Below are 55,772 nucleotides of genomic sequence, written 5' to 3' on the forward strand. Positions count from 1 at the left end.
CAGCGCGTCGGCCTGCCGGCCCGCACGGTAGAGCCCGAGCACCAGCAGCCGCCACGCCCGCTCCCGGTACGGGTACGCCTCGGCCAGCGCCTCCAGGTCGGGCACGGTGGCCTCGCCCAGCTCCAGCCGCGCCTCCAGCCGGTCCTCCTCGGCCGCCAGCCGCAGCTGCGCCAGCCGGGCCGGCACCTCGGGCGCGAGCCCGGGGAACTCGGCCAGCGGCTCGCCGCGCCAGAGGCCGAGCGCGCGGTCGAGCACCCGCGCCGCCTCGCCGTGCCGTCCCTGCCGCACCAGCCGGGCGCCGTCGGCCGTCCAGGAGGCGAAGCGGGCGACGTCCGTCTGGCCGGGCGCGATGTCCAGCAGGTAGCCGGGCTCGCGGGTGAGCAGCACCCGGGGCGGCGTGCGCGGCCTGCGTCCGGGTTCGAGCACCCGCCGCAGGTGCGACACGTACGCCTGGAGCGTGGCGGTGGCCCTGGCCGGGGCCTCCCCCGCCCACAGCTCGTCGATCAGCCGGTCGAGCGGCACGATGCGGCCCGGTTCCAGCGCCAGCATGGCCAGCACCGCGCGCTGCTTGCGGGTGCCGAGGTCGAGCGGGACGCCGTCGGCGTCGTCCACCTCGAGCGGCCCGAAAAGTCTGAACTCCACAGACCTCAAGTCAACCCCAATTCCCACGCAAGTGGGACGACGCATCATTGATCACATGAACGAACTGAGGAACATGACGGCCGGCCCGGTGCTGCTCCCCGGCGACGACGGCTTCGACCAGGCGCGACGGCCCTGGAACCTGGCGGTGGACCAGCAGGTGCGCGCGGTGGTCGAGGCGGCCGACGCCGACGACGTGGCCGCCGTGATCGGCTACGCCCGCCTGCACGGCCTGGCGGTCACCGCGCAGCCGAGCGGCCACGGCGCGTCGGGCGACACCGAGGGGACGATCCTGCTGCGTACCGGCCGGCTGGGCGGGGTGGAGATCCGCGACGGCGTGGCGCGCGTCGGCGCGGGCGTGAAGTGGGGCGAGGTGCTGGCGGCCGCGAGCCCGCTCGGGCTGACCGGCCTGGCGGGCAGCTCGCCGGTGGTGAGCGTGACCGGTTACACCCTGGGCGGCGGCCTGAGCTGGTTCAGCCGTAGGTACGGCTTCGCCGCCGACAGCGTGCGCGCCGTCGAGGCCGTGGACGCCGACGGCGGCCGGGTCAGGGTGACCGCCGAACGCGACCCCGAGCTGTTCTGGGCCCTGCGCGGCGGCGGCGGCGACTTCGCGATCGTGACGGCGCTGGAGTTCGACCTGCACCCCGCGCCCGTGCTGTACGGCGGCCGGATGATCTGGCCGGCCGACCGCGCCGAGCAGGTCATGGCGGCCTTCCGCGAGGTCACCGCCGACGCGCCGGAGGAGCTGTCGGTGTGGTTCCAGCTCCTGACGCCGCCCGGCGCCCCCGGCTTCGTCATGGCCGACTGCACCTACCTGGGGGCCGACCCCGGGACGCTGCTACGGCCGTTCGAGGCGGTGGGCGGGGCGATCGCCGACACCAGGCGGCGGCTGCCGGTGGCCGAGCTGGCCTCGATCTGCGACGAGCCCGTGGACCCGAGCCCGGGCGTGGGCCACACCGAGCTGCTGACCAGGCTGGACGACGAGGTCGCCGGCGTGCTGACCGGCGAGCCGATCGAGCCGCTGCTGGCGGTGCAGGTCCGGCACCTGGGCGGGGCCGTGGCCAGGCCGGTCGAGGGCGGGGGCGCGGTGGAGCGGCTGGCGGAGCCGTACCTCGTGCACGCGCTGGGCCTGCCGTCGCCGGAGGTGGCGGAGCGGATGGAGCGGCTCGGCAAGTCGCTGGTGCCGTTCAGCACCGGGCGGCGTCCGTTCACGATGCTGCACGGCGGGGAGCAGGCGGCGGCGGCGTTCTCGCCCGAGACGCTGGCCCGGCTGCGCGACCTCAAGCGCGCCCGCGACCCGCTGAGCGTCATCAGGTCCAACTTCCCGGTGCTCGGCTGACCGGCCTACGGCTCTTCGAGGACCAGGTCGCACGTCGCCCGGGGATCGAGGAAGGCGCACAACCCGGCGGCCTCGGTCAGCAGGGCGTCGCGATCCGTGCGGCGCAACGGGGTGAACGGCCGGATGCGCAGCGTCCGGTCCCGGATCCGCCAGGTGCCCTGCCACATGCCGTCGACCAGGAAGGTGCCGGTGGTCGCGCCGTTGCCCGGGGGGAGCGGGACGGGGCGGTTGCCGGGGATCACCCGGGTCCGGTCCTTGTGTGACAGCAGCAGATTGTCGTATTCGGGGAGGAATCTGGGCGGGGCGGGCACGTCCTCGGCCGGGCGGGGCGCGTCGGGCAGGTCGTACAGCACCTGCCGCTCCTCCCCGCGGAACACCCTCAGAGGCAGCCGCTCCACCACCTCGCGCAGGTGGGTCAGCCCGGACCACAGCTGCACGTCCGCGACGCTCGCCGGGCCGAACGCGCCGAGATAGCGCAGCACCAGCGCGTCCACCGGCGCCGGGCGCAGCGGCGCGCCCAGCCAGCTCTCCACCGGCGCCCACGCGGCGGGGCCGGTGCCGCCCCAGACGCCCCGCGGCGGCACCTGGCACAGCGCGAGGTGATGCGTGACCGCGTAGGCCAGCGCGCTCGGATCGGCGCCCGGCCGGCTCTGCGCGAGCAGCCTGCCGAGCTCGCCGCGGGTGCGCGGCCGCTCCGCCAGCAGCCGCCCGGCCTGTTCGAGCAGCGCCTCCCGGTCCGCGTCGCCGAGGCCGTGGCGGAAATGCGCGCGGAAGTGCGCGCGGAAGCCGGCGGCGTGCAGCGGACGGAACAGCGCGCGCCAGTCCAGGCAGTCGCGCGCGCTGACGAGGTGCACGGTGTTGCGCATCAGGTGCAGCCGCACCACCTGGCGCTGCTCGGTCAGCGCCGACAGCTCATCCGGCGCGAAGCCCCGCAGCCGGGTCCACAACCCCACGTACGGGGCCAGCGGCGCCTGGGACTGCATGCCGCCCAGGTGCTCGATCGCGTCGATCGCCCGGCCCGGCGCGCGTTCCAGCAGGTACTGGCGGGCCAGCGTGGCCCGGTTGAGGCGACGCCGGCTCAGCACGTCGCTCACCGCAGCGGCCCGAAGAAGGCCCGCAGGTCGGCCGCCAGCAGGGCGGGGGCCTCCATCGCGGGGAAGTGCCTGCCGCGCTCGAACTCGCTCCAGTGCGCGCCGGCCGGCGCGGGCACCAGCCGGCGCACGGTCTCGTCGGCCCCGAAGACCGCGAACCCCTGCGGCACGGCGGGCGGCGCGCCCCAGTCGGCGGAGTGGGCCTGCTCGTACAGGGTGTGCGCGGCGGACGCGCCGGAGCCGGTGAACCAGTACAGGCTGACCGTGGTGAGCAGCTGGTCGCGGTCGACCGGCAGGTCGGTCCACTCGTGGACCTTCTCGGCGATCCAGGCGAGCTGCAGCAGCGGCGAGTCGGCCAGGCCGTAGCCGATGGTCTGCGGCCGGCTGTTCTGGATCGCCAGGTAGCCGGAGCCCTCCTGCTGGAAGGCGTCCATCCGGCTCAGGATCAGCTTGTCGACCGGGTCGTCGGCGTCGAGCCGGTCGGCGATCCCCGGCATGAAGGTGGCGACGTTCGCGGCGGTGAACGGATCGGTCACCACGTGCACGCCGACGACGTGCTCGCCGTCGAGGCCGGCGAGCAGGCCGGACACGCCCGCGCCGACGTCGCCGCCGTGCACGCCGTACCGCTCGTAGCCGAGGCGGCCCATCAGCTCGGCCCAGGCGCGTGCGGTGCGCCCCATCGACCAGCCGGTCCCGCCCAGCGGCGTGGAGAAGGCGTAGCCGGGCAGCGACGGCGCGACGACGTGGAAGGCCGGGCCCTCGTCCGGGGCGACCAGTGGCTCGATCAGGTGCAGGAACTCGGCGACGGAGCTCGGGTAGCCGTGGGTGATCAGCAGCGGCCTGGCGTCGGGCCGGTCGGACCTGACGTGCAGGAAGTGGATGCGCTGGCCGTCGATCTCGGTGGTGAACTGCGGGTACCGGTTGAGCCGGGCCTCCTGGGCGCGCCAGTCGTACTGCGTGCGCCAGTACTCGGCGAGCTCCTTCAGGTGGCCGAGCGGCACGCCGCGGGTCCATCCGACGCCGGGCAGCTCGCCGGGCCAGCGGGCGTGGGCGAGCCGGTCGTGCAGGTGGTCGACGTCGGCCTGGGGGATCTCGATTCGGAAGGGCTGGATGTCGTCGCGCACGGCGCTTCTCCTTGTGAACGGCTCGGCCATGAGTGCTCTTGCGCTCATGCGGAGAACACTAGGAACATTCGCGGAAAGGATCGTTCCTAGATCGTCGTCAGGATCGAAGAATGCTGGAAACCTCGGCGCGGCTGCTGCGCCTGCTGTCCCTGTTCCAGGCCAGGCGCGACTGGACGAGCACCGAGCTGGCCGCCCGGCTCGGCGTCACCACCCGCACGATCCGCAACGACGTCGGCCGGTTGCGCGCGCTCGGCTACCCGGTCGACGCGCGGCCGGGCGTGGCCGGCGGCTACCGGCTCGGCTCGGACGGCGCCCTGCCGCCGCTGCTGCTGGACGACGACGAGGCGGTGGCGGTCGCGATCGGCCTGCGCACCGCCGCGAGCGGCTCGATCGCCGGGATCGAGGAGACCTCGATGCGGGCGCTGGCGAAACTGCAGCAGGTGCTGCCCGCGCGGCTGCGTCACCGGGTGAGCGCCTTCCAGTCGTACGCGCTGCCGATGCCGTCGCGCGGCTCGCAGGTGGATCCCGACGTGCTGACCGTGATCGCGAGCGCGTGCCGCGACCATGAGCGGCTGCGGTTCGACTACCGGGCGCATTCCGGGGCGGCCAGCCGGCGCTCGGTGGAGCCGTACCGCCTGGTGCACGACCGGCGGCGCTGGTACCTGGTGGCCTGGGACGTCGACCGGGACGCCTGGCGCACCTTCCGGGTCGACCGGATCGAACCGCGGACGCCGGCGGGGCCGCGCTTCACGCCCCGCGAGCTGCCGCCCGACCACGAGATCACGGCGCGGGTGGCCCGCGGGGCCGGCGAGGCGACCTGGCGCTACCGCGCGCGGGTCATCGTGCACGCGCCCGCCTCGCACGTGCGCGACCGGCTGCCGATCCCGGTGGACGTGCAGCCGCTGGGCGAGGACCGGTGCGTGTTCGAGCCCGGCTCGGACCATCCGGAGATGCTCGCCCTCCACCTGGGCCTGCTCGGCGCGGACTTCACGGTCGAGGACTCGCCGGAGCTGGTGGCCGCGCTGCGCACGCTGACGAGCCGCTACCAGCGCGCGATCGCCGCCGCCGACCAGCCACCCGGCACGCCTTGAAAGGCCGTGCCCGGCCAGCCGGCACGCCTTAGAAGGCCGTGCCCGGCCAGCCGGCACGTTCAAAGGCCGCGCCCGGCCAGCCGGCACGTTCAAAGGCCGCGCCCGGCCAGGCGACGCCCGTCGGCGCCGTGTCAGGCGGGGTCGCCGTGGCGGCCCGCGCCGGCGGCGAACCTGGCGGCGCCCTCCGCGGCGTCCGGCAGCGAGACCAGGCCGTGGCGCAGCTCGTTGCGCATGGCCTCCTCCTCGGGCAGGCCGTGCTGCTCCAGCAGCGACATGCGGTCGCCGCGCAGGCACGCCTGCGGGAACGCGGCGATCCGCGCGGCCAGCTCCTCGGCGTGCCGCCGGGCCGTGCCGGTGGGCACCAGGCGGTTGACCAGGCCCATGTCACGTGCCTCCGGGGCGCTCACCGCGCGGCCGGTGAGGATCATGTCCATGGCACGGGAGGCGCCGACGAGCCGGGGCAGCCGCACCGTGCCGCCGTCGATCAGCGGCACGCCCCAGCGGCGGCAGAAGACGCCGAACACCGCGTCCTCCTCGGCCACCCGCAGGTCGCACCAGAGGGCGAGCTCCAGCCCGCCGGCCACCGCGTGCCCGGCGACGGCCGCGATCACCGGCTTGGACAGGCGCATCCTGGTGGGCCCCATGGGGCCGTCGCCGTCCTCGCCGACGTGGTTGTCCAGCGCCTTGAGGTCGGCCCCGGCGCAGAACGTGCCGCCCTCGCCCCACAACACCGCCACGGCCGCGTCGGAGCGCTCGAAGCCGGCGAACGCGTCCGTGAGCGCGTCGGCGGTCTTCCTGTCCACCGCGTTGCGCGCCTCCGGCCTGCTGATGACGACGGTGGTGACGGGCCCCTCGCGCTCGACGCGTACGGTCATGCGACCCTCCTCCGGGAAACCTGCCGAGCGTACCCTCAGGCGAGGGCCCCGGCCAGCAACGCGTCGAAGTGGTCGGCCGCCGGGGCGTCGATGCCGCGCAGCGGGCCGCGCTCGGCCAGGTGCGCCTCGGCGTACAGGCGGGCGACCAGGGCCTTGCGCCCGTCGTCGAGGCCCCAGCCGGCCTGGTCCTCCAGCAGGGCGGCGGCGTAGACGTCGGCCATGAACTGGGCCAGCGGGTAGAGGCGTTCCTCGGCGAGCGCCGGGTCGAGGCCGTGCCAGGCCGCGACGGCCTTGGACAGGTCGTCGATCCGCGCGTGCACCAGGTCGGAGGTGGCCAGGGCGCGCAGACGGGCCAGGAACGGCACGTGGGCCTCCTCGCGGAGCATGGCGCGGCGCACGTCCAGGCACAGGATGTTGTCGCCGCCCTCCCAGATGGGGTTGACCTGGGCGTCGCGCAGCAGCCTGGCCACCGGCCACTGCTCGATGTAGCCGTTGCCGCCGTGCACCTCGATCGCGTCGCTGGCCGCCGTCAGGCCGAGCCGGGCGGCGCGCAGCTTGATCAGCGCGGGCCCGAGCCGCAGCCGGGGGCCGACCAGGCCGTCGAACACCATCGCCTGGGCGGCCTCGACCTCGACGATCAGCTCGGCCAGCTTGCGGCGCATCAGGGGCTGGTCGATGAGCGGACGGCCGAACGCCTCGCGGGAACGCGCGTAGCAGATCGACTCGACCAGGGCCCGCCTGGCCACGCCGACGCCCATCATGGCCACGCCCAGCCGGGAGGCGTTGGTGAGCTTCATCATCGTGCCGAGCCCGGAGCCGGAGCCCCGCCCGGCCAGCAGGAACGCCTCGGCGTCGGTGAACTCGACCTCGGCCGAGGCGACCGAGCGGGTGCCCAGCTTGTCCTTCAGCCGCCGGATGCGCACCCCGTTGCGCGAGCCGTCGCGCCGCTCCCACAACGCCAGGAACGGCGCCACCGACCCGTCGGGCGTGCGGGCGAGCACCACGAACGCCGAGCCGTTGGCGTTGGAGGCGAACCACTTGAACCCGGTCAGCCGCCACGCCTCCCCGTCGGGCTCGGCCCACGCCTCCAGGGCGGCCAGGTCGGAGCCGCCGGTGCGTTCGGTGAACATCTGAGCGGCCTCGCCGGAGTAGTAGCCGTCGGCGAAGATCTCCCGGACCCGGTCACGCACGTCCGGCGGCGCGTGCTTCTCGGCCAGTGAGACCACCATGTCGCCGCCGGTGCCGAGTGCGCAGCCCATCCCGATGTCGGCCTGGTCGAGCAGGTACGTCCAGGCCGCCGCCAGCGCGGCCGGATCCGCCCCGTTCGCCCGTGCCTCCTCGGCGAACGACGGCGAGGTGAAGTTGTCCTCCATGAGCGCCGCGCGCGCGGCCTGGAAGGACGGCGGCATGACGACCCGGCTGACGTCCCTGCCCCACTTGTCGTACTTCTCCAGGCGGGGCGGGTTGCGGTCGGTCTCCTCGGCGCACTCGGCGACCAGGCCGCCCATCAGCGCGCCGAGCCGTTCGAGGTGGGGCTCGGCCCAGGCGAAGCCGTCGCCGAGGTGGCGCCGCATGAGCAGGCGCAGCGTGGGGTCGCAGGTCCACCAGTTGCGCCCGGCCGCCCCCTGGTAGCGCTCGGTGGCGTAGCGGTCGCTGTGGTCGAAAGGTTCGATGAGATACCGGCCCATACTCGCGAGTGTTACATATAATCAACACGCGATGGAAGACCGTAACACCTCACTCAGCGCCCGGTCGGCGGTGCTGAGCGCGCTGCTCGGCAGCCACCCGCCCCGGCTGCCCGCCCGTCACCTGGTGCGCATCGGCGCGCTGTTCGGCATCGCCGAGGGCACGGTCCGGGTGGCGCTGTCGCGCATGGTGGCGGCCGGCGACCTGACGCAGCAGGGCGGCCGCTACACGCTGTCCGAGCGGCTCGTCGAGCGCCAGGCCCGGCAGGACGAGAGCCGCGACCCGCACACCAGGCCGTGGGACGGCACCTGGGAGGTGGCGGTGGTCACCGCCGAGCGGCGCGCCCCGGCCGACCGGGCCGCGTTCCGGCACACGATGTCCGCGCTGCGCATGGGCGAGCTGCGCGAGGGCACCTGGCTGCGTCCGGCCAACCTGGTGCGCGAGTGGCCGGAGACCGTCACCGCGCAGTGCACCCTGATCGACGGCCGCCCGCACGGCGACCCCACCCCGCTGCTGTGGGACCTCGACGGCTGGGCGGCCGAGGCGGCCCGGCTGGAGCGGGCGCTCGACCGGGCCGACGGGCTGGCCGAGGGCTTCCTGGTCTCGGCCGCCGTGCTGCGCCACCTGCTGGCCGACCCGCTGCTGCCCGCCGAGCTGCTGCCCGCGGGCTGGCCGGGAGCCGCCCTGCGGGCCCGCTACAACGCCTTCGACCGCCGCTACCGCGAGGTCCTGCGCGCCCACATGGAAGGCTGAGCCCTGCTGAATCAGAGCTCGACGCCGAAGACGATGCGCTTGTTCCTGAACTCGGTGACGCTCCACACCTTGCCGCCGCGCACCGTCAGGTCCTCGGGCCCGATCGGGTAGGGCCTGGTCAGCAGCTTGTCGCCGCTGTGGACGAGCAGTCTGCCGTTGGTGGCGGCGTCGGCCGCCTGGCTCAGGTACCACTTGCCGCCCCACGAGACCGCGCCCTGGATCTTGGGGTGGCCCATGACGAAGGCGTCCTTGGGCGTGCCGTCGGTCAGCGGCAGGTTCCAGCGGGCGACCCACCCGCCGGGGTCGTTCTCCCGGTACTCGCCCGCGACCAGCGCGGGCGAGCCGCCGCTGCGGTCGACCGACAGGAACGAGAAGTGCGGCCCGCCGCGCACGAGCTTCCAGCAGTCGGTCTGCGGGAGCAGGTAGCGGTAGCCGAAGGCGTGGAACCGGCCGCCGGAGCGCCCGATGCGCGCGGGGTCGCCCAGGTCGGGCTGGGCGGTGCGCAGGTCGAGCAGGTTGCCCAGGTCGAAGACGCGCAGGCCGTTGAAGGTGTCGGCGACGTAGAGCAGGTCGCCGTGGCAGGCCAGGCCGCCCGCGTGCACGTCGATCGGCCCGTACGAGCCGTCGGGCCTGGCCTCGACCAGCAGCGCGTGCTGGTACTTCAGCGTCCGGGGGCTCAGGAACGACACCCTGATCCCCCGCTCGCCCGCCGCCGGCTTGAAGTACCAGCTCACCAGCAGCACCGGCACGCCGATGGCGCCGGACTCCTCGCCGCAGGTCACGCCCTGCGGGTACCAGTCGACCGTGTCCTGGTCCTTGGCGTCGAAGGCGTACCAGTCCGCCGGCCTGGGCCGCATCGAGCCCAGCGCCGCCGTCGCGCCCTTGTGGACGGCGGTCCTGTTGGCGTGGGCCAGCAGGGCCTCTACCCCGGTCGCGCCGATCTCCCCGGCCAGCTTCGCCGCCCCCGTGGCCAGCGTCCCCGTGGCCCGCGTTAACGCGTAGGGCGCCTTGTCGGCCGGTACCATCCCCGTCGCCGCCATATCTGCCTCACTTCGTCCGTCTCTCGGAGTAGTTTGACGGACGCGCGGCGGCATTTGTTGGCGTTCAGTCCCCGTTCAATCCCCGTTCAGTCCCACAGGTGCACCGGCAGGCCCGACAAGGCCAGCTCGCGGTAGCGGCGCACGAGCCGTTCCCGGTCGCCGCCGAAGCGCGCCAGCGCCTCGCGCTGCCAGACGGCGCCGGTGCGCCGCAGCCGGGTGCGCTGGGCGATGACGTCCAGCGCGGTGTCGGCGTCGTGGGGGGTCACCCCGGCCGCCAGCAGCGCGGCCCGCGCCTCGGGCAGCAGCCTGAGCACCAGGTCGGCGGCCTCGAACTCGCCGTCCAGCCCCGGCCAGGTCAGCTTGGCCTCCAGGCCGTCCTGGGCGGCGCGGTAGAAGTTCTGGTACGCCTCGGCGAACCGGTAGCCGGTCAGGTCCCGCTCTGCCTGCGACAACGTCAGCCCCAGCAGGAACGCCGTGTTCGCGGTCATGTCCGCGCACGAGGGCCCGGCGGGCAGCGCGCGCATCTCGACCCGCAGGTGGCCACCGTCGGCCGGGTCGTAGACGGGCCGGTTCCACTGCCAGATCGTGCCCTGGTGCAGCCGCAGCTCGGGCACCTCGTGCGGCTCGGCGTCGTCGGACAGGTCGGGCACGATCGGCTCGTAGTCCTGGACGTACCGCTCGAACAGCTCGTGCGCGCCCTCCCGCACCCAGTCCGAGCCGAACGTGACCCGCCCGTCCCTGCGTCCGCGCCGCTCCACGTCGCGGTCGTCGGCCGCCTCCTCCATCAGCGCGATCCGCGTCTCCGCCCACAACTGCCTGCCCAGGAAGAACGGCGAGTTGCCGCACGCGGCCAGCACCGGCCCGATGGCGAGCTGGGCGGCGTTGAACAGCCGGGCGAAGCGGTCGGGCGGGGTACGGATGTGCACCTGCCAGGAGGTGTTGGCGCTCTCCAGGATCACGTCCTCCACCGACAGCTCCAGATCCTCGATCTTGACGAGGAACGGCTCCAGCCGCAGCCGCCTGATGCCCCTGCTCATGGCCCGGTAGCGGTTCTGGTCGCTCATCGCGCCGATGGTGAAGTCCTCGGCGGCCAGCGTGGGGAGAATGCCGATCGGCAGCGCGCCGCCGTCCTCGACGGCGGCGTCCACCTTGGTCACCGTCTCCTGGATCTCGGCCCCCATGCGCTCGAAGGGCGCGCCGGCCAGCGGCATCGGGGTGAGGTTCACCTCGATGTTGAAGCGGCCCAGTTCGAGCACCACGCGCGGGTCGTCGAGCCTGTCCCGCACCTCGTCGTTGCGCGGCAACGGCCGTCCTTGCTCGTCAATGAGGAACAGCTCCAGCTCGGCCCCGATGGTGGCCGGCCCCTGGCCGAAGCCAGGGGTTTCGAGCAGCTCGCGAAGAGTGCCGAGCTGCTCCCGGATGCGTTCTCCGAAGCGCGCGTACTCCGCCTCGGAGAACCGCTCTTTGTCCAGATCTCGTCCCATCGCCCCCTTCTGTCCAGTACGCAAGTGTCCACACCTCACCAGCCGATCGGTCCGTCGTCCTCCAGGTAGGCGCCGGTCGGTCCGCCGGCGTCCAGGGTCGCCAGCCGTACGGCGATGGCCGCGCCCTGCTCGGCGGTGCGGAGGCCGGTGTGGGCGTTGAGGTCGGTGGCGCAGTAGCCAGGGTTGGCGGCGTTCACCTTGACGGAGGTGCCCATCAGCTCCTTGGCGTAGCAGACGGTGATCATGTTGAGCGCGGTCTTGGAGGAGTTGTAGGCGGCGAAGTTGAGGTCCCAGAACGGGCTGTCCGGGGTGAGCGCCAGGCTGATCGAGCCCAGCTCGCTGGACATGTTCACGATCCGGCCCGCCGGTGACCTGCGCAGCAGCGGCAGCATGGCGTTGGTCACGGTCACCACGCCGAACACGTTCGTCTCGTAGACCTCCCGCAGTTCCCGCGCGGTGACGGCGCTCGGGACGCCCCCGTCCAGCCCGCCGGCGACGCCCGCGTTGTTGACCAGGATGTCCAGCGAGCCGTACTCGGCCTCGATCCACTTGGCGGCGGCGGCCACGCTCTCCTCGTCGGTCACGTCGATCCGCACGTACGGCAGGCCCAGCCGCCCGGCGGCGGCCCGTCCGCGCTCCTCGTCGCGGGCGCCCACGATCGCGGTGATCCCCCGCTCCGCAAGCAGCCGCGCGATCTCGTGGCCGATCCCCTTGTTCGCGCCCGTGATCAGGGCAGTCGTCGTCATGGCCCAACGTTCTCCCAGGCCGCGGCGGGGACGGGAGAGACCCGCGGAGGCTGGGATCGGCGGTACCACCTTCGCGCGCCCGCTCACCTGGCCTCAGGACGGAGGATGGAGGCATGAACCGCGACGAACTGGCCGGCTTCCTGCGCAGCAGGCGCGCCCGCGTCACCCCGTCCGACGTGGGCCTGCCCGGCGGCGGACGCCGGCGCACGCCCGGCCTGCGCCGCCAGGAGGTGGCCCAGCTCGCCGGGATGTCGATCGACTACTACATCCGGCTGGAGCAGGGCCGGGGCCCGCACCCGTCGCGGCAGGTGCTCGGCGCGCTCGGCCGGGCGCTCATGCTGGACCAGGACGAGCGCGCCCACCTGTTCCGGCTGGCCGGCCAGGTGCTGGAGACGCCCCGGATCAGGGAGGACGTGCCCGCGGGCACCCTGCACCTGCTCGCCTTCCTGGAGGACGTCCCCGCCTACGTCCTGGACGCCCGCTACGACCTGCGCGCCTGGAACCCGCTCGCCGGCATGCTCATGGGCGACCTGGACTCCCTGCCGCCCGACGGGCGCAACGTGATCCGCTGGGTGTTCAGGTCACCCGGCATCGCCGAGCACCTGTCGGACGAGGAGAAGAGCCGCTTCGCCCGCGCCTCGGTCGCCGACCTGCGCGTGGCCGCCGGCCGCTACCCCGACGACCGGGCGCTGCAGGCGCTGGTGGCCGAGATGCTGGCGCTCAGCCCCGAGTTCGCCGAGCTGTGGGCCCGGCACGAGGTGGAGGTGCGCAGGGAGCAGCGCAAACAGGTCACCCATCCGGTCGTCGGCACGATCGACGCCATCTGCCAGGTGCTCCCGGTGCCCGACCGCGACGACCTGCGGCTGGTGCTCTACACCACCGAACCCGGCTCGCCCTCCCACCGGGCCTTGCGCGACCTGCGGCGACTCACTCTAAGCTCATGAGATGCGAGCGGTTGCCTTTGACATCTTCGGCGGGGAGCTCGACGTGCGCGAGCTGCCCGATCCCACCCCCGCGCCCGGCGGGGCGGTGATCCGGGTCGAGGCGACCGGGCTGTGCCGCTCCGACTGGCACGGCTGGCAGGGGCACGACCCCGACATCAAGGTCCTTCCCCACGTGCCCGGCCACGAGCTGGCGGGCGTGATCGAGGCCGTGGGCCCCGACGTGCGCGGCTGGCTGCCGGGGGCGCGGGTCACCGTGCCGTTCGTCTGCGCCTGCGGCACCTGCGCGGCCTGCGCCACGGGCCAGCAGCAGGTGTGCGAGCGGCAGACCCAGCCGGGCTTCACCCATTGGGGCTCCTTCGCCGAGTACGTCGCCGTCGACCACGCCGACGTCAACCTCGTCCCGATCCCCGAGGAGATGGCCTACGCCACCGCCGCCGGGCTCGGCTGCCGCTTCGCCACCGCCTTCCGGGCGGTCGTCCAGGTGGGCGAGGTGCGTCCGGGAGAGTGGGTGGCGGTGCACGGCTGCGGCGGGGTCGGGCTGTCGGCCGTGATGATCGCGGCGGCGTCCGGGGCGCGGGTGGTGGCCGTGGACATCAGCACCGACGCGCTGGAGCTGGCCGAGCTGGCCGGGGCCACGCACTTCGTCAACGGCTCGGCCGGCGACGCGGCGGCCCAGGTCAGGGAGCTGACCAGGGGCGGCGCGCACGTCTCGCTCGACGCGCTGGGCAGCCCCCGCACGTGCGCGGCCTCGGTCGAGAGCCTGCGCAGGCGGGGGCGGCACGTCCAGGTCGGGCTGCTGCCGGGCGGCGCGACGCCGGTGCCGATGGACCGCGTGATCGGCCACGAGCTGCGGCTGCTGGGCAGCCACGGCATGGCCGCGCACGCCTACCCGCCCATGCTGGAGCTGATCAGGGCCGGGATCCTGCACCCCGACCAGCTCGTCACCCGGACGATCGGCCTGGCCGACGCCGGCAAGGCGCTGGCCTCGATCGGCTCGGTCCCGGGCGTGACGATGATCCTGCCGCGGGCGGGCGCGTGAGGGCCGCGTACAGATGATCGAGGGGGGCTCACTCCTCCAGCTGCACGCCGAACGTCCTGAGCACCAGCGCCAGCATGGCGTAGTGCGCGACGAGGACGACCAGCTCGATCCTGCACACCTCGTCGTAGCGGTCGCACAGGGCCGCCCAGGTGGCGTCGGTGAGGTCGCCCGCGTAGTGGAGGTCGTCGGCCACCTGTAACACCAGGCGGTCCTCGACCGGCCAGAGGGCGTCGAGCTGGCGGACCGACTCGATCTCGACGTCGGTCAGGCCGACCTCGCGGGCGATGCGGGCGTGATGGGCCCATTCGTAGGCGCTGCCGCTGTGGAAGGCGGTGCGCAGGATGGCCAGCTCGCGGTCGCGGGCCGGCAGCGCGCCGTTGAGCAGCGCGCTGCCGAAGCGCAGCCAGCCCTGGTAGAGCGCGGGGTGCCGGCCCAGCGTCGTGAACACGTTCTGGGGGTTCGCCTGCTGAAAGTCGTCCCATTCCGCAGGAGGCAGGGGCTTCACTCGAGGCTTCATGGCCATGAGCATTCCCCAAATGAGCGTCCACTTGTCCGGCGGCGGCTTTACCGTCACTTAGGAGGACTTTCCACAGTGCGGGCTTTACGTCAGGATTGAGTGGCCCGCAGGACGTTGCAAGCCTGGTCGACCGCAAGGACCCCATGGTGATTCGAACGTTGCTCGCTGAGGACATGAACCTGGTACGAGGGGCGCTCGTGGCGCTGCTGGCCTACGAGGAGGACATCGAGGTCGTCGCCGAAGTCGAGCGGGGCGACCGCATCCTGGCCGCCGCCCAGTCGTGCCGTCCGGACGTGGCGGTGCTGGACATCGCCCTGCCCGGCATGGACGGGCTCGCCGCGGCCGGCGAACTGCACGAGAAGCTGCCCGGCTGCGGCGTGCTGATCCTGACCGGCGTCGGCACCCCCGGGCTGCTGAAGCAGGCGCTGGAGGTGCACGTCCGGGGGTTCATGGCCAAGGACGCGCCGCCGGAGCGGCTGGCCGATGCCATCCGCCGGGTCGCCGACGGCGAGCGGGTCATCGACTCGGAGCTGGCCATCGCGGCCATGCGCCCCGAGGAGCCGCCGCTCACCCCTCGCGAGCTGGACGTGATCGGCGCGGCGGCCGACGGCGCCTCCATCGGGGAGATCGCCGCGTCGCTGTTCCTGGCCGAGGGAACGGTCCGCAACTACCTGTGCCGGACGACGTCCAAGCTGGGCGCGCGCAGCCGCATCGACGCCATCCGCATCGCCCGCGAGTCCGGCTGGATCTGACCTCCCTCCGCCGTCCCGGCCCGCCCCCCGCCCGCCCCCGCCCGCTCAGGGACGGGTGTGGGCGGCCAGGAAGGCCAGGACGTCGGCGGCGAGCGCGATGGACCGGCTGACGGCGCGGGCGCCGTGGCCGACGTCGCGCTCGTGGCGCAGCAGGACGGGACGGGAACCGGCCCCCCTGGTCCCCTGGGCCCACTGCATGGCCGCGCACATCTTGCGGGCGTGCATCGGGTCCACCCGGGTGTCGGCGGCCGAGACCGTGAACAGCGTCGCCGGGTAGTCGGCGTCCGGCCGGACGTGGTGGTAGGGCGAGTACGCCATCAGCCAGGCCAGGTGGTCGGGGTCGGCGGGGTCGCCGTACTCGCCGGTCCAGGACGGGCCGAGGCCGCTGAGGTGGTAGCGGGCCATGTCCAGCAGCCCGGCCGAGCAGACGGCGGCGGCGAACAGGTCGGGGCGCTGGGTGAGGGCCGCGCCGACGAGCAGGCCGCCGTTCGACTCGCCCCAGATGCCGAGCTGCTCCGGGGTCGTCCAGCCGTCGGCGACCAGTTTCTCGGCCGCGGCGACGAAGTCGTCGAAGACGTTCTGCTTGCGTTCCAGCATGCCGTCGCGGTGCCAGGACTCGCCCTCCTCGCCGCCGCCGCGCAGGTTGGCGATGGCCAGCACGCCGCCCGACTCCACCCAGGCCAGCGAGTCGGCCGCGTAGCCGGGCATGAGGGGGATGCCGAAGCCGCCGTACCCGTTGAGTATCGCCGGGCGGGGGCCCGCGCCGGAGGACAGCGCGACCACGACCATGCGCACGGGGGTGCCGTCGGCCGAGGTGTACTCCACGTGGTGGCTCCGCACGTCGGGCAGCGCGACCCGGCCGGGCGGGGCGGCCCACAGGGTGGCGGCGCCGGTGCGGGCGTCGTAGCGCCAGATCTCGGCGGGCGTGACGGCGTCGGTGTAGGTGAACCAGGCCTCGTGGCCGCCCTCGGGCCGGGAGCTGAGCGAGGCGATCGAGCCGCTGCCGGGCAGGGGCACCTCGCCCAGCCGCTCCCCCGTCCTGGCATCGTGCACGGCGATCTCGCCGATCGCGTGGCGGGTCCTGGAGACCAGCAGGCGGTCGCCGTCCAGCAGGGTGAACGCGCCGAGCACCGCCCGTGGGTCCTCGGGGACCAGCTCGCGCCACACCTCGGGCTCGGCCGGGTCGGCCACGCACAGCCGGCGCCGGGGGGCGTTGCGGTCGGTGAGCAGGTACAGGCGGCCGTCGGAGGCCACCGCGCCCGCCGTGCGCACGTGCGTCCCCTCCTGGACGACCCGCAGCTCCGGCCGGGCCGGGTCGCCGCCGGACAGGTCCGCCAGCCAGAGCGAGTTGCCGGCCGTGCCGCCCGCGGAGATCGTCAGCCAGCGGCCGTCCGCGCTGAGCTGCACGCCGTACGAGACCGGCCCGCCGGTCAGGACGGGCACGTCGTCGGGGACGCCGAGCCGGTGCAGGTGCACGCCCTCGTGGAAGCGCACGTAGTAGAAGCCCTCGCCGCCGGGCAGCCAGGCGACCGGCGAGTAGCGGCAGCCGCCGATGGGGCCGTCCACGAGCTTGCCGGTGTCGACCTCCTCGACGTACAGGTCGGCCTTCTCGTCGCCGCTGCGCGAGATCTGGTAGGCGACCAGGCGGCCCTGCGGGTCGGGCTGCCAGTCGTCCAGGGTGGTCAGGCCGGTGGGGTCGCGGTCGGCCGGGTTCAGGAAGGGCCGGTCGTCGCAGTACAGGACGGGGTGCTCCTGGCAGCCGGTCTGCCGCAGGTGGAAGCGCCGGCCGCCGCGCCACACGGGCGGGGTGACCAGGCCGGTGACGCTCAGCTCGGTGAGCCTGGCCAGGAAGCGCTCGCGGTCCGGCAGGCGCGCGGCGGCCTCCCGCCACAGCCGGTCCTGCGCGGCCAGCCATTCCCCGGTCCGCGGGTCGAGGGGGTCCTCCAGCCAGCGGTACGGGTCGGGGACGTCGCGCCCGTGGAGGCGGTCGGTGACCGGTTGACGTTCGGCGGGCGGGTACTCGTCTGCAAATGTCATGACACGGGCTCCGGTTGCCAGTGGCCGGCCAGGTCGGCGTACAGGGGCGAGACCCGGATCAGCTCGTCGTGCGTGCCGATCGTGATCCGGGGTCCGTCCATGAGCAGGACGCGGCGGGCGCGCAGCGCGGAGGTGAGGCGGTGCGCGACCACGATGAGCGTGCCGCCCCTGGCCGCGAAGGCGTTCTCGGCCAGGGCTTCGGCGGCGGGGTCCAGGTGACAGGTGGCCTCGTCCAGGATGACCAGCGGGGCATCGGTCAGGTGGGCGCGGACGAGGGCGAGGAGCTGGCGCTGCCCGGCCGACAGCGCCGCCGGGTCCAGCGTGGCGTCGTACCCGCCCAGGCTCTCGACCAGGTCCGTGGCGCCCAGGGCGGCCACGGCCTCGTCCAGGCGGCCGGACCCGGGCGCGAGGTAGGCGAGGTTGTCGCGCAGCGTGCCGCGGAAGACGTACGCCTCCTGGGGGATGAGCACGCGGGCGGCTGGGTCGGCGCGGTCGGCGGGCACGCCGCCGACCAGCACCTCCCCCTCGCCGGGCCGCAGGATGCCGCTGAGCAGGGCGGCGAGCGTCGACTTGCCCGCGCCGCTCGGGCCGACGACGGCCAGGTGGTCGCCCTCGGGGACGGTGAGGCCCAGGCGGTCCAGGACCGGCGCCGAGTGCGGGCCGTAGGCGAAGGTGACCGACCGCAGCGTGACGTCGCCCCCGGACGGACGGACCTTGGGCGGGGACGGCGGCTGGGGCGGCGCGGCGGCGGCGATGCGGCGCAGCGTGGCCACCAGCCGCACGCCGCTCACCCCGAGCCCCTGGACGAGCCCGCCGAGCGCGGGGGCCAGCGACTGGGTGACGTAGGCCAGCGCGCCGACGATCACGCCGGGCCGGGCGCCGCCGTCGAGCAGCCAGGGCGTGCCGGCCAGCAGCAGGACGACGGGCAGCCAGCCGCCGACGGCCAGCGCGGCGGTGCGCACCGCGGTCACCCTGGCCAGGGCGCGGGCGGCGTCGCGCTGCGCGCCGACCTGGCGGGCCAGCCGCTCGTCCTCGCGGTCCTGCAGGCCGCACGCCTCGATGTCGCGCAGCCCGGCGGCCGTCGCGGTCATCGACCGGGCCAGCTCCTCGTCGGCCAGCAGGAACGCGCGCTGCCGCCGGGCCAGCGCGGGCAGCGAGGCCAGGAAGAACGCCAGCCCGGCCGCGAACGGCGGCAGCACCAGCACGAGCGTGCCCGGCGCCAGCGTCAGCAGCCCCAGCACCACGCTGACCAGCGTGAACGCGAACCCCCTGACCGTGGTGACGACGGCGGCGAAGGCGTCCCTGGCCAGCTCGACCTGGAGCCCGGCCCGCGCGGTGGCCGCGCTGTCGGGCCGCTCGTCGAGCGGGCGGCGCAGCGCTCCCTGCACCACCCGCGTCAGGAGGTCGTCGCGGAACGGCTCGGCCACGGCGGCCACGGCCAGCACCACCTGGCGGGCGCCGGCGGCCGAGACCAGCCACGCCAGCCCGAGCGCCGCCAGCCAGGCCAGCCCGGTCAGCGGCCGGGCGCGGGCGAAGCCGTCCTCGATGGCGCGGGCGACGGCGTGCCCGACCAGGAAGGCGGGCGCGGCCTCCAGCACCGACCAGAGCAGGATGGCGACCAGCCGCCGCGGGTCGCGCACGAGCGCCCGCCGGAACCCGGCCGCCGCGCCGGGGACCACGGGGACGCCAGAGGCCGTGGGGACGCCAGGGTCGGGGGTCATGGGCGGGCCTCCTGGAAGACGGCCCGGTAGGCGGGGTCGCGCCACAGCACGTCGTGCGGCCCGGCGGCGCGCACCCGGCCCTCCTCCAGCCAGACGACCTGGTCGGCGCGGGCGGCGGTGGCCAGGCGGTGGGCGGTGATCAGGCGGGTGCGGCCCCTGGGGTCGCCGGTGAGCGCCCGGCTGACCTCGCGTTCGGTGACGGTGTCCAGGCTGGAGGTGGCGTCGTCCAGCACCAGCAGCCGGTCCCCCCGCGCGAACGCCCTGGCCAGTCCGAGCCGCTGCCGCTCGCCGCCGGACATGGGCGTCTCGGCCAGCGGCGTGTCGTAACCGGCGGGCAGCCGGCGGACGAACCCGTCGGCGCGCGCCGCCAGGGCGGCCTCCCGTCCCGCCTGGGAGCCGGGGACGGCGCCGATCGCCTCGCCGACGGTGTCGCCGACCAGCACCGGCCGCTCGAAGGCGTAGCCGATGGCCGAGCGCAGGCCGTCGCGGGTCAGCTCGCGCAGCGGGACGCCGTCGAGCAGCACGTCCCCGCGTTCGGGGTCGGCCAGGCGGCCGGCGAGGGCGGCCAGCAGGGACTTGCCGGAGCCCGACCGTCCCACCACGGCGGTGACCGTGCCGCCGGGGATCGTCAGGTCGCCCACGGTGAGCCCGTCGGCGGCGACGTCGCGGAACTCGACCGTGCCGGGGCCGGGCGGCAGCGCGCGCGAGCCGTGGCGGACCGGGGGCAGGGTGAGGACGTCGGCGACGCGGGCGGCGGCGGCCCGCGCCCTGGCCAGGCCGCCGACGTAACCGAGCGAGGTGCTGAGCGCGGCGCCGAGGGCGGCGTAGCGGGCGGCGGCGTACAGGTCGCCGACGGTGAGCCGCCCGGCGGCCAGCATGAGCCCCCCGGCGGCCAGCACGGCGACCTCCAGCAGCGGGATCATCAGCCCCGACCGGACCCCGGCGGAGGCGTTCGCGCGCCACAGGGCCATGCCGTGCGCGCGCAGCCGGGGCAGGGGCGCGAGCACCCGGCGGGCCTCCTGGTCGGCGGTCCCGGCGGCGGCGATGGTGCGGGCGCCGTCGAGGGCGTCCACGAGGCGGGCCGCGATCTCGCCCTGGACCTCCTGGTAGCCGCCGGAGATGACGGTCGTGGCGCGCAGGAAGGCCCGCAGGACGAACACGATGAGGACGATGCCCGCCGCGAGGGTGAGGGTCAGCAGCGGATGGATGAGGGTGAGTGCGACCAGGGCGCCGACGGTCGGCACCAGCAGCGCCAGGGCGCCGGTGACCGTCTCGGGGGCCCGTCCGGCCTCCTCGGCGTTCAGCCCGGCCCGGGTGACGAGGTCGCCCTCGGGGAAGCGGCGGGTGGCGGCCCGGCCGACGCCGAGCACGTGCCGCAGCACGCCGAGCCTGAGCCGGGTGGCCGCGTACGCGCTGCTCGCCCCTCTGGCCCAGCCGCCGAGGCTCTCGCAGAGCACCACCACGGCGACCACGCCCGCGCACAGCGCCAGGGCGGTGGCGGCCGCCGGCGAGCGGGCGAGGAGCAGGTCGAGCGTGCGGCCGACGAGGAACGGGACGGCCAGCTCACCGGCCGCGCCGGCGACGGCGGTGACCGCCAGCACGGCGGGCCACGGGCCGCAGCGCCGTACGGCGTCCGTCACCAGGCGGTCTCCCGGTCCCACCTGCCGGCCTCCTTCGGACTCGGGAGGTCCCCGCGCCACCACGAAACGGCGCGGGGACCCTGTCAGCTATCAGTGGCAGAGAGCGACACTGAGGTTGCTCGGGTGACCCGAGTGACACGTGAGAGCAGTGAGCGAGCTGCCGCCGCTGGCCACGTCGCTGGCCGCGGGAGCCTCCAGACCCTGCAGGTCGAGAAGAACCATGTTCTACACCTCCTTCCGCGGTTGATCATGCGCAGGCCGCTCTGGTGCGGCCTCCAGGAACGGCAGGCGTGCCGGCTGGTCTCCCAGCACCGCCCCGAGGGCGAACAGCACGCCGGCCGTACCGGTCGCGAAATCCATGGACAGGCGCAACAGCCCGTCGCCGGGGAAGGCCAGGCCGCCGCCGTACGGCATGGCGTGCCAGCTCAACCCCTTGATCAGCTCGCGGGCCACCGGATCTCCGGCGAGTGCCGCGATGATGCCCGCGCGGCCGGTGAACAGCCCCGGCTGGACGAAGAACCCGGCGCGGGCGACCAGCTTGAGCCGGTCCAGCTCGGCGGCGAGCTCGTCGTCGTCGCGGTGCGCCAGAAAGCGTCCGAGCACCATGGCGATGCCCACGGAGCCCTCGTCCAGGTAGGGCAGCATCCGCCAGCCCTGGTTCACCTGGAGCGAGCCGTCCTCCGAGGCCCGGCAGCGCCGCAGGTCCTGCCTGAGCGCGATCTCGGCCAGGTCGAGCAGCGCCCGGTCGCCGGTGTGCTCGTAGGCGTGCAGGAAGAGCAGGGCGGAGCCGGACGAGCCGTACATGAGGCCGGCTCTGGGGTGGTCGCCGCCGCTGATCTCGGGCACGTCCTCGGGGCCGCCGAGGCGGTCGGCGCAGATGTCCACCGCGCGCATGGCGTGCTCGGTCAGGGCGGGCTCGGTCCGGCCGAGGCGCAGGAGGTTCAGCCCGATGCCGGGCAGGCCGGAGAACAGGGCCGTCTCCAGGCGGTCCCACTGCTCGCGCAGGGCGATGTCGACGACGTCGAGCGCGTCCTGGCGGTGTCCGAGCCGGTCGAGGACGTGGGCGATGCCGTGCAGGCCGTCGTACAGGCCGATGCCGGAGCCGGCGGCCGGGCGCAGGGCGCGCTGGCGCAGCCAGGTCTCGTACTCGGGGAAGGGCCCGAGGCCGGTGGCCGACAGGGCGAGCAGCACGCCGGCCGCGCCGGTCGCCACGTTGAGGCCGCCGCCGGGCTTGAACTGGGCGACGTCGCCGGGGAAGAGGCGGTCGTCGCGCTCGGGGGTCGCGCCGGCCCGGATGGCCCGGCACATCGCCTCCCGCAGCTCGGCCCAGGTGGCCGTCCCCGGCGTCGGCACGGGGGTCTCCACGGCCTGGTCACCCGCGATGGTCGCGGCGGCGGCGTCCATGAAGGCACCGGGGACGGGGAAGGTCTCCTTGACGATCCGCGCGAGCTGGACGATCTTCGGCCGGTGGATCGGCAGCATGATCGTGCACTGCGGGGCGAACAGGGCGAAGCGCAGGCAGGCCAGCGCGTACCGGTCGACCTCGACGCCGTGGCGGTCGCGCGGGGCGGCGAAGGCGGGATGGGCCAGCGCGGCCCTGGCCCGGTCCGCGGCGAGGGTGGCGACCTCGTAGTCGATGAGCACGACCCGGCCGTCCTGGGTGAGCAGGATGTTGTCGGGGTGCAGGTCGCCGAAGACGACGCCGCGTCCGTGCAGCGACTCGACGGCCTCCTCGACGCTCTCCAGGGTCGTGGTGGCCCAGGCGGTGTAGTCGGCGAGGTCCTGCTCGTCGCAGGTGGCGCTGGTCAGCGGGAAGCGGCGCACCAGCCGCCGCTGGAGCGGGGTGCCGTCCACGAACTCCTGGACGAGGAAGTGGTGGCCGCCGATGGTGAAGTAGTCGCGCAGCTCGGGGGCGGCGGGCAGGCCGGCCAGGCGGCGCAGCATGTCGCGCTCGTGTTCGAGCCTGGCGACCGCGTCCCGGCCGGCCACGTCGAGGCCGGCGTGCGGCCTGCCCTCCTTGAGCACCACCCGTTCGTCGGTACGGGTGTCGCGGGCCAGGTAGACGCCGCCGCCGTTGGAGAAGTGCAGCACGCTCTCGATCCGGTACGGCAGCCCCTCCATGGTCACCGCGTTGCGCGCGGCCAGGTGGGGTTCGAGGAACTCGGGCAGCGTCGTCCAGGGCGGCACCGAGAACGTCGCGCCGCGCACGTCGGGGATCAGCTTGCCGTCGCCGTCCTCGACGGCCAGCACCCGCTCCCCGGAGGGGGACAGGCAGTGCCGCTCGGCGAACCCGCCGTACCGGACGAACATCGGCCCGTCGCCGTAGCGCAGGTCGCTCAGGATGTACGGCCCCTCGACGCCGCGCAGCAGCTCGTCGAGCTCCTTGAGCACGAGTTCCAGCTGCCCCTCGTCCCGGGGGTAGATGGTGACCAGCTTGCCGCTGGAGGCCCGGGAGGCGGCCTTGGAGTTGACCATGACCAGCACCGCCGGGCCGCGCAGGAACTTGAAGGCGACCCCGCGGGGCACGCAGTAGTCCCACACGGTGTCGACGACCTTCTCGGCGTCCTCGACCCGGGCCGACACGTGGATCTTCCAGCCCTGGGTCGGCAAGGGCGCCTCACCGGTGGGCATGTAGTACGCCCAGGTGTCGCTGAGGTCGTGGGCCCAGCCGTCGGGGACGGGCCGGCGCAGCTGGGCGAAGTCGACGTCCGCCGCCGTGCTGTGGTCGGGAGTGTCGTAGAAACACTGGTCCACAAGGCAGTAGAGCTCGTACTTGTCCATTTGGCGCGGCCCTCCGAGGCGGTGTGCTTAGAGCCTGCCGCACCCGCGCCGGGTCGGACTAGTAACACGCAACATAAGCCATATATGGCTACGAAATGTGCTTTGATGCGTTTTTCACAAATGGTAATTATATGCGCGGGGCATAAACACTGAACGAGAACTCCCCGCTGCGCGACGTGGACGCCTCCAGCCAGCCGCCCACCGCCGAGACGCGTTCGGCCAGGTTGAGCAGGCCCTGACCGGCGTCTCCCGGCCGGCGCGGCGGGCGCACGCCGTCGTTCCTGATGGACAGGCGGACCACATTGTCGCGTTCCATGAGCTGGATCCAGCACTGCCCGGCCTCGGCGTGCCGCAGCACGTTCGTCACCCCCTCGCGCAGCGCGTGCGTGAGGGCCTCCTCCACCTCGGGGTGCAGGTCACGGCAGGCCACCCTGATCTGGCAGCGCACCCGCGCCGACTCCAGCAGCGCCCGCGCCGAGCCCAGCTCGGCCGCCAGCGAGGAGCTGCGCAGACGGCCGTGCGCGACGGCCCGGACGTCGGCCGACAGGTCCCGCAGCAGTTCGAGCGTCTCGCCCACCTCCTGCCGGGCCTTCTCGTCGCCCTCGGCCACCAGCCGCTGGATGAGCTGCGCCTTCAGCGTCAGGACGGTCAGCCGGTGCCCGACCAGGTCGTGCAGGTCGCGGGTGAAGCGGTGGCGCTCCAGCGTCACGGCCTGGCGCATGACGTCGGTACGGGCCCCGGACAGCCGGCGCACCCGGGCCAGCAGGCTCAGCAGCGCGAACTCCACGACGCCGATCAAGGGGGTGACCAGCGCCCACACCGGCTCGACCTGCCACGAGCCCGGCGCGGCCAGCAGCACCGGCCCGCACGACAGCGCCAGCGCCACCAGCACGAGCGACCTGACCCGGGACGCGACCACGAGCAGCGCGCCGGCCAGCAGCCCGCACACCGGCGTCCAGGCCGGCCCGAGCACCCCGAGCGGCACGTACGTCAGCCACGCCTGGACGGCCACCAGCCACCACGAGCCGACCCGCCGCACGGGCTCCTCCAGGACGAACCTGCCGTGCAGCGTGAGCAGGACGGCCAGCGCCACCGACCCCTCGACCACCAGCCCCGACCCGGCCAGCCCGGCCTGCACCGGGATCACCAGCCCGACGCCACCGGCCACCAGGCCGAGCCCGCCGGCCCAGCCCGGCGACGTCAGGACGTGCGCCTTGGAACGTAATCGAGGCGCCGGGCCACGGTGTGTGGCGTCCACCTCACCCCCGGTGTGCGGTTGACGTGACGGGACAGTACGCGTGGCGAGTGCGCTCACCGCTCCCTCGTTCCTCTAATCGACCTGACACGGCCACCTTGTGTAAAGACCGAGGCCGCTTCCGGACACGCTGACTTCCCACCCCACAAGGGGTTAGGCAGTTCATATCAGTCATAGGGTGTCGGTATGGATTACATGCGACTTGGCACCACGGGTATGAAAGTTTCTCGCATCTGTTTGGGGATGATGAGCTACGGCGATCCGGCGCGCCAGGAATGGGCATTGCCGGAGGAACAGGCCGAGCCGATCATCCGGCGGGCCGCCGACGCGGGCGTGACCTTCTTCGACACCGCCGACATCTACAGCCGCGGCCAGAGCGAGGTCGTCACCGGCGCCGTGCTGCGCCGGATCTTCCCCCGCCGCGAGGACTACGTGCTGGCCACCAAGGTCTACTTCCCGATGGGCAGGGGCGCCAACGACGGCGGACTGTCGCGCAAGCACATCCTCGCGGCCGTCGACGCCTCGCTCGCCCGGCTCGGCACCGACTACGTGGACCTGTACCAGATCCACCGGTGGGACGACGAGACGCCCATCGAGGAGACCATGGAGGCGCTGCACGAGGTGGTCAGGTCGGGGCGGGCCCGCTACATCGGCGCGTCCACGATGTGGGCCTGGCAGTTCGCCAAGGCCCAGCACGTCGCCGAGGCCAACGGCTGGACGCGGTTCGTCTCGATGCAGAACCACTACAACCTGCTCTACCGCGAGGAGGAGCGGGAGATGCTGCCCCTCTGCGCCGACCAGGGCGTGGGCGTGATCCCGTGGAGCCCGCTCGCGCGCGGCGTGCTGGCCAGGGCGGGCGCGGCCGGCCCGGCGGCCTCCGCGACCGCCAGGACCGGCTCCGACGCGCGCATCGACTTCCTGTACGACCCCGACAACGACCGGCGCATCCTCGACCGGGTCGCCCAGCTCGCCGCCGAGCGGGAGCTGCCGGCGGCCCAGATCGCCCTGGCCTGGCTGCTGCACCAGCCGGGCGTCACCGCGCCGATCGTCGGGGCCACCAAGGACGGGCACGTGGACGACGCCGTGGCGGCCGTCGGGGTGGAGCTGTCGGACAAGGAGCTGGCGTTCCTGGCCGAGCCGTACCGGCCGCGGGAGGTCAAGTTCTGAGCACCGGGATTGTCGGTCGGAGATCCTAAGGTAGGGGCATGCGGGCTAATGAGGAGGCGGCGGCGGCGCTGCAGGAATACGCGGAGCTGTTCGCGCTGAGCGGCGGCGACGCCTTCCGGGTGCGGAGCTACCAGAAGGCGGCCAAGGCGATCGCCGGGTTCCCCGAGGACATCTCGGAGGTCGACGTGCGCGGCGTCCCCGGCGTCGGGGAGGCCATCGCCAAGAAGATGGAGGAGTTCCTCCAGCGCGGCAGCTTCCGGCAGCTCGACGACCTGCGGGGCCGCGTGCCCGAGGGCGTGCGGCGGCTCACCCGGGTGCCCACGCTCGGCCCCAAGACGGCCATCATGCTGTTCGAGGACTACGGCATCGACTCCACGGTGGCGCTGGGCGAGGCCATCACCTCCGGCCGGCTCGACGGCGTCAAGGGCCTCGGCCCCAAGACGCTGGCCAACCTGCTCAAGGGCATCGAGCAGCTTGAGCAGGCGGGCCGCCGGGTGCACATCGGCGTCGCCATGGCGCTGGCCGAGCAGGTCATCGGCTCGCTCAAGACCGAGCGGGTCGCGTACGCGGGGTCGCTGCGGCGGATGAAGGACACGATCGGCGACATCGACATCCTGGCGGTGGCGCCCGAGTCGATCATGGCCGACTTCCGCGCGCAGCCCTACGTCGCCGACGTCATCGCCGCGGGCGAGAAGAAGACCTCGATCCGCACGACCTCCGGCGTCCAGGTCGACCTGCGCCTGATCCCGGCCGGGTCGTGGGGCGCGGCGATGCAGTACTTCACCGGCTCCAAGGAGCACAACGTGGCCATCCGGGAGATGGCGGTGAAGAAGGGCTGGAAGCTGTCCGAGTACGGGCTGTTCGAGGGCGAGCGGGTGATCGCCGCGGAGTCCGAGGAGGACATCTACGAGGCGCTCGGCATGCAGTTCGTGCCGCCGCCCATGCGGGAGGACGGCGGCGAGGTCAAGGCGGCACTGCGCGGCGAGCTGCCGGTGCCGGTGGAGCTGGCCGACCTCAAGGGCGACCTGCACACCCACACCGACCTCACCGACGGCATCGCCTCCCTGGAGGACATGGTGGCCGCCGGCGCCGCGCGCGGCTACTCCTACTACGCGGTCACCGACCACGCGCCCGACCTGGCCATGCAGCGCATGACCCTGGACAAGGCGCTGGAGCAGCGTGGGCGGGTGGCGGAGCTGCAGAAGAAGTATCCGCGCATGCGCATCCTGCACGGGTCGGAGCTCAACATCGCGCCCGACGGGTCGGTCGACTGGCCGGGCGAGGTGCTGCGCGAGTTCGACGTGTGCGTGGCCTCCGTCCACTCGCACTTCGGCATGTCGCGGGAGGAGATGACCCGCCGGTTCATCACCGCCTGCGAGAACCCGTATGTGGACATCATCGGCCATCCGACCACCCGGAAGATCGGCAAGCGGCCGCCGGTCGACGCCGACTGGGACGCCGTCTTCCGGGCGGCCGCCCGTACGGGCACCGCGATGGAGATCGACTCCTACCCCGACCGCTCCGACCTGCCGGCCGACCTGGTGCGGCTGGCCAAGCACCACGGGGTGAAGTTCTCCATCGACAGCGACTCGCACGCGATCCCCCACCTGGCCCACCAGCGGTTCGGGGTCGGAATCGCCCAGCGGGCCTGGCTGACGGGCGACGACGTCATCAACACCTGGCCCCTCGACCGCCTCCTGGCCTTCCTGGGCCGCTGACCCACCGCCCATCCCACATCGGGGTGGGGGTCGGGCGCGGCCCCGTATCGGGGTTCGAGGGTCGGGCACGGTCCGCGTTGGCGTGCGGCACGCGTCGAGGTGCAGGGTGTCGCCCATGTCGGCATGCGGGTCGGCGTGTCCCGCCTCGGGATGCCGGTCGGGTGCGGCCCGCACCCAGCGGGGGCCGCACCCGAGCCTCGACGGGGGCATCCGCCGCAGATGGTCGCGGCCCCGCTCCAGGAGCGGGCGTCCACCAGAATCCTGCTCTCAAATTCGGACTTAACACCACAAATCAGCACATTTGCCGCAACATTGGAGCGGCGCCCCTCCAGGGAGTGCGGGCCGGCGCACACCCGGCGCGCGGCCGAGCGGCACGCGCCAAGCCCTCCGACGGACGGCACGCGTACGGCTCCGCCGCGCGGGCGGCGCACCCAGGCCCTTTTGGCGCCCGCGCGGACCGCGTGCACATGGGCCCCTCGGGCAGCGCGCGCACGGCCCCCTCTCGGACGGCGTACGCGGGCCCCCTCCCGAGTCGTACACAGGCCCCTCCCATGGACGGCCTGCACACGGGCGCCACCCACGGACGGCATGCACACGGGCCGCGCCCGCACGCGGTGCGCGCACGGCTCCGCCCGCGGACGGCGTGTGCAGCCCCTCCCCTGGCCAGCCGCCGTACCTGGATGGCTTCATTCGGCCAGGCGCGCCCGGACGGCGCCATCACTCGCCGACTCGGCCGCCGTCCGGGGCTCCGGGCCGCAGGACCGGCAGCCCGGCCCGCAGCCGGTCCAGGAACGCGCCGACGTTCAGGCAGCGGTCCTCCGCGTCGACGACCTCGGGCACGAACGCCTCGACGATGCCGTCCCCGACGGCGAAGTCGGCGTCGTCGTCATCGTCGTCGTAATTGTTCACCCAGCGCCCGCCGGGGGCGTACACGTCCATGGCGTGGTCGTAGTCGATCACCCAAGGGGTGTCGACGACCCCGGTCCGCAAAGAGCCGTGGTTGTACCAGCCGTAGACCAGGTGGGTGAAGGCGCCGTCGTGGATGTAGATCTCCGCTTCGCCGCCCTCCAGGGTCTCGGCCTCGGTGTGACCGCCGACGTACAGGCCGGGCCGGTCCTCATAGAGCGCGATCGGGCCGTTGACCTTCAGGTCGCCGGTGACCACGATCAACTCGGCGTTGCCCTCGACGTCGCCGCCGCGCAGTTCGTTGATGGCGTCCAGGAAATCCCCGTCGAGGGTGAGGTCGCCGTCGAAGAACAGCACCTCGTCGTAGCCGGGCGACGCTCCCGCACCCTCGAACACGGCGGACAACGCGCCGCCCAGACGGGCATCGGCATCGGCATAGGACAGGGACGCGGCGGTGGCGGATATCGGCATGGGGAAGATCGTAAGTCCGTGTGCTGACAATCCGGCGTGCGGCGTATGCAGGGTTCCTCAGGAAGCGTGCACGTGGCCCCGCCGACAGATGGCGCGCGCACGGTCGTCTCGGCAGATGACGCGCGCAGGAGTCCTCCTGCGGCCGATGCACCAGGAAGCCAGGCCGGCAGCCCGCGCGGCACCCGTCCGGTGGAAGGGGACGGGGTCCGGCTGGCGGCGGGACAGCGCCCGGCCGTTGGCGGGTGTGCGCGTAGATCCTTCTGCTTCGCTAGCTTGGACGGCGATGGAGGACAACCAGCCCCCGCGCCCCGCAGCCCCGGACCCGGCCTCTGCGCCCGAGCCCGCCGACCCCGCCGCCGGGCCACCCCGCGATCCAGCCGACCCTCCCGCCGCCGCGCCTGATTCCAGCAAGGGTCTCGCCGCCGCCGCTGATTCCAGCAAAGGTCCCGCCGCCGCCGCTGATTCCAGCAGCGATCCCACCGCCGCTGGTTCCAGCAACGGTCCCGCCGCCGGGGTGCCGGGCGGTTCTGCCGGGGCGTCCGCGCCTCGCCTCAGGACGGGACGCCGGGGGCGGCGGGTGTGGAAGGTCGTCGTCGCCGCGCTGGCCGGGCTGGTGGTCGCCGCCGTCGGCGGGGTCGCCCTGGCGTACCCGTCGCTCGCCGCCACCACCTGCCCCGGCTGCTACGGCCTGACCGAGCTGAGCCCGGGTGTGCACGTCGAGGACGGCCTCACCCCCGCCCAGCGTGAGCGCGTCGGCGAGGTGGCCGACCAGGCCGCCCGCCGGGTCACCGCCTTCTACGGCGGCCGACTGAGCTCCCCCGGCCTCCTGGTCTGCCTGACCGAGGCGTGCTACCGGCGCATCGGCGGCGGCCAGGAGCGCGGCGTCGCGGTGCTCAACCGGTCGGTCATGCTCTCGCCGCGCGGCCTCGACCCGGTGATCGCCTCCCACGAGATGTCCCATGTCGAGCTGCACGCCAGGCTCGCCTCCTCCGCCGAGGTGCCGCAGTGGTTCGACGAGGGGCTGGCGGTGGTGGTCTCCGGCGACCCGCGCTACCTGGCCCCGGAGTCCGCGCCGGACCGCTGCCTGGTGGCGCCGTCCGGGCCGCTGCCGGTGACGCTGGAGGAGTGGCTGCGCACGGCGAGCGCCGACCCCGCCACGTACGCCAGGTCGGCCTGCCAGGTGAGCCGCTGGCTGGGCGAGAACGGCGGCCGCGCCGGGCTGCTCGGCCTGGTGACCAGGCTCAACGCCGGCGAGCCCTTCTCCGCCCTCGTCCGGACGCGCTGACGAACCACCTCGAAAGGCACGGTTGCCGCACCCGTGCCGCTGGGTAGGTCTTCGTACGGCTGGAACGGTCCCAGGATCGGGACAGCATTCGGCAAGCACGCGCACGCGGAGACAGCGCGAGGAGATTAAATGGTTTCCAGGTAGGAAATACGTCTTGCGAGAGGTGGCTCCCATGAAGCAAGTCGCGGCGACGATCGTCAAACCGCTGCCCGACCACCTGTTCCGGGTCCACGACGGGAACGCGGAGATGCGGTGGGAGGCGATGTCCGGGGTCGGCTACCACACGCCGAACGACCGCTTCTTCGTCCGGAACCACACCTCCACCCCGCTGATCGACGCCGCCGGGTGGCAGCTCCACCTGCACGGCGCCGGCCTGCGCGGGCCGCGCGCCTTCACCTACGACGAGCTGCTGTCGATGCCCTCGCGCACCCACGACGTGGCCATCGAGTGCGCCGGCAACGGCCGCGCGTTCTACGGCACCCAGCAGGGCGACCCAGCGCCCGGCACGCAGTGGGGTCTCGGGGCCGTCGGCGTGGCGAGGTGGCGCGGCGTGCCGCTGCGCGACCTGCTCGCCGAGGCCGGCCTGCGTCCCGAGGCCGTGGACGTGCTGCCCACCGGCCTCGACGCGCCCTTCGAGGACCACGGCCACGTCCGCCGCCCGCTGCCCGTCGCCAAGGCGGTGCGCGACGTGCTCGTGGCGTACGAGATGAACGGCCGGCCGCTGCCGCCCGACCACGGGTTCCCGGTGCGGCTGGTGGTGCCGGGGTGGGTGGGGATCGCCTCCATCAAGTGGCTGGGGGACATCGAGGTCTCGACCAGCAAGCTGTTCACGCCGTGGAACACCGTCTTCTACCGGGACGTCGCGGCGCAGCCCGTGAAGAGCGCCTTCGAGCTGCCCTGGGACGCCCGGCTGCCGATCCGCGGCCCGCACGCCTGGCGCGGCCGTCCGGGGCCGCACGTGCTGCGCGGCCGGTCATGGTCGGGGCGCGGGCGGATCGTCGCGGTCGAGGTCAGCTTCGACGGCGGGCAGTCCTGGCACCCGGCCGAGCACCACGGCCCGCACCTGGTCGGGGCGTGGTTGCCGTGGCACGTCCAGTGGGCGCCGAAGCACACCGGGCCCGCCGTGCTGATGGCCAGGGCCACCGACGAGACCGGCGCCACCCAGCCGCTGCGCACGCCCAAGCACCCCTTCGGCTACTCCTTCGACGCGGTCGTGCGGCATCCGGTGCAGGTGGTCAACGGATAGATAAGTGTCACGAACGCGGCTGAGCTGGCCGTTCATCAGAAAGTGGTTCGGAGGTGTGCATTTCATCTGAAAGACTCTCGCGGAAACGTTACGGAAATGACACCGTGCGAGGCTTTCGCACAAGACGAAGCACCCGTCGAAGCAGACGTCGAAGAACGCAACGAAGAAGGGAGAGCAGATGCGCCAGCTGACCCCGTTGGACGCCCAGTTCCTCCATGTCGAGTCCGAGACCACCGCGGCGCACGTCGCCGGGCTGGCGGTCCTCGACCCGGCCGGCGGCGCGGTGGACCGGGACGCGCTGGCCGAGCTGCTGCTGGACCGCGTCCACCTCTCCCCCGCGCTCAGCCTGCGCCTGGTCGAGGTGCCGTTCGGGCTCGACCGTCCCTACTGGTGCGCCGACCCGGACTTCGACCTGGCCAACCACCTGTTCGAGACGACGCTGCCGGCGCCCGGCGACGACGCCGCGCTGGCCGGGGCGGTGGCCGCGATCCACGAGCGCAGGCTCGACCGGTCGCGTCCGCTGTGGGAGATGCACCTGATCAAGGGGCTGGCGGGCGGCCGGGTCGCGGTCTACACGAAGGTGCACCACGCGGCCATCGACGGCGTGTCGGGCGCGGAGACCCTGGCGACGCTGCTCGACCTGACCCCGGAGGGCGTGCGGGAGCGCGGGCCGCGCCCGGCGCCGCCGCGGCAGGACCCGCCGGGCCTGGTGGAGATGCTGGCCGGGGCCGCCGTGCGCTCGCTCACCCATCCGGTGCGCGCCGCCCGCTCGGTGGTCAGGGCCGCGGGCGACCTCGACGCGATCCCGCTGGCCGGCGCGCTGCCCGGCGCGCAGGCGATCGCCAGGGCCGCCCGGCTGGTGACCGGCGACCAGAAGCAGCGCCCCGAACTGCCGGGGCTGACCGCGCCGCGCACGCCGTTCAACGGGCCGATCAGCGCGCGGCGGGAGCTGTCGTTCGGGTCGGTGCCGCTGAAGGAGGTCAAGAAGGTCGCCAAGGCCAACGGCATCAGCGTCAACGACGTGGTGATGGCGCTGTGCGCCTCGGCGCTGCGGTCGTGGCTGGACGAACGGGACGCGCTGCCCGCCGAGCCGCTGGTGGTGGCCGTGCCGGTGTCGGTGCGTACGGGCGGGGCCGCGGACGTGGTCGGGAACCAGATCTCGGCCATGGTGGCGCCGATGCCGACGAACGTCCCCGACGCCGGGGAACGGCTGCGGGCGGTCGGCGAGACCATGAGCAGGGCCAAGCGGCGCTTCGCCGTCGCGCCGGCGAGCTGGCTGGGCGAGCTGTGCTCGCTGCTGCCCGCGCCGGTCACCAGCCTGGCCACCCCGGCGATCTTCCGGCTGGCCGGGACGGCGTTCCCGCCGATCAACCTGATCATCAGCAACGTGCCGGGCCCGCAGTTCCCGCTCTACATGTGCGGCGGCCGGGTGCTGGCCTACTACCCGCTGTCGGTGCTGACCGACCTGTCCGGCGGCGTGAACATCACCTGCTTCTCCTACGACGGCATGCTCGACTTCGGCATCGTGGCCTGCCCCGAGCGCGTGGACGACGTGTGGGGCCTGCTCGGCCACCTGCGCGACGCCCTCGACGAGCTGCTAGCCGAGGGCGTGGGCGATGAGTTCGGCGACGGCGTCGGGGTCGATCTGGTGACCGGTTAGCTGGCAGAGGTTCTCCTGGTAGAGCAGCACGGCGGCGAACGTCGCCGCGGCCACCTCCAGGCGGGCCGCGTCGCCGCGCGTGCCGGGCAGCGCCAGCTCCAGGGCGAACCTGGCCCTGCTGATCAGCTCGCCGTTGAGCCGGCCGAGCCGCTCCTTGACCGAGCCGTGCGTGTCGGCCTCGCGGAACAGGATGCGCCGCATCGCCGGTGAGGCCCGCAGCGGCAGCCCGCGCGCCAGCCGGGCCAGCGTGCCGGCCGGGTCGCCGGGCACGGCGTCGACCTCCCGGCCCTCCTCGACCAGCGTGCGCTCGTCGACGAGGGCGACGAGCACGTCGATCTTCCGCGGGAAGTAGTGGAAGATCAGCCCTTTGGGGACTCTCGCGAGCCTGGCGATCACCGCGGTCGGAGTGGCTTCGTAGCCGCTGCCCGCGAACAGTTCCTCGGCCGCGTCCAGGATGCGCGTGCGCGCGTCACCGATCGACACAGCTCGCACCTTAACGCCACCTGCGGCTTCATCGCCATCCCGCCGGGGCGAGAGCCTGCTGCCCTCCGTCCCCCGTGTAGGATTGAGACGTAAATGTCTCATATTTGACGGAGTTGTCTCATGGTGGTGAGCCGGGAGCAGATCATGACCGCGGCGATCCAGCACCTCAACGAGCATCCGGCCGCCTCGATGGCCCAGCTCGCCGAAGCGGTGGGGATCAGCAGGGCCACGCTCCACCGGCAGTTCAGCAGCCGGGAGGAGCTGATGACGGCGCTCGGCCACCGCGCGCACGACCGGTGGCACGACCTCCAGGTGCGCGCGGACGTGCCGGCCGCCGCCGCCTCCGACGACCCGGGCGTGCTCCGCGAGGCCCTGGAGGCCCTGCTGGAGGGGTGGATCGAGGTGGCCGACGAGTACGGATTCGGCCTCACCGACTACGCGATGGCCGTGCACCCGGAGCTGCTGCGCCGCGCCGAGGAGCTGGAGGAGCGCGAGATCGCGCTCTTCGCCGCCGCCCAGCGGGCCGGCCTGCTGCGCGCCGACCTGCCGCCCCGCTGGATCAGCAACACGGTCTACGGCCTGCTCGTGGCCGTCCGGGAGAGCCTGCGGCGCGGCGACGTCGCCCGCCGGGACGTCGCCAGGCTGCTGCGGGAGACGTTCCTGACCGGCGCGGGCGCCGGGGGGTGGTCGTGATGACGGTCACCGGCCTGTCGGCGCGCCGGCGGTGGGCGGGCCTGGCCGTGCTGTCGGCCAGCGTGCTGCTCGTGGTCATGGACATGACCGTGCTGAACGTCGCCCTGCCCGCGATCACCGAGGACCTGCGGCCGACCTCGGTCGAGCTGCTGTGGATGGTCGACGCGTACTCGCTGGTGCTGTCCGGGCTGCTGGTCACGGCGAGCGCGCTCGGCGACCGGTGGGGGCGCAAGCGCATGCTGCTGGCCGGGTTCACCGTGTTCGGGGTGGCCTCGACGGCGGTGCTGCTGGCCGACTCGGCCGCCGAGGTGATCGCCGTACGGGCGCTGCTCGGCGTGGGCGGCGCGATGATCATGCCGTCCACGTTGTCGATGATCCGTAACCTGTTCACCGATCCGGGCGAGCGGGCCAGGGCGCTCGGCGTCTGGTCGGCGATGGCGGCGATGGGCGCGGCGCTCGGCCCGATCCTGGGCGGGTTCCTGCTGGAGCACTTCTCCTGGCAGTCGGCGTTCCTGGTGAACGTGCCCGTCATGGCGGCGGCCGTCGTCGCCGGGCTGCTCCTGCTGCCCGAGACGCGCAACCCCAGGCCGGGCCGGTGGGACGCGCCGGCCACCGTCCTGTCGATGGCGGGCATGGCCGCGCTGCTGTACGCGGTCAAGACGTTCGGCAAGGACGGCCTGACCTCGCCCGCCGCCCTGGCCGCCACGCTCGTCGCGGCGGTCGCGCTGGGCTGGTTCGTGGTGCGGTGCGCGCGCCGGCCCGATCCGCTGCTGGAGATCAGGCTGTTCCGCAGCGCGCCGTTCTCGGCGGGCGTGGTGACGGCGCTGACCACGTCGATCGCGATGGCCGCCGTGCTGCTGCTGCTCGCGCAGTGGATGCAGCTCGTCCAGGGGTACGCGCCGCTGGAGACGGGGGTGCGGCTGCTGCCGGCCGCGCTGGCCGCGCTGATCGCCTCGCCGCTCGCGCCGGTCCTGGCCGAACGCGTCGGCGCCCGGGTGGTGCTGGCGGGCGGGCTCGCGGTGACCGGGCTGGGGTTCCTGCTGGTGTGCCTGGCGCCGGAGCCGCTGGGCTACTGGCCGGTCGCCGTCGCGCTGGCGCTGATCGGCGCGGGCAACGGCGCGCTGGCCATCGCCTCGGCGGTGATCATGGCCGGTTCGCCGCCGGAGAAGTCGGGCAGCGCGGCGGCCATCGAGGAGACCAGCTACGAGGTGGGCGCGGCGCTCGGCGTGGCGGTGCTGGGCAGCGTGGCCGCCGCGGTCTACCGCAACGCGCTGGACTACGCGGGCCCCGGCGCGGGCGCGGCGCGCGAGTCGCTGGGCGGCGCGCTCGACGTGGCCGCCGAGCTCGGGGCGCAGGGGGCGCGGCTGGTGGAGACGGCCAGGGCCGCCTTCACCGACTCGCTGGCGCTGACCTCGGGGGCGGGGGCGGCGCTGATGCTGGCCGGCGCGCTGGCGGTCTGGCTGCTCACCCCGCGCGCCCTCGACCTGGCCTCCGTGGAGCACTGACCGCACGTCTTCCACCAGCACGGACGTGACCGGGGCGCCGTCCGTGCCTGTTCGCGGGGGGCACGGATAATGGCCGTATGAGATCAATAGGCACGACGGACCTGTCCGTTTTCCCGATATCGCTCGGCACCAACGTCTTCGGCTGGACCGCGGACAAGGAGACCTCGTTCGCGATCCTCGACGCCTACGTCGAGGGCGGCGGCAACTTCATCGACACGGCCGACGTCTACCCCCACTGGGTGACCGGCGAGTCCACGTCCGAGCTGATCATCGGCGAGTGGATGGCCGACCGCGGCAACCGGGACTCGGTGGTCGTGGCCACCAAGGTCGGCATGCTGGAGGGGCTCGAAGGGCTGGCCCCGGCCACCATCCGGACGGCCGTCGAGGACTCGCTGCGCCGCCTGCGCACCGACTACATCGACCTGTACTGGGCGCACGTGGACGACCGCGACACGCCCCTGGTGGAGTCGCTGGCCGCCTTCGACGCCCTGGTCAAGGAGGGCAAGGTGCGCCAGATCGGCGCGTCCAACTACGGGCCGGCCCGGCTGGCCGAGGCCCTGCGGATCTCCCGGGACGAGGGGCTGGCCGCGTACGTCGCGCTCCAGCAGCCGTACAACCTGGTCGACCGGGGGTACGAGGGCGAGCTGCGGGACGTGGTGGCCTCGGCCGGCCTGTCGAGCACGCCGTACTTCGGGCTGGCCCGCGGGTTCCTGACCGGTAAGTACCAGCCGGGCGTCACGGTCGACAGCCCGCGGGCCGGGAAGGCGGCCGAGTACCTGGAGACCGAGCACGGGCGCAGGGCGCTCGAAGGGCTGCTGAAGGTGGCGGCCGAGCGCGGCGCCGAGCCCGCCTCCGTGGCGCTGGCCTGGCTGGCCGCCCAGCCCACGGTCACCGCGCCGATCGCCAGCGCGCGCGACCCCCGCCAGCTCAGGCCGCTGCTGGCGGCGGCGGAGCTGGAGCTGAGCGAGGAGGAGCTGGCCCTCCTCGACGAGGCCTCCCGCCCCTGACAGCCCGCTGGAGGACCCGCCGGGCGTACGCCGGGTCAGTGGCTGCGGTTGGTGACCGAGACGCACAGGGCGCGCAGAGCGGCGGCGCGGGGCAGGTGCTCGTCCATGACGGCCAGCGCCGCCGACAGGTGACGGTCGGCCACCTCCTCGGCCAGGGCCCGGCCGCCCGCCTCCTCGACCAGGTGGGCGGCCCGCCGCGCGGTCTCCTCATCTCCTGCGCCCTTCGCCAGGACCTGCGCCAGCTCCTCGGCGGCGGGCCCGCCGGCCGCGAGCGCGGCCAGCACGGGCAGGGTCTTCTTGTCGCGCCGCAGGTCGCTGTGCACGGGCTTGCCGGTCACCTGCGGATCTCCCCAGATGCCGAGGACGTCGTCGGCGATCTGGAAGGCGATCCCGAGGTCGAGACCCATCTCCCACATGCGGTCGGAGAGTGCGGGCGCGCCGCCGAGTGCCGTGCCCACCGCCGCGGCGGCGGCCAACAGGCTGCCCGTCTTGCCCGAGGCCATCCGCGTGTACTCCGCCACCGTGACCTCCTCTGGACCGGTCCACGGGCGGGTCTCGAACGTCATGTCGGCCGTCTGCCCCCGCACTAGCTCCGTGAGGGCCGCCGACAGGTGGCGCATCGCTTCGCCCCGGCCGCTCAGGCGGCTGACGGCCAGCGCCAGCAGGGAGTCCCCGGCCAGCACAGCCGGGCCGACGCCGTACGCCTTCCAGAGCGCGTCCCGGTGCCTGCGCCGTTCGTCGCGGTCGATGATGTCGTCGTGTACGAGCGAGAAGGCGTGCACGAGCTCGACCGCGACCGCGACGGGCAGCGCCTGCTCGGCGGTGCCGCCGACGGCCTCGGCGCTGAGCATGGCGATGGCGGGCCGGAGGATCTTGCCTCCGTTACCAGTGGGTTTGACCGGGTTGGCGCCGTCGCCGTCGGGCCAGCCGAGGGCGAAGGAGGCTATCCTGGCGCCCCACGGGTGCAGCTCGGCGACGGCCTCGCGGAGAGCGGGTTCGAGCACGGAACGGCAGCGCGCAATCACGTCGTCGTCGTCGTCGCGTCGTGCCGCCGGCCGGCCCAGGCCCATCACCGCTCCACCCCCAATTACGATCTTGAACCTGCACGGAAGACCGCACCATCCTGCGGACAAGCGTCCAGGTCGGACGAGGGGCAGGCCGCCAGTGAAGTGTACGGCCCCGGCCGCGCGCCCCACGACGCGGCTCGCATGAGCCTACAAGAAGCACAACCGCATCATCGCGTCCCAACCTTGATCACGGGCGGATGATCATGCCATAATTATACCAAAAGTAACATATGGCGAATAGCTACCCTTGCCTTCAGCGTCATCCTCAGGATCGGGGCTCCCCCCAATGCCGCCACCCCCCGCGAGCAACCCCAGAACTCTTCCCCTTTACCGAGCGGTTCCCCGCCTAGTCAAGGACCCGGTCAGCGAACTGGCGAAAATGGGGACTGAGGCGGACGGGCAGATAGTCCGGCTCGATCTGGGCCCGTTCCGCCCGTACCTGATCTCGCATCCCGACCACGTGCAGCAGATCCTCAAGACCGACGCGGCGAGCTTCGTCCGCGAGGGCACGCTCTGGCAGGCCGTGCGCCGGGTGACCGGCCACGGCATCCTCAGCGAGGGCGACACGTGGTCGACCACCAGGAAGATCCTCCAGCCGCTGTTCACCGTGAAGCACACGGCCTCGCTGGCCGAGAACATGACCGAGCTCATCGACGACTACCTGCGCGCCTTCGACGACCACGCCCGCACCGGCCGGCCAGTGGACGCCGGGCGCGAGATGACCACGATCATCAACCAGGCCGTCGCCCAGGTCCTGTTCGGCGGCCGGATCTCGCGGGAGGCGGCCGCAGTGCTGGCCCCCGAGTTCGCCACCTGCGCCACGTCCATCGCCTTCCGGCTGCTCCTGCCGTTCGTGCCGGACTCCGTGCGGCTGCCCGGGGACCGCGCGTTCCTCAGGGCCAAGAAGAAGATCGACGAGATCGTCTACCCGCTGATCGAGCAGGCCGTCGCCGAGACCCCGGACGACGGGGCCACCGACGTGCTCGCCGCCCTGGTCAGGGGCAGGCGCGGCCCGGACGGCGCGGTCGACGTCCACCAGGTGCGGCACGACCTGGTGAGCGTCTACGGCACGGCCACCGAGACCACGGCGATGTCGCTGACCTGGCTCTGGGGCCTCCTGCACGAGCACCCCGAGGTGGCGGCCCGGCTGCGCGCGGAGATCGCCCGCCTCGACGTGGCCGGCCCGGTACGCCCGGCCCAGGTCGCCAAGCTACCCTACCTGCGCATGGTCCTGCAGGAGCTGCTGCGCATCTACCCGACCGCGTGGATCGTGCCCCGCCAGACGGTGGCCGACACCGAGGTCGGCGGCGTCCGGATCAAGGCGGGCACGCACGTGCTGATCAGCCCGTTCAGCACCCACCGGCTGCCGGAGTTCTGGGACCGGCCGCTGGAGTTCGACCCGGACCGCTGGGCCGACGGCAAGGGCGAGCGGCGGCACCGCTACGCCTTCATCCCCTTCGGCGCGGGCCCGCACATCTGCCTCGGCCAGCACCTGTTCTACGTCGAGGCCCCGCTCGTCGTCGCCAACCTGCTGAGCCGGTACCGGCCGGAGCTGACCAACCCCCAGCCGCTGACGGCCCTGCCCGGCGCCTCGACCCGGCCCAAGGAGAAGCTGATGCTGAGGCTGCACCCGATCGAGCGGACCGCACGCGCGTGACCCCGACGAGCATCGCCGCCGGCGCGGCGGCGGACATCACCGCGCGCGCGGGCGAACTGATCTCCAGCCTCATGCTCCGCCCATGGGGACAGGTCTCCACGTCGGTCTACGAGACGGGCCGGCTGGTTTCCCTCGCCCCCTGGCTGATCGGGCACCGGGAGCGGCTCGACCACCTCCTCGCGGCCCAGCACCAGGACGGCTCCTGGGGCGCCCCCGACGGCTACGGGCTCGTGCCGACGCTGAGCGCGACCGAGGCGCTGCTGGCCGCGGCGCACCGGGGCGACCCCGACGTGGACCACGACGCGGCCGCCCTGGCGGCGGGACGCGGCCGGGACGCCCTCTCGATCCTGCTGTCCGGCTCGTCGTCCGGGGCGCTCAGCCTGCCCGACATGCCGGCCATCGAGCACATCGTCCCCTCGCTGGTGTCCCTAATCAACGGCTACGACGGGCACCCGCCGCTGCCCCTCCCCGCAGGGATGGGCTACCGGAGCCTGGACGCGGTCAGGTCGCTGGTCGCCTCCGGGCAGGACGTCCCGGACAAGCTGCTGCACGCCCTGGAGATCGCGGGAGAGGCCGCCCGGGGGGCGGCCGGGGCGCGTCCGTCGGCCATCGGCACGGTCGGCGCCTCGCCCGCCGCGGCCGCCGCCTGGCTGGGCGGCCGGGTCGCGGGCCCGGTCCTGGACCATCTGGAGGCCGTCGTGCGCATCCACGGCGGCCCGGTCCCGGTCGGGCTGCCGATCACCGTGTTCGAGCGCGGCTGGGTGCTGAGCTGGCTGGTCCGCGCGGGGGTGCCGGTCGAGGTGCCGCCGGAGATGATCGCCGACCTGCGGGCGGCGATCAGGCCCGAGGGCACCCCGGCCGGGCCGGGTCTGCCGGCCGACGCCGACACCACCTCCGTCGCGTTGTACGCGCTGGCGCTGCTGGGCTCGCCGTACGAGCCGGACTGCCTGTGGCACTTCCACGACGGCGCCCACTTCGCCACCTGGCCCGGCGAGCAGGGCGTGTCGATCAGCGTGAACGCGCACGTGCTGGACGCCTTCGGCCAGTACGCCGCCCGCCGCCCCGACGCCGCGCCGCGCTACGGCGAGGCGATCGCCGGCCTGTCCGCCTGGCTGCGCGACCGGCAGGACCCGGACGGGTTCTGGACCGACAGGTGGCACGCCTCGCCGTACTACGCGACCGTGAGCTGCGCGCTCGCGCTGGGCGACTTCGGCGGCCCGGAGTCGGCGGGGGCGGTGGCGGCGGCCGCCCGCCGGGTCCTGGACACGCAGCGTCCCGACGGCTCGTGGGGCCGCTGGACGGGCACCCGGGAGGAGACGTCGTACGCGATGCAGACCCTGCTGCTGACGCCGGGCCGCGCCGAGCCCCGGCGGCGGGCGGCCGTGGAACGGGGGCTGGCGTATCTGACGCGCGCGGCAGGCGAGCGGCACGTACCCCTCTGGCATGACAAGGACCTGTACGTGCCGGTCGCGGTGGTGAGGTCGGCCGAGCTCGCCGCGGCCCACCTCGCGCGTTCCGCCTAGCCGCCGTGCGCCCCGGCGTCCCCCGTCAGCTCGCGGACCGTGTAGGCGTGCGTGTCCCTGGCCAGGTACCAGGCGCCGTTGAAGGACACGCTCCTACGCTGCCCCTCAGCGATCCCCGCCAGCTCGGGGGGCAGCTCGGCGAGCGCGTCCAGGAAGCGCGCGTTGAGCTCGGCGATGTGGGCGGCGACGCGGGCGACCGCGGCTTCGGTGTCCGTGCCGGCGCGCTCCAGGATGAGGACGGAGTTCGGCTTGCCCTCGCCGCGCTCCCGTTCGAACGTCCTGATGTCGTTGGCCAGCCGCATGCAGGTCGCGCCGAGGTGAGTGGCGGGCAGGACGGCCCGCCAGTGCCGGTCGTGCGCGGGCTCGGGGCCGCGGACGCCGAGGCCGGCCACCCACCACGTCCTGTACAGGATCGTCTGGGTGCCGTTGTCGACGTACGTCGCGTAGTCCGGCCACGGTTCGCGGCCTTCGGCCCACACCCGCTCGCGCGCCATGGCCGCGCCCGCCAGGTCGAGCTGCTCGGCCAGGACGGGCGCGTACGCCGCCATGCCGGGGTGGGCGCCGATCCGCGTCCACCAGTCCCGCCAGGCGCTCAGGGCCTCGCCCACCGGCCCCTCGCCGGGCTCGGCCGCCTGCCCGCGCAGGACGGCGGACAGCAGGCCGAAGATCCGCACGATGTCGTCCGGGGTCCAGGAGCCGGCGATGTTGTCGGCTATGTCGTCCAGACCGAAAAGGATCGCGGTGAGTGTGCCGAGTTCGGCGACTTCGTCACGCCCCGCTTGCGGAAACGTGGCTGCGGCGGACAGGCAACTGAAGGCCAGCCTGCTCGCGGAGCTGTCGCCGCCGGCGAACAACGCGGAGTAGGGCCGCAGGAATCCCGCCGCCACCGGGACGGCCTCCAAGGCGTTGCCGAGGACCGCGGCCCGGTCGGGTTCGGGCACGCCGGCGAGCTGGTCGGACTGCTTGAGCAGGGTATTTCTGATGCCGAAGTAAGCGGGGGAAGCGGAGTCAGACATCAATAGAGGGTACCCATTTTGCCCGTTTTTGACGACCAGAGTCAAAAATGGGATATAAGTACAGATAGTGCCTAGTGTTGCTTGAGGGACGGTTTGAAACTGCGCTAAAGTTTCGTGATCGACAGGGTCGATATGCCATGACGTGTCCGGATGAGCAAGCGAAATGACTTTCACAGGGTGGGTATAATGGGCTTCCGCAATACGAGCCTGCGGACCAAAGTCACTGCTCTACTGCTCTCCCTCACGGCACTGTGGGCGTTCGCTGCGTGGGTCACCCTGCGCGAGGGTGTCAACCTGCTCTGGGTCTCCCAGGTCGACTCCAGCGTAGTGGGCCCCAGCGAGCCCTTGCTCATCGAGCTCCAGCGGGAGCGCCGGATCTCCGTCGTCAAGCTCAGCGACCTGTCGGGCGGCCCGCGCCGCGACCTGGAGCAGCAGCGCAGGCAGACCGACGGCCTGCTCGCGGCCTTCCGCGAGGCGGCCGGCGGCGGCCTGGTGAGCTGGGCCGTCGACGACGAGGGCAACGCGCGGCTGCAGGAGGTGCTCGCGGGCCTCGGCACGCTCAAGGAGACCCGCAAGGCCATCGACGCGGGCCGGCTGGACAAGCTCCAGGCCACCGCCGCCTACAGCGAGCTGATCGACTCCGTCTTCACCCTCTACGGCTCGCTGGCGACCGTCGACGACAAGACCGTCGCCAAGGACATCCGCACGTTGCTGGCCCTGAACAGGTCCCGCGAGGTGCTCGCGCGTGAGGACGCCCTGCTCGCCGGCGCGCTCGTCCAGGGCCGGATCACGGCCGAGGAGCAGGCGCAGTTCACCCGAACGGTCGGCGCCTGGCGCGTCCTGGCCGAGCAGGCCGGGGACGAGCTGCCCGACTCCGAGCAGGCCGCCTTCGACAAGCTGATGAAGGGCGAGTCGCTGAGCAGGCTCCAGATCATGGAGAACCTGATCGCCGACCGGGGCCCGCAGGCCGGAGCGCTGCCGTTCGGCGCGGCGCAGTGGAAGACCACGGCCGACCGGGCGCTGGCCGACTTCAGCACCCTGGTGCTCGCCGCCGGCGACCGCCTGGTGGACCGGGTCGTGCCCGTCGCGGCCGGGGTCATCGTCCGGCTGGTGCTGGCCGCCGGTCTCGGGCTGGTGGCCGTCGTCGCCTCGATCATCCTGTCCATCACCACCGCCCGCGCCCTGTTCGCCCAGTTGCAGAAGCTGCGCGACGCCGCGCACGAGCTGTCCGACGAGCGCCTGCCCGGCATCGTCGAGCGCATCGGCCACGGCGAGGAGGTGGACGTCGCCAAGGAGGCGCCCGCGCTGGAGTTCGGCGACGACGAGATCGGCCAGGTGGGCCAGGCGTTCAACACCATGCAGCACACCGCCGTCAGCGTCGCGGCCGAGCAGGCCGAGCTGCGCCGCAGCATCCGCGACATCCTGCTCAGCCTCGCCCGCCGCACCCAGGGCCTGGTGCACCGGCAGCTGACCGTCCTGGACGTGATGGAGCGCAGGGAGACCGACCCCGAGGAGCTGAAGGAGCTCTTCCGCCTGGACCACCTGGCCATCCGGATGCGGCGCAACGCCGAGAACCTGATCGTCCTGTCCGGTTCGTCGCCCGCCCGTACGTGGCGGCGGGCCGTCCCCATGGTGGACGTGGTGCGCGGCGCGCTGGCCGAGGTCGAGGACTACACCCGCGTCACGCTCATGCCGATGGGCGAGGTCGTGCTCGTCGGCCGGGCCGTCGGTGACGTCATCCACCTGCTGGCCGAGCTGATCGAGAACGCCGTGTCGTTCTCGCCGCCGTACACGAACGTGCAGGTCAGCGGGCAGCTCGTGGCCAACGGGTACGTCATCGAGATCGAGGATCGCGGGCTCGGCATGAAGCCCGAGGACCTCGACGCGGCCAACGAGCGCATCGCCGACCCGCCGGAGTTCCGCATCTCCGGGACCGCCCGGCTGGGGCTCTACGTGGTCAGCCAGCTCGCCCGGCGGCACGACATCCAGGTCGTGCTCAAGCCCTCCCCGTACGGGGGGACCACGGTCGTGGTGCTGCTGCCGCAGGAGCTCGTCGAGCTCGACCCGGCGCCGCGGCACCCCGAGGGCGACACCCGGCCGAGCCTGCCGCGCCGGACGAGCACCGGGACCACGCTGGCGACGGTCGCGCGGCCCGCCGAGAACGTGCGCACCCTGACCCCGCCGCGTCCCGCCCCCATGTCCGCACCCGCCCCCACCCCCGCCCCGCTCCACGCGGTGGCCACCCCCTTCCCGGCACCAGCACCCTCGCCTTCACCTGAACCAGAACCGCCCGCGGAACCGGAGCAGCAGCCTGTGACCGAGTTCACGCCGTCCGGCCTGCCGTTCCGAGTCCCTCAGGCCAACCTGGCGCCAGCGCTGCGGGACGACACGCCGACGCAGCCCGACTTCGAGGAGGACGATGACGAGCGCTCGCCCGAGGAGATCCGCGCCATGATGGGATCCCTGCAGTCAGGCACCCGTCTTGGCCGCAACGAGGCGGCCAGGCTGATGGAAGAGCAGCCGGGAGGCGAGGCATGACCGCCGCGGCCCGGCTCCCGACGGGAGGCCCGACATGACGCCCACCGCGGGCACCGACCTCAACTGGCTGCTCGACGACCTGATCGGCCGGATCAAGGAGGCCGAGCACGCCATCGTGCTGTCCTCCGACGGCCTGCTCATGGCCTCGTCCGCCGGTCTGCAGCGCACCGACGGGGAGCACCTGTCGGCCGTCGCCTCCGGCCTGCAGAGCCTGGCCAAGGGCGTCGCGGACCACATCGCCGGCGGCGCGGTGCGGCAGACGGTCGTGGAGTGGAAGTCGCAGTTCCTGATCGTGACGACCGCGGGCGAACGCGCCTGCCTGGCCGTCCTGTGCGCCCAGAACGCCGACATCGGGCTGGTGGCGTACGAGATGGCGATGCTGGTGGCGCGGGTCGGCCAGTACCTCACCTCCGGCGCGCGCAACGCCGAGGCCGTCGCCAGGAGCGACCGGTGAGCACCACGGAGGAGTCCACGGACGAACACTGGATAGATCCGGAGATCATCCGGCCCTACGTCGTCACGCGCGGGCGGACCCAGCCCGCGCACGGCAAGTTCGACCTCATCTCCATGGCGCTGGCGGTGGGTCCGCCGCCGGGCCCCGACGCCGGGCTGGACCCCGAACACCTGCGCATTCTCCAGCTCTGCCGTGAACCCAAGTCCGTCGCCGAGATAGCCGCGCACCTCAACCTGCCGGCCGGCACGATCCGCGTGCTGCTCGGCGACCTGTTCGACCGCGAACTCGTCTCTGCCCAGGAACCGCAATCCGAGGTGGACATGCATGACATGAAGATGTACAGGGCGGTGCTCGATGGTCTTCGCTCGCTCTGAGCGCCCGCGCCTCCCGACGGCGATCAAGATCCTGATCGCCGGAGGGTTCGGGGCGGGCAAGACGACGATGGTCGGAGCCGTGTCCGAGACCCGGCCGTTGCGCACCGAGGAGGTGCTGACCGACCGCAGCGTGGGCGTCGACGACCTGACCTCCGTGGAGGCCAAGCGCACCACCACGGTGGCCATGGACTTCGGGCGCATCACCCTGGGCACCGACTACGTCCTGTACCTGTTCGGCACCCCCGGCCAGGAACGTTTCTGGTTCGTGTGGGACGAGCTGGCCGAGGGCTCCCTGGGGGCCGTCATCCTGGCCGACACCCGCCGCCTGGCCGACTGCTTCCCCTCGGTCGACTACTTCGAGCGGCGCGGGACGCCGTTCGTGGTGGCGGTGAACTGCTTCGAGGGGTCGCCGACGTTCGAGCTGGACGAGGTGCGGCTGGCGCTGCAGCTCAACCCGTCGATCCCGATCGTGATGTGCGACGCGCGGAAGCGGGACTCCAGCCGCGAGGTGCTGATCACGCTGGTCAAGCACTCGGCGCGGCTGCGCGCGGAGCCGGTCGGAAGCTGACCGGCCCGGTTTCCGGGCCGGTCTCGCACCGAGCCGGCCCGGAAGCCTGCCCTTGAGCCCCGGCCTCTCATCTGCCGCCGGAGGTGGCGATGCCCTTGACGAAGTGCTTCTGGCCGAGGAAGAACAGCACGATCATGGGGATCGTGGTGAGCACGCCGGCGGTCATGACGATCTCCCAGTGCCACTCGCCGCCGAACCCGTACTGGTCGAGCAGGGCCTTCAGGCCGCGCGGGACGGTGAACGTGCCGGAGTCGCGCAGGTAGATCAGCGGCCGCATCAGGTCCGTCCAGGCCATCTGGAACTCGAACAGCAGCGTCACCACGACGGCGGGCCGGCACAGCGGCAGCGCGATCCTGGAGAAGATCTTCCAGTTGTCCGCCCCGTCGATCTTGGCCGCCTCGAACGGCTCGCGCGGCAGCGTGAGGAAGAACTGCCGCAGCAGGAAGATGTAGAAGGCGCTGCCGAACAGGTTCTGGGCCCACAGGGGCGTGAGGGTGCCCACCATGCCCAGGGAGTTCCAGATGAGGAACACCGGGATCATGGTGACCGCGCCGGGCAGCATCATCGTGGCCAGCACGAGCCCGAACAGCGGCCCCCTGCCGGGGAAGCGGAAGTAGGCGAACCCCCAGGCCACCATGGCGCTGCTGAGCGTGACCGCGACCGCCGCCAGCACGGTGACCAGCAGCGTGTTGGCCATCCAGAGCGCGAGCGGCGCCTCCTGCCAGACCTTGATGTAGTTGTCGAAGGTGAACGTCTCGGGCAGCAGCCGGTTGTCGAACACCTCGCCGCGCGGCTTGAACGAGGCGCTCAGCAGCCACACGAACGGGTAGACGAACACGCAGGCGAACGCGGTCAGCGCCGTGAACGCGGCGACGCGCCGCAGGCGGCTCACGGCTGTCCCCCTTCGTAGTACACGTACCGCCTGGTCACCAGGATCTGTACGGCGGTGATCAGCATGATCACGATGAACAGCAGCCAGGCCAGCGCCGAGGCGTACCCCATGTGCAGGAACTCGAAGGCCTGCTGGAACAGGTAGATCACGTAGAACAGGGCGGCGTCGTTGCTGTAGGTCGTGTTGCCCGAGCCGAAGAAGGCCGTGTACGCCTCGGTGAAGGACTGCAGGGCGTTGATGGTGTTCACGATGAACAGGAAGAACAGCGTCGGGCTGATCAGCGGCACGGTGATGCGCAGCGTGCGGCGCCACCAGCCGGCGCCGTCCACCCGCGCGGAGTCGTGCAGCTCCTGGGGGACGCCGCGCAGGGCGGCGAGCAGGATGATCACCGACGAGCCGACGGTCCACAGGTGCATCAGCACCAGGCCCGGCTTCACCCAGGCGGGATCGGTGGTCCAGGCGGGGCCGTCGATCCCCAGCAGGCCGAGCGCGCCGTTGATCAGCCCGTTCTGGCCGTTGAACAACATCAGCAGCAGGATGCCGACCGCCACCGGCGGCGTCATCTTGGGCAGGAAGTAGGCGGTGCGGAAGAAGCCGGTGGCCCGCGCCGCCGTGTTGAGCAGCAGGGCGAGCCCGAGCGAGACGACGATGTGGGCGGGCACGGACAGCGCGGTGTAGACGAAGGTGTTCCACAGCGCCAGGCCGACCTTCGGGTCGGCGAAGAGCTGCCGGTAGTTGTCCAGGCCGACGAAGTTCGGGTCGTTGATGACGTCGTAGTCGGTCAGCGACAGGTAGGCGCTGTTGATGATCGGCCAGGCGGTGAAGATCAGGAAGCCGACCAGCCACGGGCTGATGAACAGCAGCGCCGCCCGGGTCTCGACGAAGCGCGTGGTGCGGGTGCGGGCCATCTCAGTTGCTGCGCTTCGTCCACCCGGCCCACGCCTTGTCGAGGGCGGCCTGGGCGTCCCGCTGGGCCTCGTCGAGCGCCTGCCGGGGCTGGTCCTGGCCGTTGAGCACCCGGTTCACCGCGCCCTGCCAGGCGTCCTTGAACTCCTTGTCGGCCGGGTTGGCCGGCAGGCTGAAGGTGTGCTCGTTGGCCTCGTAGAAGGCCTTGACGCCCGAGTCCCAGGGCTCGCCGCCCGAGGTGACCATCTTCCGGATCTCCTTGTCGGCCCGCACGTTGCCGGTCAGCACGCCGGTGAACGGCTTGCCCTCGCCCTTGCGCTTATCCAGCCGGGCCCGGGCGGCGGCCGTCCAGGTGTCCACGAGGGTCATCGTCTTGGCGAAGCGGCAGGCGGCCGCGGCGTTCCCGGCCCCCTTGGGGATGGCCCAGGCCGATCCGGACGAGTAGGCCAGCGGCTCGCCCCGCGGGGTGCGGAAGGCGTCGAAGGCCAGCGGCGCCTTGGGCGAGACGTCGTTGAGCACGTTGACGTACCACTGCTCCATGGGCATCGCCCCGAGCTCGTGCTCGGCGAACTGGTTGCCCTCGCCGAAGAAGTCGGCCGCGTCGCGCACCGCCTTGACCTTGGCGAAGCCGCCCTGGACGTCGTAGATCCCGACGGCGAACTCCAGCGCCTTGACCACCTGCGGGCTGTTGAGCCGCGCGGTGCGGCCGTCGGGTGACAGCAGGTCGGCGCCGTTGGCCTTGGCCCACAAGGGCAGGAACTCGGGCAGCTTGCTGTCGAAGCCGATCACCCGGAGCTTGCCGCCCGGCGCCTTGACCAGCTTCTTCGCCGCCGCGGTGATCTTCTCCCAGTCGGAGCCGTTGACGTCGGCGACGGTCAGCCCGGCCTCCTTGAGCAGGCCGGCGTCGGCCATGACGATCTGGACCTGGTTGAACTCCGGGACGGCCCAGACCTCGCCGCCGAACGTCACCTGGGCCAGGGCGTTCTTGTCGTACATCGAGGTGTCGATCCCCTCGCCCTTGACGCAGGCGGTGAGCGGGACGATCGCGCCTCGGGAGGCGAAGGTGCCGATCTGGTCGCGGTTGGCGTAGACGAGGTCGGGCGGGTCGCCGGCCGCCACCGAGGACAGGAACTGCTGGACGTCGAGGTCGCCCTCGACGAGCTTGACGTCCGCCCCGCCGAGCGCGGCCCTTGCCTTGTCCAGGCGGGTGGCGCCGATCTCGTCGCCGGCGCCGAAACCCATGACCGTCAGGGTGCCCGTGAACGTGGCGGCCGGGTCGTACCGGCTCTCCTGCCGGGCGGCCGCCGTGCCTCCGCCGGTCCCCTTGGCGCACCCGGCGAGGGCCAGGGCCAGGGAGACGGTGAGCGCCGACCAGCGGACGATGGGGGATCTCATGGGGTTTCGCCCTCCACACTGTCAAGGCGGCGCGGGGCGGTGTGGCAACGTTCGTCTGCCCGAGAACGTACCGATGTCGCCGAGATCGCGTCGACCACTCATGTCACTGGGTTCTCCCTGCCGGTCAGGGGTGACCGCAGAGCCCGGGACCGCTTCCCCTGCCGGGCACACGTAAACGGGGCCCGGCCTGTGGCAGGCCGGGCCCCGTCACGCGCAGGGAGAGCGAGGTCAGTGCTCGGTGGCCTTCTCGGCGCCCACGCCGGTCAGCGAGCGCACCTCGATCTCGGCGTACTTGGCGGCGTTGTACTCCTTGCTGAGGACCGTGCCCAGCCAGCCGAACAGGAAGCCGAGCGGGATGGAGACGATGCCCGGGTTGCTCAGCGGGAACCAGTGGAAGTCCACGCCGTGGATCAGCGCGGTCACCGCGGCGCCCGCGGGCGGCGGCGGGGCCGAGACCACCGGCGAGAAGATCACCAGGATCAGCGCCGAGCCGAGTCCGCCGTAGATGGCCGCGACCGCGCCCGCCGTGTTGAACCTCTTCCAGAACAGGCTGTAGAGGATCGCCGGCAGGTTGCCCGAGGCCGCGATGGCGAAGGCCAGGGCGACCAGGAACGCCACGTTCTGGCCCTGGGCGAGGATGCCGAGGCCGATCGCGATGGCGCCGATGACCAGCGCCGAGACGCGGGCCACCACGACCTCCTGCCGCTCGCTGGCGCCGCCGCGCTTGAAGACGTGCGCGTACAGGTCGTGGGCGAAGCTGGAGGAGGAGGCCAGGGTCAGGCCGGCGACGACGGCCAGGATCGTGGCGAAGGCGACGGCGCCGATGAGCGCGAGCAGGATCGTGCCGCCGACGTCGCCGAAGATCTGCGCGCCGATCCGCTCGGCGAGCAGCGGGGCGGCGGTGTTGGCCGCCTTGTCGGCCTTGAGGATGTCGGTCTTGCCGACGATGGCCGCCGCGCCGAAGCCGAGCACCAGGGTCAGCAGGTAGAACACGCCGATGATGCCGATGCCCCACAGGACCGACTTGCGGGCGTCCTTGGCGGTGGGGACGGTGTAGAAGCGGATGAGGATGTGCGGCAGGCCTGCCGTGCCGAGCACCAGCGCGAGGCCGAGGCTGATCAGGTCGATCTTGCCCGCGAGCCCCTGGGCGTCGGTGCCGTACTTCAGGCCCGGGATGAGGAAGTTGCCGGGGTTGGCCTTCGGGCCGCTGGTGGCGGCGGCCTGGCCGAGCAGGGACGACAGGTTGAAGCCGAACTTGCCCAGCACCAGCAGCGTCACCAGCGCGGCGCCGGTCATCAGCAGCACGGCCTTGACGATCTGGACCCAGGTGGTGCCCTTCATGCCGCCGAACACCACGTAGACGATCATCAGCGCGCCGACGCCGATGATCGTCCAGACCTTGCCGGCCTCGCTGGTGATGCCGAGCAGCAGGCCGACCAGCGCGCCCGCGCCGACCATCTGGGCCAGCAGGTAGAAGATGCTGACCACGATCGTGGACACGCCCGCCGCCGTGCGCACCGGGCGCGGGCTCATCCGGAACGCCAGCACGTCGGCCATGGTGAACTTGCCGGAGTTCCGCATCAGCTCGGCCACCAGCAGCAACGCCACCAGCCAGGCGACCAGGAACCCGATGGAGTACAGGAACCCGTCGTAGCCGGAGACGGCGATGATGCCGGCGATGCCGAGGAAGGAGGCGGCCGACATGTAGTCGCCGCCGATCGCCAGGCCGTTCTGGACGCCGCTGAAGGACCGGCCGCCCGCGTAGTAGTCGGCGGCCGTCTTGGTCTGGCGGCTGGCCCAGAACGTGATGGCCAGGGTGCCGGCGACGAAGGTGAGGAAGAGGATCATCCCCAGGGTCGTGGAACTCACTGCGTCTTCTCCTCGACCTCGTGACGGAGCTTGTCGGCGATCGGGTCGAGCTTCCTCTCGGCGTGCCGCGCGTACGCCCACGCGATGAGGAACGTCGAGACGAACTGCAGCAACCCGAAGATCAGCCCGACGTTGACGTCGCCGAACAACTTGATGCCCATGAAGCCGCGGGCCCAGCCGGACAGCACCACGTACAGCAGGTACCACACCAGGAAGGCCACCGTCATGGGGAAGGTCCAGCGGCGGAAACGCCGCTTCAACTCCTGGAACTCACTGCTCTCCTGAACCTGTTCATAGACGGACGCGTCATGTTCTCTGGTCGTCACGAGACCTCCACTGTGATGCGGATCACGCTCAACGTAAGAGCGCAACCTACCCGTCGTGGAGAGCCGTGGGGGTGCTGTTCGGCGAGCCGCTCGCGTACCGCGATTAGTTGGGGATGGCCTGCGGTGAAAGGTCTGTTCGGCGCGATGAGCGGTCGGGTATTCCGTTCACCCCGATATCGGACGCGGCGGGCCGGGCAGGGCGCTCAGCGCCTGATCCAGGTCCTCGACGAGGGTCGCGGCGGGCTCCAGGCCGATCGACAGGCGGGCCAGGCCGACGGGGATGCCCATGGTGGCCCGTACGCTCTCCTCGACGGTCAGGGCGGGGGCGTTGACAAGGCTCTCGAAGCCTCCCCAGGACACCCCGATCCTGAAATGTCGCAATTTATCGAGGAAAAGTGCGGCCTGTTGGCGATCGTCCGTGGCGAGTTCGATGCTGAACAGGCTGGAGAAGCCGGACATCTGCCGCAACGCGGTCGCATGGCCCGGATGCGAGGGCAACCCCGGATGGTTCACCGCCCGTACGGCGGGATGCCCCTCCAGGAACGCCGCCACGGCGAGCCCTCGCTCCTGGTGGGCGGCCATGCGCACGGGCAGCGTGCGCAGCCCCTTGATCACCTTGGCCGCGTCGTGCGGCGACATGGCCGCGCCGTAGAGCTGGTACTCCGTCAGCGCCAGCGGCCGGATCAGCCGGGCGGGCCCGACCACCACGCCGCCGACCAGGTCGCTGTGCCCGCCGACGTACTTGGAGAGCGAATGCACGACCAGGTCCACGCCCAGCGTCAGCGGTTTCTGGAACAGCGGCGTGGACCAGGTGTTGTCCATGACCGTGACGAGCCCGCGCCCGCGCGCCCAGGCCGCCACCTCGGCGATGTCCACGATCGCGTACGCCATGTAGGAGGGCGACTCGAAGTAGAGTAGGCGGGTACTCGCCCTGATAGCGCTGTCACATCCCGCGAGGTCGTCGACGTGCGTATGCGTGACGCCGTACTTCTCCAGGTAGCGCAGGAACTGCGTGGTCGGCCCGTACACCGCGCCGAGCACCAGCACGTGGTCGCCGGCGGAGACGAGCGAGGAGATCGTCGCCGAGATGGCGCCCATCCCCGAGCCGAAGCACTTGGCCCGCTCACCGCGCTCCAGCGCGGCCAGCTTGCGCTGCGCCACGTCGACGGTCGGGTTGGTGCCGCGGCCGTAGACGTACCGCTCGTCCTCGTCCCGGATCGCGGCTCCCAGCTCGGCCGCCGTCCCGAAGGTGAACAACGAGTTCTCGAACACCGGCGGGTTCACCGCGCCCAGTGTCCACGGCTCGTCCTCGCCCATCCGGCCGCAGATCCATTCATCCTCCATGGGGGCAGACTATGACAACGCGTAAGCCCACCATGGCGGACGTCGCCCGGCACGCGGGCGTCAGCCTGAAGACGGTGTCCCGCGTGGTCAACCAGGAGCCGCACGTCCGGGCCTCGCTGCAGCAGCGGGTGCACGACTCGATCAGCGCGCTCGGCTTCCGCCGCAACGAGGCCGCCGCCCGGCTGGCCCGCGGTGCGACCATGCTCACGCTCGGCCTGGTGATGGAGAACATCTCCAACGAGTTCTACGCCCGCCTCGCCGCCGCGGTTGAGGCGGCCGCGGCCGAGCACGAGGCGCTGGTGGTGTTCGGTTCGTACGAGGAGCGTCCGGACAAGGAGCGCATGCTGATCGAGTCGATGCACGCGCGGAGCGTGGACGCGCTGATCGTCGTGCCCTCGCCGGCCGACCACTCCTGGCTGGCCGAGCACGTCGGCCCGCGCACGGTCTTCGTCGACCGCGTGCCGCGCGGGCTCGACCGGGCCGACGTGGTCAGGCTCGACGACGAGCGCGGCGGCCGGACGGCCACCGCGCACCTGCTCGCCCACGGGCACCGCCGCATCGCGCTGATCTCCGACGACGACGGGCTGAGCTCGGTGCACGACCGGGCCCGCGGCTACCGGGCGGCGCTGCGCGAGGCGGGCGCGGCGGCCGACGAGGCGCTGGTGGTGCGCGGGGTGTTCGATCCCGGGCGGGTGTCGTACGAGGTGGGGCGGCTGCTCGACCTGCCCGACCCGCCGACGGCGTTCTTCGCGACGAACAACCGGGCGGCGATCGGCGTGCTGGAGGCGTTGCGGGAGCGTCCCGAGCGGCCGGCGTACGTGGGGTTCGACGACTTCGCGCTGGCCGGCCTGTTCAGCCCGGGGGTGACGGTGGTGCGGTACGACATCGGCCGGCTGGCGCGCGGCGCGGTGGAGCTGCTGCTGGATCCCGTCCGCGAGCCGCGGCGGATCACCGTTCCCGTGGAGCTGGTCGTCCGGGGGTCCGGGGAGTTGCCGCCTGCCTGACCTTCCGGTCAAACCTCCCCCAAGTCCCCTTATGTCGGAGCCTGATGGGATACGGGAGGGGTAATCGCAGGTCATGGCCGAGAGCAGCCCGTACCGCGATGACCGTACGCCCGAGGAGCAGGCGCTCGGCTCCGGCGCGTCGGCGCCCGCCCGTCCGAACCCTGAGGTCTGCCTGGAGATCTCCGAGATGCGGGTGGAGGAGGCCGGGCCGGAGGGCCGGGCCCCGGGTGCCCGGCGCGGCGGCGCGCGGGCGCGGGCGACGCTGCGGGTGCGGCTGGACGACCTGGCGCACCTCATCGACCACCTCCTGAACGCCGCCCCCCACCTCCTGGACCACCTGCCCTCGACCACCGCCACTCCCCCACCCCGCACCGCCCGCCACGCCTTCCCCACCACCACCCCACCCTCCACGCCCACCCCCTCCCTTCGGGACTCCCTGTCCTCGGGGAAGACCGCTGCGGGGACGCCTGCCTCGGCGGCGCGAGAAGGCGGAATGCAGGGAGGCCGGCCGGAGGAGGGCGGCGGGGTGCGTCGGGGGTGGCCGAGGGGTGGCGCCCCCTCCTGGCGACCGGAGCGGAAGCACGCGGGCGACCTGGGAGCGGCCACCGGACGGACCATCCACCACGCGGCCCCCGGCGAGGAGGCCCCGCACACCGTCCCGGGACACGAGGTGCTCGACGTCGAGACCCACGCCGGCACGGCCGCCAGACCCATGACCGAACAGGCCGCCCGGCCCAGCGACGCCTCCCACCCCACGCCCCCGACCAGACCGTACTTCGCCCCCGACGAGGGAACCCTCCCAGACGAGCCCCCCACCGCAAGCACCACACCGGACGAGCGACGCACCGCGGACACCACCCCGCACGAACCGCCCCTCGCGGGCACCACACCGCACGAACCGCCCACCGCGGGCACCACGCCGCATGAGCCCTTCCGTCAGGCACAGGACGTCATGCCCTCGACTGCGGGCAGTCGTTCCCGCGCGGCCCGGTCCGGCGGCCGAGACCCGGGGCCCGGCCGTTCCAAGACACCGCCCACCGGCGTCGGTCACCGCCCGGGGCTGGACCCTCCGCCGCAGGAGCCGTCCCATCCGGGTCTCGCCCATCGGATACCGTCCCAACCCGGCCCTCGGTCACAGGCGCCGGCCCAGCCCGCCCACGCGCCGCAAGCGTCAGCCCAGCAGCACCAGCCCGGCCGGCCCGCGACCCATCCCGGAAGCACGCCGCAGGAGTGGACCCGTTCGCACATCCCACCCCAGGGGACGGCCCAGCCGCGCCCAGGCCGAACCCCAGCCCCACCCGACACCGAGCCAGAGGGGTCGGCCCGGCCGGACGTCCCGCGGGAAGGGGCGAGTCAGCCCCGGCCCGGCCGAAGCACGTCCGCACGCGCCACCGGCCCGTACCGCCCCGGCCTGGACCCACCACCCCAGAGCGAACAGCCTTACGACCAGGGCGGCATCCCGCGCCCCACGGGAAGCGACCACAAGCCCCGAGCCGCGAGCGCCCTGGGAAGCCCAGCCACATCAAGGGCAGCAGGGGCCGTGGGCGGCGCTGGGACCGAAGGCGGCCCTGGGAGAGGAAGAGGTGCCGGAGCCGGGGCGGGGGCCGGAGATGTGGCGCACAACAAGGGCGCCAGTGGAAACGGGGTGGCGTCGGAGCGCTTGGGAGGCGTCGCCGCGGGCTGGTCGTGAAGGGCGGGAGGGCGCAAGGGCGGGCAGACGCCCACCGGCACGCTCCCGCGCGCCGGCCGGGCGCGCAACCGACGGCCCGGGCACGGGACCGACGGGCGGACGAGGGACCGGCGGGCCGGGGCGGACGAGGGACCGACGGGCCGGGGGCGGGTCATGGGGAGCGGGGGTGCCAGTCGCCGCGGTCCAGGTCGAGGTTTTCCGGGGTGTGGAGGCGGACCATCGTGCGGGCCACGCCGGGCGGTACGCGGTGTGGCGTCAGGAACGACACCGACACCATCACCGTGAACGCGATCGGCACCGTCCAGGCCGCCGGCTGGGCCAGCAGCGCCCCCGTGAGCCCCTCGTACGGCCCCCCGGTGATCGTGGCGAGCACGGCCGAGCAGGCGAGCCCGCCCCCCACGAACAGCCCCGCCAGCGCCCCGGTGGTGGTGAGCCGCCGCCACCAGATGCCCAG

47 protein-coding genes (2 of these 47 only partly in view) are annotated in these 55,772 nt (G+C 73.0%); 21 read left to right on the forward strand and 26 right to left on the reverse strand.

Going from position 1 to position 55,772, the window contains the following annotated elements; all coding sequences use genetic code 11:
• A protein-coding gene (locus ACWEJ6_RS15630) for a BTAD domain-containing putative transcriptional regulator (RefSeq protein WP_452424196.1) crosses the window boundary here: on the reverse strand, nt 1-642 show its beginning. The gene continues 2,550 nt to the left of window position 1, outside the view; 642 of the gene's 3,192 nt are visible here — the first part of the coding sequence; its start codon is at nt 640-642; the stop codon falls past the left edge of the window.
• A 55-nt stretch (nt 643-697) separates the two neighbouring features.
• Here ACWEJ6_RS15630 and ACWEJ6_RS15635 point away from each other — a divergent pair, with 55 nt between their 5' ends.
• Nucleotides 698-1,978 carry an FAD-binding oxidoreductase gene (locus ACWEJ6_RS15635; RefSeq protein WP_452424198.1) on the forward strand — a complete coding sequence of 427 codons (1,281 nt, stop codon included), beginning with the start codon at nt 698-700 and terminating at the stop codon, nt 1,976-1,978.
• A gap of 5 nt (nt 1,979-1,983) precedes the next feature.
• Here ACWEJ6_RS15635 and ACWEJ6_RS15640 read toward each other — a convergent pair whose 3' ends face one another.
• A complete protein-coding gene (locus ACWEJ6_RS15640; protein ID WP_452424200.1) occupies nt 1,984-3,063 on the reverse strand; it encodes a winged helix DNA-binding domain-containing protein in 1,080 nt (359 codons plus the stop codon).
• 5 nt (nt 3,064-3,068) lie between these two features.
• Complete coding sequence (locus ACWEJ6_RS15645; protein WP_452424202.1) at nt 3,069-4,193, reverse strand: epoxide hydrolase family protein; 1,125 nt, start codon at nt 4,191-4,193, stop codon at nt 3,069-3,071.
• A gap of 110 nt (nt 4,194-4,303) precedes the next feature.
• Between ACWEJ6_RS15645 and ACWEJ6_RS15650 the strand changes: the two genes are divergently transcribed.
• A complete protein-coding gene (locus tag ACWEJ6_RS15650; RefSeq protein ID WP_452424204.1) occupies nt 4,304-5,284 on the forward strand; it encodes a helix-turn-helix transcriptional regulator in 981 nt (326 codons plus the stop codon).
• 131 nt (nt 5,285-5,415) lie between these two features.
• Here the strand turns inward: ACWEJ6_RS15650 and ACWEJ6_RS15655 are convergent, their stop codons facing one another.
• Together ACWEJ6_RS15655 and ACWEJ6_RS15660 are read right to left on the reverse strand one after the other, a co-directional pair.
• Complete coding sequence (locus ACWEJ6_RS15655) at nt 5,416-6,159, reverse strand: crotonase/enoyl-CoA hydratase family protein (protein ID WP_452424206.1); 744 nt, start codon at nt 6,157-6,159, stop codon at nt 5,416-5,418.
• Between the two features lie 35 nt (nt 6,160-6,194).
• Nucleotides 6,195-7,847 carry an acyl-CoA dehydrogenase family protein gene (locus tag ACWEJ6_RS15660; RefSeq protein WP_352356881.1) on the reverse strand — a complete coding sequence of 551 codons (1,653 nt, stop codon included), beginning with the start codon at nt 7,845-7,847 and terminating at the stop codon, nt 6,195-6,197.
• Nucleotides 7,848-7,878: 31 nt separating this feature from the next.
• On the opposite strand from ACWEJ6_RS15660, the gene ACWEJ6_RS15665 reads away from it, so the two are divergent.
• A complete protein-coding gene (locus ACWEJ6_RS15665) occupies nt 7,879-8,598 on the forward strand; it encodes a PaaX family transcriptional regulator C-terminal domain-containing protein (protein WP_452424208.1) in 720 nt (239 codons plus the stop codon).
• Between the two features lie 11 nt (nt 8,599-8,609).
• Here the strand turns inward: ACWEJ6_RS15665 and ACWEJ6_RS15670 are convergent, their stop codons facing one another.
• The 3 genes from ACWEJ6_RS15670 to ACWEJ6_RS15680 all read right to left on the reverse strand — a co-directional run bounded on the left by ACWEJ6_RS15670 (nt 8,610) and on the right by ACWEJ6_RS15680 (nt 11,868).
• Nucleotides 8,610-9,638, reverse strand: a complete 1,029-nt coding sequence (locus ACWEJ6_RS15670; protein WP_452424210.1) for a hypothetical protein — start codon at nt 9,636-9,638, stop codon at nt 8,610-8,612.
• Between the two features lie 86 nt (nt 9,639-9,724).
• Entirely contained in the window at nt 9,725-11,122 is a 1,398-nt protein-coding gene (locus tag ACWEJ6_RS15675; RefSeq protein ID WP_387664669.1) for a glutamate--cysteine ligase, read from the reverse strand.
• A gap of 35 nt (nt 11,123-11,157) precedes the next feature.
• Nucleotides 11,158-11,868, reverse strand: coding sequence for an SDR family oxidoreductase (locus ACWEJ6_RS15680; RefSeq protein WP_452424212.1), 711 nt, complete (start codon nt 11,866-11,868; stop codon nt 11,158-11,160).
• Between the two features lie 113 nt (nt 11,869-11,981).
• Between ACWEJ6_RS15680 and ACWEJ6_RS15685 the strand changes: the two genes are divergently transcribed.
• Both ACWEJ6_RS15685 and ACWEJ6_RS15690 read left to right on the forward strand, forming a co-directional pair.
• Nucleotides 11,982-12,812 carry a helix-turn-helix transcriptional regulator gene (locus tag ACWEJ6_RS15685; protein WP_452424214.1) on the forward strand — a complete coding sequence of 277 codons (831 nt, stop codon included), beginning with the start codon at nt 11,982-11,984 and terminating at the stop codon, nt 12,810-12,812.
• Between the two features lies 1 nt (nt 12,813).
• Complete coding sequence (locus ACWEJ6_RS15690; RefSeq protein ID WP_452424216.1) at nt 12,814-13,851, forward strand: zinc-dependent alcohol dehydrogenase family protein; 1,038 nt, start codon at nt 12,814-12,816, stop codon at nt 13,849-13,851.
• A gap of 28 nt (nt 13,852-13,879) precedes the next feature.
• Here ACWEJ6_RS15690 and ACWEJ6_RS15695 read toward each other — a convergent pair whose 3' ends face one another.
• Entirely contained in the window at nt 13,880-14,368 is a 489-nt protein-coding gene (locus ACWEJ6_RS15695) for a carboxymuconolactone decarboxylase family protein (protein WP_452424218.1), read from the reverse strand.
• Nucleotides 14,369-14,511: 143 nt separating this feature from the next.
• Here ACWEJ6_RS15695 and ACWEJ6_RS15700 point away from each other — a divergent pair, with 143 nt between their 5' ends.
• The gene (locus ACWEJ6_RS15700; protein ID WP_387664510.1) at nt 14,512-15,120 is read left to right on the forward strand and encodes a response regulator; all 609 of its coding nucleotides are present in this window, start codon (nt 14,512-14,514) and stop codon (nt 15,118-15,120) included.
• A 45-nt stretch (nt 15,121-15,165) separates the two neighbouring features.
• Here the strand turns inward: ACWEJ6_RS15700 and ACWEJ6_RS15705 are convergent, their stop codons facing one another.
• The 6 genes from ACWEJ6_RS15705 to ACWEJ6_RS15730 form a co-directional block, all read right to left on the reverse strand.
• A complete protein-coding gene (locus ACWEJ6_RS15705) occupies nt 15,166-17,157 on the reverse strand; it encodes a prolyl oligopeptidase family serine peptidase (protein WP_452424220.1) in 1,992 nt (663 codons plus the stop codon).
• Entirely contained in the window at nt 17,154-18,878 is a 1,725-nt protein-coding gene (locus tag ACWEJ6_RS15710; protein WP_452424222.1) for an ATP-binding cassette domain-containing protein, read from the reverse strand. The genes ACWEJ6_RS15705 and ACWEJ6_RS15710 overlap by 4 nt, the downstream gene beginning before the upstream one ends.
• Nucleotides 18,875-20,539 carry an ABC transporter ATP-binding protein gene (locus ACWEJ6_RS15715; RefSeq protein WP_452424224.1) on the reverse strand — a complete coding sequence of 555 codons (1,665 nt, stop codon included), beginning with the start codon at nt 20,537-20,539 and terminating at the stop codon, nt 18,875-18,877. The genes ACWEJ6_RS15710 and ACWEJ6_RS15715 overlap by 4 nt, the downstream gene beginning before the upstream one ends.
• Before the next feature lie 69 nt (nt 20,540-20,608).
• Complete coding sequence (locus ACWEJ6_RS15720) at nt 20,609-20,740, reverse strand: SapB/AmfS family lanthipeptide (RefSeq protein ID WP_352327332.1); 132 nt, start codon at nt 20,738-20,740, stop codon at nt 20,609-20,611.
• A 3-nt stretch (nt 20,741-20,743) separates the two neighbouring features.
• Entirely contained in the window at nt 20,744-23,299 is a 2,556-nt protein-coding gene (gene lanKC, locus ACWEJ6_RS15725; RefSeq protein ID WP_452424226.1) for a class III lanthionine synthetase LanKC, read from the reverse strand.
• A gap of 127 nt (nt 23,300-23,426) precedes the next feature.
• On the reverse strand, nt 23,427-24,557 hold the full coding sequence (locus ACWEJ6_RS15730) for a sensor histidine kinase (RefSeq protein WP_452424228.1): 1,131 nt from the start codon (nt 24,555-24,557) through the stop codon (nt 23,427-23,429).
• Nucleotides 24,558-24,740: 183 nt separating this feature from the next.
• Here ACWEJ6_RS15730 and ACWEJ6_RS15735 point away from each other — a divergent pair, with 183 nt between their 5' ends.
• Nucleotides 24,741-25,721, forward strand: coding sequence for an aldo/keto reductase (locus ACWEJ6_RS15735; protein WP_452424230.1), 981 nt, complete (start codon nt 24,741-24,743; stop codon nt 25,719-25,721).
• Between the two features lie 38 nt (nt 25,722-25,759).
• Nucleotides 25,760-27,439 (forward strand): DNA polymerase/3'-5' exonuclease PolX, encoded by a 1,680-nt coding sequence (polX, locus tag ACWEJ6_RS15740; RefSeq protein ID WP_387664492.1) that lies wholly within the window; start codon nt 25,760-25,762, stop codon nt 27,437-27,439.
• 717 nt (nt 27,440-28,156) lie between these two features.
• Here polX and ACWEJ6_RS15745 read toward each other — a convergent pair.
• The gene (locus ACWEJ6_RS15745) at nt 28,157-28,816 is read right to left on the reverse strand and encodes a hypothetical protein (protein ID WP_452424233.1); all 660 of its coding nucleotides are present in this window, start codon (nt 28,814-28,816) and stop codon (nt 28,157-28,159) included.
• A 577-nt stretch (nt 28,817-29,393) separates the two neighbouring features.
• Here ACWEJ6_RS15745 and ACWEJ6_RS15750 point away from each other — a divergent pair.
• The 3 genes from ACWEJ6_RS15750 to ACWEJ6_RS15760 all read left to right on the forward strand — a co-directional run bounded on the left by ACWEJ6_RS15750 (nt 29,394) and on the right by ACWEJ6_RS15760 (nt 33,007).
• On the forward strand, nt 29,394-30,101 hold the full coding sequence (locus ACWEJ6_RS15750; RefSeq protein WP_452424235.1) for a hypothetical protein: 708 nt from the start codon (nt 29,394-29,396) through the stop codon (nt 30,099-30,101).
• Nucleotides 30,102-30,273: 172 nt separating this feature from the next.
• Nucleotides 30,274-31,347: a sulfite oxidase gene (locus ACWEJ6_RS15755; protein ID WP_358285304.1), complete on the forward strand. Its 1,074-nt coding sequence runs from the start codon at nt 30,274-30,276 to the stop codon at nt 31,345-31,347.
• Between the two features lie 178 nt (nt 31,348-31,525).
• A complete protein-coding gene (locus ACWEJ6_RS15760) occupies nt 31,526-33,007 on the forward strand; it encodes a WS/DGAT/MGAT family O-acyltransferase (RefSeq protein ID WP_452424238.1) in 1,482 nt (493 codons plus the stop codon).
• On the opposite strand, the gene ACWEJ6_RS15765 is transcribed toward ACWEJ6_RS15760, so the two are convergent.
• The gene (locus ACWEJ6_RS15765; RefSeq protein WP_397163891.1) at nt 32,945-33,490 is read right to left on the reverse strand and encodes a TetR/AcrR family transcriptional regulator; all 546 of its coding nucleotides are present in this window, start codon (nt 33,488-33,490) and stop codon (nt 32,945-32,947) included. The two genes, ACWEJ6_RS15760 and ACWEJ6_RS15765, sit on opposite strands and share 63 nt — an antisense overlap.
• A gap of 120 nt (nt 33,491-33,610) precedes the next feature.
• Here ACWEJ6_RS15765 and ACWEJ6_RS15770 point away from each other — a divergent pair, with 120 nt between their 5' ends.
• From ACWEJ6_RS15770 to ACWEJ6_RS15780, 3 genes are all read left to right on the forward strand, one after another.
• A complete protein-coding gene (locus ACWEJ6_RS15770; protein WP_452424241.1) occupies nt 33,611-34,183 on the forward strand; it encodes a TetR/AcrR family transcriptional regulator in 573 nt (190 codons plus the stop codon).
• Nucleotides 34,183-35,688, forward strand: coding sequence for an MFS transporter (locus ACWEJ6_RS15775; RefSeq protein ID WP_452424243.1), 1,506 nt, complete (start codon nt 34,183-34,185; stop codon nt 35,686-35,688). The genes ACWEJ6_RS15770 and ACWEJ6_RS15775 overlap by 1 nt, the downstream gene beginning before the upstream one ends.
• Nucleotides 35,689-35,765: 77 nt before the next feature.
• Nucleotides 35,766-36,695 (forward strand): aldo/keto reductase, encoded by a 930-nt coding sequence (locus tag ACWEJ6_RS15780; protein WP_452424245.1) that lies wholly within the window; start codon nt 35,766-35,768, stop codon nt 36,693-36,695.
• Between the two features lie 35 nt (nt 36,696-36,730).
• Here ACWEJ6_RS15780 and ACWEJ6_RS15785 read toward each other — a convergent pair whose 3' ends face one another.
• The gene (locus ACWEJ6_RS15785; RefSeq protein ID WP_452424247.1) at nt 36,731-37,765 is read right to left on the reverse strand and encodes a polyprenyl synthetase family protein; all 1,035 of its coding nucleotides are present in this window, start codon (nt 37,763-37,765) and stop codon (nt 36,731-36,733) included.
• Nucleotides 37,766-38,048: 283 nt separating this feature from the next.
• Here ACWEJ6_RS15785 and ACWEJ6_RS15790 point away from each other — a divergent pair, with 283 nt between their 5' ends.
• Both ACWEJ6_RS15790 and ACWEJ6_RS15795 read left to right on the forward strand, forming a co-directional pair.
• Nucleotides 38,049-39,419 (forward strand): cytochrome P450, encoded by a 1,371-nt coding sequence (locus ACWEJ6_RS15790; RefSeq protein WP_452424249.1) that lies wholly within the window; start codon nt 38,049-38,051, stop codon nt 39,417-39,419.
• A complete protein-coding gene (locus ACWEJ6_RS15795; RefSeq protein WP_452424251.1) occupies nt 39,416-40,942 on the forward strand; it encodes a prenyltransferase/squalene oxidase repeat-containing protein in 1,527 nt (508 codons plus the stop codon). Before ACWEJ6_RS15790 ends, ACWEJ6_RS15795 begins: the two co-directional genes overlap by 4 nt.
• Here ACWEJ6_RS15795 and ACWEJ6_RS15800 read toward each other — a convergent pair.
• Nucleotides 40,939-41,958 (reverse strand): terpene synthase family protein, encoded by a 1,020-nt coding sequence (locus ACWEJ6_RS15800; RefSeq protein WP_452424253.1) that lies wholly within the window; start codon nt 41,956-41,958, stop codon nt 40,939-40,941. The two genes, ACWEJ6_RS15795 and ACWEJ6_RS15800, sit on opposite strands and share 4 nt — an antisense overlap.
• Nucleotides 41,959-42,144: 186 nt before the next feature.
• On the opposite strand from ACWEJ6_RS15800, the gene ACWEJ6_RS15805 reads away from it, so the two are divergent.
• The 4 genes from ACWEJ6_RS15805 to ACWEJ6_RS15820 are packed head-to-tail and all read left to right on the forward strand — an operon-like array spanning nt 42,145 to nt 45,892.
• Complete coding sequence (locus tag ACWEJ6_RS15805; protein ID WP_452424255.1) at nt 42,145-44,496, forward strand: nitrate- and nitrite sensing domain-containing protein; 2,352 nt, start codon at nt 42,145-42,147, stop codon at nt 44,494-44,496.
• A gap of 34 nt (nt 44,497-44,530) precedes the next feature.
• A complete protein-coding gene (locus tag ACWEJ6_RS15810; protein ID WP_358285281.1) occupies nt 44,531-44,950 on the forward strand; it encodes a roadblock/LC7 domain-containing protein in 420 nt (139 codons plus the stop codon).
• On the forward strand, nt 44,947-45,324 hold the full coding sequence (locus ACWEJ6_RS15815) for a DUF742 domain-containing protein (RefSeq protein ID WP_352356948.1): 378 nt from the start codon (nt 44,947-44,949) through the stop codon (nt 45,322-45,324). The genes ACWEJ6_RS15810 and ACWEJ6_RS15815 overlap by 4 nt, the downstream gene beginning before the upstream one ends.
• The gene (locus tag ACWEJ6_RS15820; RefSeq protein WP_352324453.1) at nt 45,305-45,892 is read left to right on the forward strand and encodes a GTP-binding protein; all 588 of its coding nucleotides are present in this window, start codon (nt 45,305-45,307) and stop codon (nt 45,890-45,892) included. The genes ACWEJ6_RS15815 and ACWEJ6_RS15820 overlap by 20 nt, the downstream gene beginning before the upstream one ends.
• A 67-nt stretch (nt 45,893-45,959) precedes the next feature.
• On the opposite strand, the gene ACWEJ6_RS15825 is transcribed toward ACWEJ6_RS15820, so the two are convergent.
• The 6 genes from ACWEJ6_RS15825 to ACWEJ6_RS15850 all read right to left on the reverse strand — a co-directional run bounded on the left by ACWEJ6_RS15825 (nt 45,960) and on the right by ACWEJ6_RS15850 (nt 52,624).
• Nucleotides 45,960-46,784 carry a carbohydrate ABC transporter permease gene (locus ACWEJ6_RS15825; protein ID WP_452424258.1) on the reverse strand — a complete coding sequence of 275 codons (825 nt, stop codon included), beginning with the start codon at nt 46,782-46,784 and terminating at the stop codon, nt 45,960-45,962.
• Nucleotides 46,781-47,692: a carbohydrate ABC transporter permease gene (locus ACWEJ6_RS15830; protein ID WP_452424260.1), complete on the reverse strand. Its 912-nt coding sequence runs from the start codon at nt 47,690-47,692 to the stop codon at nt 46,781-46,783. The genes ACWEJ6_RS15825 and ACWEJ6_RS15830 overlap by 4 nt, the downstream gene beginning before the upstream one ends.
• Before the next feature lies 1 nt (nt 47,693).
• On the reverse strand, nt 47,694-49,085 hold the full coding sequence (locus tag ACWEJ6_RS15835; protein WP_452424262.1) for an ABC transporter substrate-binding protein: 1,392 nt from the start codon (nt 49,083-49,085) through the stop codon (nt 47,694-47,696).
• Between the two features lie 228 nt (nt 49,086-49,313).
• A complete protein-coding gene (locus ACWEJ6_RS15840) occupies nt 49,314-50,933 on the reverse strand; it encodes a solute symporter family protein (protein WP_452424326.1) in 1,620 nt (539 codons plus the stop codon).
• A 17-nt stretch (nt 50,934-50,950) separates the two neighbouring features.
• Nucleotides 50,951-51,280, reverse strand: a complete 330-nt coding sequence (locus ACWEJ6_RS15845; protein ID WP_397163875.1) for a DUF485 domain-containing protein — start codon at nt 51,278-51,280, stop codon at nt 50,951-50,953.
• 165 nt (nt 51,281-51,445) lie between these two features.
• Complete coding sequence (locus ACWEJ6_RS15850) at nt 51,446-52,624, reverse strand: trans-sulfuration enzyme family protein (protein WP_358285277.1); 1,179 nt, start codon at nt 52,622-52,624, stop codon at nt 51,446-51,448.
• A gap of 11 nt (nt 52,625-52,635) precedes the next feature.
• On the opposite strand from ACWEJ6_RS15850, the gene ACWEJ6_RS15855 reads away from it, so the two are divergent.
• Nucleotides 52,636-53,628 (forward strand): LacI family DNA-binding transcriptional regulator, encoded by a 993-nt coding sequence (locus ACWEJ6_RS15855; RefSeq protein WP_452424265.1) that lies wholly within the window; start codon nt 52,636-52,638, stop codon nt 53,626-53,628.
• Between the two features lie 1,841 nt (nt 53,629-55,469).
• On the opposite strand, the gene ACWEJ6_RS15860 is transcribed toward ACWEJ6_RS15855, so the two are convergent.
• Nucleotides 55,470-55,772: the 3' end of a sodium/solute symporter gene (locus ACWEJ6_RS15860; protein ID WP_357964520.1), read on the reverse strand. Its footprint extends 1,185 nt past the window's final position; 303 of the gene's 1,488 nt are visible here — the last part of the coding sequence; the start codon falls outside the window, past its right edge; its stop codon occupies nt 55,470-55,472.

The organism is Nonomuraea sp. NPDC004702, assembly GCF_053601695.1.

What these genes read in the sequence shown, in the direction of transcription:
- ACWEJ6_RS15780 (WP_452424245.1), top strand. Translation starts at nt 35,766, where the DNA reads ATGAGATCAATAGGCACGACGGACCTGTCCGTTTTCCCGATATCGCTC.
- ACWEJ6_RS15840 (WP_452424326.1), bottom strand. Translation starts at nt 50,933, where the DNA reads ATGATCCTCTTCCTCACCTTCGTCGCCGGCACCCTGGCCATCACGTTC.
- ACWEJ6_RS15850 (WP_358285277.1), bottom strand. Translation starts at nt 52,624, where the DNA reads ATGGAGGATGAATGGATCTGCGGCCGGATGGGCGAGGACGAGCCGTGG.
- ACWEJ6_RS15635 (WP_452424198.1), top strand. Translation starts at nt 698, where the DNA reads ATGAACGAACTGAGGAACATGACGGCCGGCCCGGTGCTGCTCCCCGGC.
- ACWEJ6_RS15720 (WP_352327332.1), bottom strand. Translation starts at nt 20,740, where the DNA reads ATGGTTCTTCTCGACCTGCAGGGTCTGGAGGCTCCCGCGGCCAGCGAC.
- ACWEJ6_RS15690 (WP_452424216.1), top strand. Translation starts at nt 12,814, where the DNA reads ATGCGAGCGGTTGCCTTTGACATCTTCGGCGGGGAGCTCGACGTGCGC.
- ACWEJ6_RS15670 (WP_452424210.1), bottom strand. Translation starts at nt 9,638, where the DNA reads ATGGCGGCGACGGGGATGGTACCGGCCGACAAGGCGCCCTACGCGTTA.
- ACWEJ6_RS15680 (WP_452424212.1), bottom strand. Translation starts at nt 11,868, where the DNA reads ATGACGACGACTGCCCTGATCACGGGCGCGAACAAGGGGATCGGCCAC.
- ACWEJ6_RS15775 (WP_452424243.1), top strand. Translation starts at nt 34,183, where the DNA reads ATGACGGTCACCGGCCTGTCGGCGCGCCGGCGGTGGGCGGGCCTGGCC.
- ACWEJ6_RS15810 (WP_358285281.1), top strand. Translation starts at nt 44,531, where the DNA reads ATGACGCCCACCGCGGGCACCGACCTCAACTGGCTGCTCGACGACCTG.
- ACWEJ6_RS15710 (WP_452424222.1), bottom strand. Translation starts at nt 18,878, where the DNA reads ATGACCCCCGACCCTGGCGTCCCCACGGCCTCTGGCGTCCCCGTGGTC.
- ACWEJ6_RS15650 (WP_452424204.1), top strand. Translation starts at nt 4,304, where the DNA reads ATGCTGGAAACCTCGGCGCGGCTGCTGCGCCTGCTGTCCCTGTTCCAG.
- ACWEJ6_RS15695 (WP_452424218.1), bottom strand. Translation starts at nt 14,368, where the DNA reads ATGAAGCCTCGAGTGAAGCCCCTGCCTCCTGCGGAATGGGACGACTTT.
- ACWEJ6_RS15790 (WP_452424249.1), top strand. Translation starts at nt 38,049, where the DNA reads ATGCCGCCACCCCCCGCGAGCAACCCCAGAACTCTTCCCCTTTACCGA.
- ACWEJ6_RS15770 (WP_452424241.1), top strand. Translation starts at nt 33,611, where the DNA reads ATGGTGGTGAGCCGGGAGCAGATCATGACCGCGGCGATCCAGCACCTC.
- ACWEJ6_RS15755 (WP_358285304.1), top strand. Translation starts at nt 30,274, where the DNA reads ATGAAGCAAGTCGCGGCGACGATCGTCAAACCGCTGCCCGACCACCTG.
- polX (WP_387664492.1), top strand. Translation starts at nt 25,760, where the DNA reads ATGCGGGCTAATGAGGAGGCGGCGGCGGCGCTGCAGGAATACGCGGAG.
- ACWEJ6_RS15660 (WP_352356881.1), bottom strand. Translation starts at nt 7,847, where the DNA reads ATGGGCCGGTATCTCATCGAACCTTTCGACCACAGCGACCGCTACGCC.
- ACWEJ6_RS15760 (WP_452424238.1), top strand. Translation starts at nt 31,526, where the DNA reads ATGCGCCAGCTGACCCCGTTGGACGCCCAGTTCCTCCATGTCGAGTCC.
- ACWEJ6_RS15735 (WP_452424230.1), top strand. Translation starts at nt 24,741, where the DNA reads ATGGATTACATGCGACTTGGCACCACGGGTATGAAAGTTTCTCGCATC.
- ACWEJ6_RS15800 (WP_452424253.1), bottom strand. Translation starts at nt 41,958, where the DNA reads ATGTCTGACTCCGCTTCCCCCGCTTACTTCGGCATCAGAAATACCCTG.
- ACWEJ6_RS15655 (WP_452424206.1), bottom strand. Translation starts at nt 6,159, where the DNA reads ATGACCGTACGCGTCGAGCGCGAGGGGCCCGTCACCACCGTCGTCATC.
- ACWEJ6_RS15855 (WP_452424265.1), top strand. Translation starts at nt 52,636, where the DNA reads ATGACAACGCGTAAGCCCACCATGGCGGACGTCGCCCGGCACGCGGGC.
- ACWEJ6_RS15685 (WP_452424214.1), top strand. Translation starts at nt 11,982, where the DNA reads ATGAACCGCGACGAACTGGCCGGCTTCCTGCGCAGCAGGCGCGCCCGC.
- lanKC (WP_452424226.1), bottom strand. Translation starts at nt 23,299, where the DNA reads ATGGACAAGTACGAGCTCTACTGCCTTGTGGACCAGTGTTTCTACGAC.
- ACWEJ6_RS15820 (WP_352324453.1), top strand. Translation starts at nt 45,305, where the DNA reads ATGGTCTTCGCTCGCTCTGAGCGCCCGCGCCTCCCGACGGCGATCAAG.
- ACWEJ6_RS15830 (WP_452424260.1), bottom strand. Translation starts at nt 47,692, where the DNA reads ATGGCCCGCACCCGCACCACGCGCTTCGTCGAGACCCGGGCGGCGCTG.
- ACWEJ6_RS15805 (WP_452424255.1), top strand. Translation starts at nt 42,145, where the DNA reads ATGGGCTTCCGCAATACGAGCCTGCGGACCAAAGTCACTGCTCTACTG.
- ACWEJ6_RS15705 (WP_452424220.1), bottom strand. Translation starts at nt 17,157, where the DNA reads ATGACATTTGCAGACGAGTACCCGCCCGCCGAACGTCAACCGGTCACC.
- ACWEJ6_RS15835 (WP_452424262.1), bottom strand. Translation starts at nt 49,085, where the DNA reads ATGAGATCCCCCATCGTCCGCTGGTCGGCGCTCACCGTCTCCCTGGCC.
- ACWEJ6_RS15700 (WP_387664510.1), top strand. Translation starts at nt 14,512, where the DNA reads ATGGTGATTCGAACGTTGCTCGCTGAGGACATGAACCTGGTACGAGGG.
- ACWEJ6_RS15745 (WP_452424233.1), bottom strand. Translation starts at nt 28,816, where the DNA reads ATGCCGATATCCGCCACCGCCGCGTCCCTGTCCTATGCCGATGCCGAT.
- ACWEJ6_RS15675 (WP_387664669.1), bottom strand. Translation starts at nt 11,122, where the DNA reads ATGGGACGAGATCTGGACAAAGAGCGGTTCTCCGAGGCGGAGTACGCG.
- ACWEJ6_RS15785 (WP_452424247.1), bottom strand. Translation starts at nt 37,765, where the DNA reads ATGGGCCTGGGCCGGCCGGCGGCACGACGCGACGACGACGACGACGTG.
- ACWEJ6_RS15665 (WP_452424208.1), top strand. Translation starts at nt 7,879, where the DNA reads ATGGAAGACCGTAACACCTCACTCAGCGCCCGGTCGGCGGTGCTGAGC.